33 protein-coding genes and 1 tRNA gene are annotated in these 42395 nt (G+C 65.5%); 15 read left to right on the top strand and 19 right to left on the bottom strand.

The window, feature by feature from the left end; all coding sequences use genetic code 11:
- Window positions 1–179: 179 nt before the first annotated feature.
- Window positions 180–1715 (bottom strand): aspartate ammonia-lyase, encoded by a 1536-nt coding sequence (locus IF803_RS35970; protein ID WP_461195492.1) that lies wholly within the window; start codon window positions 1713–1715, stop codon window positions 180–182.
- A 322-nt stretch (window positions 1716–2037) separates the two neighbouring features.
- Here IF803_RS35970 and IF803_RS35965 point away from each other — a divergent pair, with 322 nt between their 5' ends.
- Window positions 2038–2751 carry a hypothetical protein gene (locus IF803_RS35965; RefSeq protein WP_028341840.1) on the top strand — a complete coding sequence of 238 codons (714 nt, stop codon included), beginning with the start codon at window positions 2038–2040 and terminating at the stop codon, window positions 2749–2751.
- A 541-nt stretch (window positions 2752–3292) separates the two neighbouring features.
- On the opposite strand, the gene IF803_RS35960 is transcribed toward IF803_RS35965, so the two are convergent.
- The 7 genes from IF803_RS35960 to IF803_RS35930 form a co-directional block, all read right to left on the bottom strand.
- A complete protein-coding gene (locus tag IF803_RS35960) occupies window positions 3293–4129 on the bottom strand; it encodes a tetratricopeptide repeat protein (protein ID WP_461195491.1) in 837 nt (278 codons plus the stop codon).
- A gap of 136 nt (window positions 4130–4265) precedes the next feature.
- Window positions 4266–4640: a hypothetical protein gene (locus IF803_RS35955; RefSeq protein ID WP_461195490.1), complete on the bottom strand. Its 375-nt coding sequence runs from the start codon at window positions 4638–4640 to the stop codon at window positions 4266–4268.
- The gene (locus IF803_RS35950; RefSeq protein ID WP_461195489.1) at window positions 4640–5386 is read right to left on the bottom strand and encodes an SDR family oxidoreductase; all 747 of its coding nucleotides are present in this window, start codon (window positions 5384–5386) and stop codon (window positions 4640–4642) included. Before IF803_RS35950 ends, IF803_RS35955 begins: the two co-directional genes overlap by 1 nt.
- A complete protein-coding gene (locus IF803_RS35945) occupies window positions 5386–6741 on the bottom strand; it encodes an FAD-binding oxidoreductase (RefSeq protein WP_461195488.1) in 1356 nt (451 codons plus the stop codon). The genes IF803_RS35950 and IF803_RS35945 overlap by 1 nt, the downstream gene beginning before the upstream one ends.
- A gap of 32 nt (window positions 6742–6773) precedes the next feature.
- Window positions 6774–8204: a UbiA family prenyltransferase gene (locus tag IF803_RS35940; RefSeq protein ID WP_461195487.1), complete on the bottom strand. Its 1431-nt coding sequence runs from the start codon at window positions 8202–8204 to the stop codon at window positions 6774–6776.
- 158 nt (window positions 8205–8362) lie between these two features.
- A tRNA-Arg gene (locus tag IF803_RS35935) sits at window positions 8363–8439 on the bottom strand.
- A 119-nt stretch (window positions 8440–8558) separates the two neighbouring features.
- Complete coding sequence (locus tag IF803_RS35930; RefSeq protein ID WP_461195486.1) at window positions 8559–10061, bottom strand: flavin-containing monooxygenase; 1503 nt, start codon at window positions 10059–10061, stop codon at window positions 8559–8561.
- 86 nt (window positions 10062–10147) lie between these two features.
- Here IF803_RS35930 and IF803_RS35925 point away from each other — a divergent pair, with 86 nt between their 5' ends.
- From IF803_RS35925 to IF803_RS35915, 3 genes are all read left to right on the top strand, one after another.
- Entirely contained in the window at window positions 10148–10795 is a 648-nt protein-coding gene (locus IF803_RS35925; RefSeq protein ID WP_461195485.1) for a TetR/AcrR family transcriptional regulator, read from the top strand.
- Between the two features lie 199 nt (window positions 10796–10994).
- A complete protein-coding gene (locus IF803_RS35920) occupies window positions 10995–12092 on the top strand; it encodes a helix-turn-helix transcriptional regulator (RefSeq protein WP_028341847.1) in 1098 nt (365 codons plus the stop codon).
- Between the two features lie 192 nt (window positions 12093–12284).
- Window positions 12285–12950, top strand: coding sequence for a hypothetical protein (locus IF803_RS35915; RefSeq protein ID WP_035631918.1), 666 nt, complete (start codon window positions 12285–12287; stop codon window positions 12948–12950).
- A 114-nt stretch (window positions 12951–13064) separates the two neighbouring features.
- Here the strand turns inward: IF803_RS35915 and IF803_RS35910 are convergent, their stop codons facing one another.
- The 3 genes from IF803_RS35910 to IF803_RS35900 are packed head-to-tail and all read right to left on the bottom strand — an operon-like array spanning window position 13065 to window position 14779.
- The gene (locus tag IF803_RS35910) at window positions 13065–13487 is read right to left on the bottom strand and encodes a CAP domain-containing protein (RefSeq protein WP_028341849.1); all 423 of its coding nucleotides are present in this window, start codon (window positions 13485–13487) and stop codon (window positions 13065–13067) included.
- 22 nt (window positions 13488–13509) lie between these two features.
- The gene (locus IF803_RS35905) at window positions 13510–13716 is read right to left on the bottom strand and encodes a hypothetical protein (RefSeq protein ID WP_028341850.1); all 207 of its coding nucleotides are present in this window, start codon (window positions 13714–13716) and stop codon (window positions 13510–13512) included.
- 40 nt (window positions 13717–13756) lie between these two features.
- On the bottom strand, window positions 13757–14779 hold the full coding sequence (locus IF803_RS35900; protein ID WP_028341851.1) for a 2-dehydropantoate 2-reductase: 1023 nt from the start codon (window positions 14777–14779) through the stop codon (window positions 13757–13759).
- A gap of 148 nt (window positions 14780–14927) precedes the next feature.
- On the opposite strand from IF803_RS35900, the gene IF803_RS35895 reads away from it, so the two are divergent.
- Entirely contained in the window at window positions 14928–15533 is a 606-nt protein-coding gene (locus tag IF803_RS35895; RefSeq protein WP_304497664.1) for a YidB family protein, read from the top strand.
- A gap of 36 nt (window positions 15534–15569) precedes the next feature.
- The gene (locus tag IF803_RS35890; protein WP_028336227.1) at window positions 15570–15848 is read left to right on the top strand and encodes a GlsB/YeaQ/YmgE family stress response membrane protein; all 279 of its coding nucleotides are present in this window, start codon (window positions 15570–15572) and stop codon (window positions 15846–15848) included.
- A gap of 97 nt (window positions 15849–15945) precedes the next feature.
- On the opposite strand, the gene IF803_RS35885 is transcribed toward IF803_RS35890, so the two are convergent.
- Together IF803_RS35885 and IF803_RS35880 are read right to left on the bottom strand one after the other, a co-directional pair.
- The gene (locus IF803_RS35885) at window positions 15946–16728 is read right to left on the bottom strand and encodes an SDR family NAD(P)-dependent oxidoreductase (protein WP_461195484.1); all 783 of its coding nucleotides are present in this window, start codon (window positions 16726–16728) and stop codon (window positions 15946–15948) included.
- Between the two features lie 90 nt (window positions 16729–16818).
- Window positions 16819–17580, bottom strand: a complete 762-nt coding sequence (locus IF803_RS35880; RefSeq protein ID WP_461195483.1) for an N-acyl homoserine lactonase family protein — start codon at window positions 17578–17580, stop codon at window positions 16819–16821.
- Window positions 17581–17781: 201 nt separating this feature from the next.
- Between IF803_RS35880 and IF803_RS35875 the strand changes: the two genes are divergently transcribed.
- The 7 genes from IF803_RS35875 (at window position 17782) to IF803_RS35845 (ending at window position 26017) form a co-directional block, all read left to right on the top strand.
- Window positions 17782–19410: an AMP-binding protein gene (locus tag IF803_RS35875; protein WP_461195482.1), complete on the top strand. Its 1629-nt coding sequence runs from the start codon at window positions 17782–17784 to the stop codon at window positions 19408–19410.
- A gap of 15 nt (window positions 19411–19425) precedes the next feature.
- Window positions 19426–20640, top strand: a complete 1215-nt coding sequence (locus IF803_RS35870) for an ABC transporter substrate-binding protein (RefSeq protein ID WP_461195481.1) — start codon at window positions 19426–19428, stop codon at window positions 20638–20640.
- 58 nt (window positions 20641–20698) lie between these two features.
- Window positions 20699–21832, top strand: coding sequence for an NADH:flavin oxidoreductase/NADH oxidase (locus IF803_RS35865; RefSeq protein ID WP_304497667.1), 1134 nt, complete (start codon window positions 20699–20701; stop codon window positions 21830–21832).
- A 2-nt stretch (window positions 21833–21834) separates the two neighbouring features.
- Window positions 21835–22686: an IclR family transcriptional regulator gene (locus IF803_RS35860; protein WP_304497668.1), complete on the top strand. Its 852-nt coding sequence runs from the start codon at window positions 21835–21837 to the stop codon at window positions 22684–22686.
- 231 nt (window positions 22687–22917) lie between these two features.
- The gene (locus IF803_RS35855; RefSeq protein ID WP_461195480.1) at window positions 22918–23985 is read left to right on the top strand and encodes an acyl-CoA dehydrogenase family protein; all 1068 of its coding nucleotides are present in this window, start codon (window positions 22918–22920) and stop codon (window positions 23983–23985) included.
- Between the two features lie 30 nt (window positions 23986–24015).
- The gene (locus IF803_RS35850; protein WP_018269158.1) at window positions 24016–25176 is read left to right on the top strand and encodes an acyl-CoA dehydrogenase family protein; all 1161 of its coding nucleotides are present in this window, start codon (window positions 24016–24018) and stop codon (window positions 25174–25176) included.
- 40 nt (window positions 25177–25216) lie between these two features.
- Entirely contained in the window at window positions 25217–26017 is an 801-nt protein-coding gene (locus IF803_RS35845; protein ID WP_028341859.1) for an enoyl-CoA hydratase/isomerase family protein, read from the top strand.
- A 173-nt stretch (window positions 26018–26190) separates the two neighbouring features.
- On the opposite strand, the gene IF803_RS35840 is transcribed toward IF803_RS35845, so the two are convergent.
- The 5 genes from IF803_RS35840 to IF803_RS35820 form a co-directional block, all read right to left on the bottom strand.
- Complete coding sequence (locus tag IF803_RS35840) at window positions 26191–28305, bottom strand: acetate--CoA ligase family protein (protein WP_461195479.1); 2115 nt, start codon at window positions 28303–28305, stop codon at window positions 26191–26193.
- 278 nt (window positions 28306–28583) lie between these two features.
- Window positions 28584–29339, bottom strand: a complete 756-nt coding sequence (locus tag IF803_RS35835; RefSeq protein ID WP_461195478.1) for a VOC family protein — start codon at window positions 29337–29339, stop codon at window positions 28584–28586.
- A gap of 3 nt (window positions 29340–29342) precedes the next feature.
- A complete protein-coding gene (locus tag IF803_RS35830; protein WP_028336217.1) occupies window positions 29343–30137 on the bottom strand; it encodes an enoyl-CoA hydratase in 795 nt (264 codons plus the stop codon).
- Between the two features lie 37 nt (window positions 30138–30174).
- Window positions 30175–31380, bottom strand: a complete 1206-nt coding sequence (locus IF803_RS35825) for an ABC transporter substrate-binding protein (RefSeq protein ID WP_092083161.1) — start codon at window positions 31378–31380, stop codon at window positions 30175–30177.
- A gap of 157 nt (window positions 31381–31537) precedes the next feature.
- Entirely contained in the window at window positions 31538–38728 is a 7191-nt protein-coding gene (locus IF803_RS35820) for an Ig-like domain-containing protein (protein ID WP_461195477.1), read from the bottom strand.
- Window positions 38729–39204: 476 nt separating this feature from the next.
- Between IF803_RS35820 and IF803_RS35815 the strand changes: the two genes are divergently transcribed.
- Both IF803_RS35815 and IF803_RS35810 read left to right on the top strand, forming a co-directional pair.
- A complete protein-coding gene (locus IF803_RS35815) occupies window positions 39205–39951 on the top strand; it encodes a thermonuclease family protein (protein ID WP_461195476.1) in 747 nt (248 codons plus the stop codon).
- A 71-nt stretch (window positions 39952–40022) separates the two neighbouring features.
- On the top strand, window positions 40023–41516 hold the full coding sequence (locus IF803_RS35810; RefSeq protein WP_461195475.1) for a M48 family metalloprotease: 1494 nt from the start codon (window positions 40023–40025) through the stop codon (window positions 41514–41516).
- Window positions 41517–41689: 173 nt separating this feature from the next.
- Here the strand turns inward: IF803_RS35810 and IF803_RS35805 are convergent, their stop codons facing one another.
- Window positions 41690–42091 (bottom strand): c-type cytochrome, encoded by a 402-nt coding sequence (locus IF803_RS35805; protein WP_304497676.1) that lies wholly within the window; start codon window positions 42089–42091, stop codon window positions 41690–41692.
- Window positions 42092–42395 lie beyond the last annotated feature (304 nt).

Genomic DNA, 42395 nt, shown 5'->3' with positions numbered 1-42395 from the left:
ATCTATTACCTCCTAAGAGCCCGGCACCGCGTCCCTTGGTTTTCAAAGACTTATTTTGAGTCAGACTCTGAGGAGCCCGCCGAAGGCGGGCGTCTCGAAGGATGGCCACGAGGACACCGCCACGAAATGCGATAGCCCTGCGCTTGCGGGGGAGGGAGCGCAATTGCTGCGCCTCGCCCTCAACTCTTCGGCACCGGCTGCCGGCGCGCCGGGCGGGTCATTGCTTCGAGTTCAAGCAACTGGTTGAGCTCCGCTTCGGTCAGCAGCTTTTCCTCCAGCACGATGTCAGCGACCGAGCGGTTCTCCTTGAGCGCACGGCGCGCCACGCGCGATGAAGCCTCGTAGCCGAGCGACGGCGCCAGCGCCGTGATCAGGCCGATCGAGCCCTGCACCAGGCTGCGGCAGCGCTCGCGATCGGCCTCAATGCCGTCGACGCAACGCTTGGTCAGTGTATCGACCGCCGCCGTCAGCATGCGCAGCGAGCTCAAGACGCAATAGCCGATGGTCGGCTCGAACGCGTTGAGCTGCAACTGGCCACCCTCGGCGCACATCGTCACCGTGAGGTCGTGCCCGATCACCAGGAAGGCCACCTGATTGACCACCTCGGGAATGACGGGATTGACCTTACCCGGCATGATCGACGAGCCGGCCTGCACGGCGGGCAGACGGATTTCGCCGATGCCGGTGCGCGGCCCCGACGACAGCAGCCGCAGGTCGTTGCAGATCTTGGACAGCTTGACCGCGACGCGCTTGAGCACGCCGGAGAACAGCACGAAGGCGCCGAGATCGGACGTCGCCTCGATCAGGTTGGAGGCCAGCACCATCGGCTGGCCGGACAGCCGCGACAGCTCCTCGACCGCGAGCGCCGCATAGCGCGGATCGGCATTGATACCGGTACCGATCGCGGTGGCGCCGAGATTGACCTCGCGGAACAGCGCGGAAATCTCGTTCAGGCGCGCGACGTCCTCCTTCACGGTCACGTGGAAGGCATCGAATTCCTGGCCGAGCGTCATCGGCACCGCATCCTGAAGCTGGGTCCGCCCCATCTTCAACACGTCGGCGAACTCCACCGCCTTGCCCTTGAGGGAGTAGGCGAGATCGTCCAGCGCACGCACCAGCGGCTGGGTGGCGAAGATCACCGCGAGCCGCAGCGCGGTCGGATAGGCGTCGTTGGTCGACTGCGCCATGTTGACGTCGTCGTTCGGATGCAGCGCGTGATAATCGCCGGGCTTGCGCCCCATCAGCCGCAGCGCGACGTTGGCGATCACCTCATTGGCGTTCATGTTGGTCGAGGTGCCGGCGCCGCCCTGGATCGCGTCGACGACGAAGGATTCGGCATAGACCTTTTCGGTCGCAATCTGGGTGCAGGCCGCCTCGATCGCATCCGCCTTCTCGGGTGCGAGATAGCCGAGCCGCTTGTTGGCGCGCGCGGCGGCCTGCTTCACCAGCGCCAGCGCACGGACGAATTCCGGGAAGTGCCCGACCGGCACGCCGGTGATCGGAAAGTTCATCACCGCGCGCTTGGTGTGAATGCCCCACAGCGCATTGGCCGGCACGTCGTCGTCGCCGAGCAGATCGTGCTCGGTGCGGGACTGCGCCTGCTCGATCGGCACGGTGCGGACGGTCGCGACCGCGAGCTCGCTGGGGCCGCCGCTCTCGCCGGAGGCGGACGCGGCAGCTGCAGTGTTGGCGGTCTCAACCTTCGATTCGGCCATCGGTACCTCCGTTACCTCTCGCAGATCTTGTCGTCAGCGACGCCGGCGATGATGCGCCGGGCGGGCGTCGAAAGCCAATGCCTATCGGCAGAGTCTTGCACACCGGTGAGCGGCAAGACGCGGAAAAGCGGCATTGGGGCGCGCCGAAGCGGGAGATTAAGGGCTTTGCCTTATCCGTCATGATAACAACAACTTATAGCTCGATATCGTGGCTCGCTTGGCGAGCGATGCGGCTGCTTTCTCCGCCCCGTCGTCGCGTGCTAGACGAGCATCGACTGGCGCAAGGGCGCCGCCGACACTGAACGAACCAAGGGCCAAAGCCGTGTCCAACAACAACGAAGCGATCACCATCAAATTCCGCTGCCCGGCGGAGCTCGAGGGCAAGATTCCGCCGCCGGTGCCTGCATCGTTGGGTCTTCCCGGATGGCTCAAGGCGATGCCGACGCAGGCCTTCAATACGATGAGCAATCGCGAAGAGGATACCGTCAAGCGCTGCCCGCCATTCGTCGATGCGATGACATCGGGTTTCCTGTTGCCGCTGGTCTGCGATCTCAAGGTCGAGAATGGCGCGATCACCTGGGACAACGACCTTCCGGCCGGCGGCGCGCTCGAATTCCCGCGCTCGCCGGTCGGATTCCACGACGAAAGCCAGGTGGTCGGCTCGCCGCTGTTCGAGCCCGACCGCTTCGTCATCAAGTTCATCAATCTGTGGACCATCGAGGCGCCGCCCGGCTACTCGCTGTTCTTCACGCATCCGGTCAACCGGTTCGACCTGCCGTTCACCACGCTGACCGGCATGGTCGATTGCGATCTGTTTCACGACAGCTGGGTTCATTTCCCGGCACGCTGGCACGACACCAGTTTCAACGGCGTGCTGCCCAAGGGCACGCCGGTTGCGCAATGCTTCCCGGTGAAGCGCGAGAACTGGGTCGCGCAGACCGCGGCGATGACGCCGGATGAAACATCGCGCGCCCAGGAACTGACCAACAGGATGGCCCGGGAGTCCGGACTCTATCGGCGCCAATTCCGGACGTAGAGCGGGCGCGCGAAACCGCGTTGCGGGCGATGACGGGCGTTGGTGGGGAGAAGATTCCCCCCACTTGTCGTCCCTGCGAAAGCAGGGACCCATACGCCGCGGCGGGTGTTGTGAGCGGGACCCGTCGTTCCGGCATCGCTCAACAATGACCATTGGTGGTTATGGGTCCCTGCTTTCGCAGGGACGACACTGAGTTTGTGGCGCGATCCTGAGCCAGTTCGGTGTCATCACCCGCGCATGCAGATGATCGAGTATCCAGAGACGCTTGTGCTTGAACGCAGAGGCCGTGGCTTATCCCGGCTGTCGTCCCGGCGAAAGCCGGGACCCATACGCCGCAGCGGGTGTTGTGAGCGGGACTCGTCGTTCCAACGTCGCGGAACAAGCAGCATTTGTGGTTATGGGTCCCGGCCTTCGCCGGGACGACGGTGCACCAGCGGCTGGACCGCCTAGCTTCTGTTCTCATTGTATCAGAACCGAAGCTCTGGATTCTAGTTTGACGCGCTTTCCTGGCGCGAACCGGTGTCTGCTTCGCTCGAAAACGCTAGCTCAGGAATTGCGCAAAGGCGCTGCGACGGAAGAAGAAGCGGCCGTGCGATGACATGATCAGCGCGGCGGTCGTGCGACCGATCATTTGCGGCCGGCCGCGCAACGCCAGACGCAGATTGGCCTCGCCGGCGGCGCGGTCGCCCATTTCCAAAAGACTGGCGGAGAAGCTGAGACGCATCAAGGGATCGTCGGGCCGCTGCGCCATCACCTGGCGGTAGAGATCCGCTGCGGCAGCATATTCGCCATCGAGCAGCAGCACACGCGCGAGCGCGGCCAGAACATCGGGATGTCCCGGCGCCGCATTGCGCAGCTTCTCCAGAATCGCGCGCGCCCGGCCGCGCTCATTGCGCTGGGGCAGCAGCTGCGCGAGCAGGAGCTGAAACTCGAGGCTCCCCGGCGCGAGAGCAAGCGCGCTCTCAATGACGGCAACCGCCTCGTCGATGCGACCGGCCGAGTGCAATTGCCCTGCCAACGCCTGAAATGCGGGCAGGTACGGCGGCCGCCGCGCGGTGGTTCGCCGCAGCACATCGATCGCCTCGCTGCCGCGACCGGCGCCGCCGAGCGCTGCGCCGAGCAGGGTCTCGAGGCCGGGATCCTCGACGCGGCGCACGGCTCGTTCGAGCGGCGCGATCGCCTCCTCGTTGCGGTTCTGGATCATCAGCGCCCGCGCCAGGATCGAGGCCGCGCCGACATCGGTCCGGTTTGCCTTCAAGACCTCTGCCGCCAGCCGCTCGGCTTCGACGACCTGTCCCATCTGCAATGCGACCACGGCGCGTTGCAGGACCGGAGATGGGCTGGGCCCGCGATTGGAAGGAGGCGGCGGTTTCGGCATGCGGTCCGTCGTGAGATGGTTCTTGTCAGCCGTTATCACTGCCGCCGACGGAGCGTCCAGCGAAAGTCGCATCCGGACACCGAGATACCGTCCGGTTCCAGCCTCCACCGTCCGATTTCATGCATCTCCGCGGCTGTCAGGCGACCAACCGCCCCCTCCCTGCAATTTTTCGACTGCTTAACCTATTCAATCTAGCTTGGGTTGCCATCACAGGGCCCGGCTTGATGCTCTCGGTCACGGCCAGCAGATAGGGCCAGATGATCGACGAGCTCGGCGACGAGACCTCGGACGCATTGACGCCGTAGCCGCCGGACCGAATGTGATCGGCAACGGCGAGGTGGATGTAGGGATCGTCGAGGGTGAAGATCAGCCGGCCGTCGCAGAGCGTGACGCTGAGGGTCAGGGTCGCCGCGAACAGCACGAACCACAGCGATGCCGTCACAAGCGGGACGCTCTGCCGGATCGCGCTGGATCGCGGGAACGACGCGTGGTTGGCGGCGACGCCAGGCATCAGATGCGCATCCGTTTGAAGATCGTCTCCGGCAGCGCGCAGATGATCGCCATCACCAGCCGGAAGCGGCGGGCCACATAGATCACGTCACGCGGCCTCGTCACATCGGCCCGGAAGATATCCTCCGCGACCCGATCCGGCTGCACCGTCAGGGGAGCCGGCAGCTTCATATGCGCCGTCATCCTGGTCCGCACGAATCCCGGCTTGGCGGTGACGACACGGACTTTGCCCGCAAGCGCCAGGCGATTGCGCAGGCCGGACAGGAACTGCGAGAAGCCGGCCTTGGCCGCGCCGTAGTAATAGTTCGAGGCCCGCCCGCGATCGCCGGCGACCGAGCTCACGCCGACGATGGTTCCCGAGCCGCGCGTCGCGAAGGCTTGCGCGAACAGTTCGAGCAGCAGCGCGGGCGCCTCGAAATTGGTGCGCATGATCCTCGTCGCAAGCTCGGGATCGGTCTGGGCACGCGGTTGATCGCCGAGCTCTCCGACAACGCATATGACGGTGTCGGGAAGCGTGGAAAGGCCGGCGACGAAGCCGGCAAGCTGCCCGGTCTGCAGCACGTCGAGCGCGACAACCGAGGTTTCGATACCGCTTCGCGTCTTGATGTCGTCCGCATTGCGCCGTGCCGCCTCGATATCGCGGGCGGCGAGCATCACGCGCCATCCCTCGCTCGCATAGCGCAGCGCGGTCGCGTGCCCGATGTCCGAGCTGCCGCCAATCACCAGAATTGATTTTGTGCCGGTCATCAAATTCCAAGCCGTGCTGAAAGATGGGACACGAGGCGGCTGTTTGCCCCGGTCTGCTGGCGGATGTCCCGCAAGGCCGCAAGGCCGGGATATCCGGATTCGAATGTCGCGCGGGACTGCCGCGCGTCCTTGGCGAGATAGAGCCGGCCGCCGGCATCGACCACCAGCGCGTCGAGCTGGTCTAGAAACCCGAACAGCGCGTCGCTGACCGGAAAGTCCATCGTCAACGTGTAGCCGCGGAGCGGAAACGACATCGGCCCGCTGCCTTCGCCAAGCTGCTTGAGCACCGCGAGAAACGACGCGTCGCCGCGCCGTGACACACGATCGAGAATTTCGGCGAGAACGCGGCGCGCGCGGTCGAGCGGGATCACGCATTGGTATTGCACGAAGCCGCGCCGGCCGTAGATCCTGTTCCAGTCGGCGATCGCATCGAGCGGAAAGAAATACGGGTCCCAATGGACCAGCCGCGGCTTGCCCGGATGTGCGGCGCCGCGGCGGAAGTACAGCTCGTTGAACACCCGCATCGATGCGCGATTGAGCAACCATCCCGGAAACGGTTCCGGGACCGCGAGCCGCGACGTGCGAAGCCTGGGAAACGTCTCGAGGGCGGGCCCCAGCATATCCTTGTCGCGGCGCGTGGCGTGCTCGGCCAGATAGACCAGCGACCGTCCGAGCGCCGCACCGCGCGCAAGGCAGTCGATCCAGGCCACCGAATAGGTGCTCGATGTGCTGCTTTCCAGCTGATCGATCGCCGCGTCGAGATTGCCGGCGACGCGGGTGTCCTGACGCAGCCAGGCGGTCTCGATCGGCAGCAGCCGCAGCGTCGCGTCGAGGATCATGCCCGTCAGGCCCATGCCTCCCAGCGTCGCCGCGAACAACGCGGCGTTTTCCGATCGCGAGCAGGTGACGATCTCGCCGCCAGGTAGCGCGAGGCGGAACGAATCGACGATGGTGCCGAAGCCGCCATCGCGATGATGGTTCTTGCCGTGAACGTCGGCCGCGATCGCGCCGCCGATCGTCACGAATTTCGTGCCGGGCACGACCTTGAGGAAGAAGCCGCGCGGCTCGAAAACGGCAAGGATGTCGGCGATGGTGACGCCGGCTTCGACCGTCAATCGGGCGGTTGCGGCATCTAAGCTCCGCATCCGGTTCAGGCCGCGCGACGAAATTGTCGATTGCGTTCCGATCGCGGCATCGCCGTAGGCCCGCCCGGCCCCGCGCGCCACAACGCCGGACCGCGCAAGCAGGTGGTCCCGCGCGCCTGCGGGCGTCTGCGGCGCCAGCAGTTCGGACGACGCCTTGGGATAGTTGCCCCAGCCGGACAGGCCAATGCCGCCCGGACTGGAGGTCGACATCACAGCTCCTGGTAACGCAGCCGCCGGCATCGCTAGATGGCGGCGAGCATGATGGCGCCGATCGCGCCGAGCGCGACCCAGCTGACGCGATCCCTCAGCGCAAAGATGACCGGATCGTCGTCGATCAATCCGCGCTGCGCGAACAGCATCACACGGCCGATCCAGTACATCAATATCGGACAACCGACCCAGAGCAGTTGCGGATGGCTGTAAAGCGCGCGCACCGTATCGGACGAGATGTAGAGCGTGAAGATCACGACGGCGTTGAAGCCTGATGCGGCGGCGAGGATCGCGATCATCGATTTGTCTTCGACCCGGTAGCCGCGCGCCGCCAGCACGGCGCCGTCCGGTTGGCTGGCGAGCTCGATATAGCGCTTCACCAGCGCCAGCGACATGAAGATGAACAGCGAGAACGCAAGCAGCCATTCCGACATCGGCACGCTGATCGCGACCGCGCCACCGATCACGCGGACGGTGTAAAGCGTGGCGAGCACGACGACGTCGACGGTCGCGATGCGCTTGAGCCAGAACGAATAGGAGGTGGTCAGCGCGAAATAGCCGAGCAAGACGCCGCCGAACTCGATCGATATCGACATTGCGATCGCAAATGCGGCGACCAGCGCCAGGGTCATCGCGCCGACGGCTTGCGATGCCGGGATGGCGCCGCTTGCGATCGGACGGTTGCGCTTGGTCGGATGCGCGCGGTCGGCCTCGACGTCGAGAAGATCGTTCAGGATGTAGGCGCCCGACGCGCAGAGCGAGAATGCGATCACGGCAAGCAGCGACGTCGCGGCCGATCCCGATGCGAATTTGTGTGCGGTCAGCAGCGGCACCAGCACAACGGCGTTCTTCGCGTATTGATGCACCCTGAACAGCTTCAGCCAGCTGCGCATACTGACGCGCATGCCGACCTGCGCGGGCGCGGGCGACTCGGATCGACCGGGGCGGGCGAGGCGCGATGCGGAATCGGGCAACACGACCGCCGCGCTGCCGATGTAGTCAAAACCCTGGCGAAGCACGGGCGGCAGCTCTTTGCGCCGTGCCGCCGGCAATTGACGTTCCGGCGCGGCGGCCCAGGCGGTGAAGACGCCAAGATGCTGGGAGACCGCGCTGACGAACGGCTCGGGATGGGTTTCCGAGCAAAGGTAGACCGGGCGGCCTTCGCCCAGCACCTGCAGCAGGAACCTCACCGCGTCGTGGTCGAATTGCGCCCGGGATGGATCGAACCCCGATGGATCTGCACCATGCGTCGATCGCGCTTGCGGTCCAAGGGAAGCGGTGATCGCCGCGGCGAAAGCGCGAAGGCGGCGGATCGAGTCGGACGCGATATCGGCCGGGACGGAGCTTCCCCGCACCATGACCTCGTCGACATCGACGACGAGCGGCCGGCCCTTTGAACGCAGCGGATCGCGAAGGGCGTCGCCGCCCCCCTGCTCAACCCGTTCTGGAACGCTAGCTCGCATACGCGCGGTCTTCCGGTGCCCCCTCCCCATTGTCCCGGGCTTTCCCTAATTTGGGGTGAACCTGATCTCGGGTGAACTTGGGGGAGCAAACGCCGGGCAGATCGCGCCGGAATGCATGGTGCAAAAGCCTCGCCGACAGCGTGCGGCCGAGCGAGAAATGGCGATCCCGGGAAGACTCGAACTTCCGACCTACGGTTTAGGAAACCGTCGCTCTATCCGGCTGAGCTACGGGACCGCACCGCCCGCAGCGAAAACATGCGGGCGTCGCCATCCCATAGCAGAGCTGCCGGGTGATCGCCAGCCCGCGCCACATCGGACGCGCGCGAAGTTGCGCGGCGTTTGGCGCGTCGCGCGTTACGCCACCTGCCGGGCCGGATTCGAGGCGCCATCCGCGCTCGCCCGACGCGCCGGCAGAAACTCGATGGCCTCATCCTTCAGCGCGCCGAAGCGCAGCGTCATGATATCGAGTGCATAATTCTGGTAGAGCCGCCACGGCCGGCGCGAGCCCTGCTTGGGGAACCTGGCGGCGGCGCGCTGGATATAGCCCGAGGAGAAGTCCACCCAGGGCAATTCGGTGACGGTCGGGTCGTTCCGCCGCGGCGTGACTTGCGCGTAGCCGTTCGCCTTCATGTGGTTGAGCATGCGGCAGACATATTCGCAGGTCAGGTCGCATTTCAGCGTCCATGATGCGTTGGTGTAGCCGAAGGCGGCGGCGAGGTTCGGCACGCCCGAGTACATCAGCCCCTTGTAGTTCATGGTCTTCGACAGATCGACACACGCGCCGTCGACATTGATCTCGAGCCCGCCGAGCACCTGCAGATCGAGGCCGGTCGCGGTCACCACGATATCGGCGTCGAGCACATTGCCGCTCTTGAGCTTGATGCCCCCACGCGTGAAGGTCTCGATCTGGTCGGTGACGACGGACGATCCGCCGTTGCGCAGCGATTGGAAGAGATCGCCGTTCGGCACCAGGCAGAGCCGCTGGTCCCAGGGATTGTAGCGCGGCGTGAAATGAGTGGCGACGTCGTAGTCGGGACCGAGCGCGTGACGCACGCCGCCGAGGATCAGCTTCTTCACGCGCTCCGGATCGCGCTTGCAGAGCCGGTAGAAATACATACCGAACAGCACGTTCTTCCAGCGAGTGAGGCCGTAGGCGAGTTTCGCGGGCAGCCGCGCGCGCAGCCAGTTGGCGACCTTGTCCTCGTCCGGCCGCGCCACGACATAGGTCGGCGAACGCTGCAGCATCGTGACATGGGCGGCGGTCTTGGCCATTTCCGGCACCAGCGTCACCGCGGTCGCACCGCTGCCGATCACCACCACCTTCTTAGCCGTATAGTCGATGTCGTCAGTCCATTTCTGCGGATGGACGACGCGGCCGGCGAAATCGGCGATGCCGGGGAAGTCGGGCGTGTAGCCGTGTTCATATTTGTAGTAGCCGCTGCACATGAACAGGAAGTTGCAGGTGAAGCGCTCGATCGTCTTCTCCGGCCCCCGCTCGACCTCGACCGTCCATCGCGAGTCAGCGGACGACCAGTCGGCACGCACGACGCGGTGGTTGAAGCGGATGTTCTTGTCGATGCCATAGACGCGCGCGGTCTCGCGCACATAGTTCAGGATCGAGGGGCCATCGGCGATCGCCTTCGGCTCGGTCCACGGCCGGAACGAATAGCCGAGCGTGTACATGTCGGAGTCGGAGCGGATGCCGGGATAGCGGAACAGGTCCCAGGTGCCGCCGATGCAGTCGCGGCCTTCAAGAATGGCGTAGCTGCGGTCCGGGCAGTTGGCCTGCAAATGGTAGCCGGCGCCGATGCCCGACAGTCCCGCGCCCACGATCAACACGTCGAAATGAGCGGACATGCCCTGACCCTCTCCCGTGGCAGTATTGACAATACGTATTGTCAGATAACTTGACATCTGACAATGCCTCGTGTCAATAGACTTTCATGGCAAGCAGCCGGAAAGCCCGCCTCTATGGCGGTATGGACGCCGAGGAACGCCGCACCGAGCGGCGGCTCAAGCTGATCGATGCCGCGATCGAGGTCTATGGCGAGGTCGGCTATCGCGGCGCCACCGTGAAGGCGATCTGCGAGGCGGCCGAACTGACCGAGCGCTATTTCTACGAGTCCTTTGCCAACAGCGAGGCCCTGCTGATCGCCGCCTACGGCCATGTCGTCGGCCACCTGCACGAGGAAATGACCGCTGCCGCCGCAGCCGCAGGCGACGATGCCGAGATGAAGCTGCGTGCCGCCCTGACGCTGTATTTCACGCGGCTGAAGCAGCACCCGAAGCCTGCGCGGGTCTTTCTGCTGGAAATTTCCGGCATTAGTCCGGCGGTCGATGCCGTCAAGCTCGACGCCCTGCGCGTCTTCAGCGACATCCTGGTGCCGCCGACGCTCGATGCGAAGCGCGGCAAGGGCGCGGCCGCCTCGCTGCTCTCGGTCGGCATGGTCGGTGCCGTCATCTCGATCGCGCTGCGCTGGGTGTCGAAGCAATACCCGCAAGCCGTCGAGGAGGTCGCGGCGATCGCCGCCAGCTTCTGCCGCGTGGCGCTGACCAAAGCCGACCACCGTGAGGATGGTCACCGATCGTAGCGGCCGGATCGTACCGGCGAGCCGACCCGCCGATTTTCGATCATGTTTCGCCAGTGCTTGCGGACCCGACCCCTAGCCTGTCGCTGATTTAACTTGCATATCGGGCCCCTCGGTTTTCTTATGCCCGGTACCGGGCGCAACGAGGTGCAGCCTGTTTCGCCTGACAAAACAACGCTGTTTGCATCGGCGGAGCTGAATTTTGGTCGACCTGCACAGGCTTGACGATGTGACCGCGCGCCTCGGCGATGTGGTTCTCGATCCCTCGACCTGGCCGTCCTTCATGGACGAGGTTTGCGCCGCCATCGGCGCGACCGGCGCTGCGATGCTTCAGAGCGATATCCGCACCGAAGACATTCCGCGCACGGACTCGATCACCGAGTATTTCACCAAGACCTACTTCCCGCACAATCTTCACCTCACCGACATCCGCGCGGCCCGCGGCGTGCCGCTGATGCACGCCGGCGTCGACGTCATCACCGATGCGGATCTGTTCGAATCCGAAACCGAGATGCTGCGCGATCCGCTCTACGCTACGCTCGGCGAGTTCGGACTGAAATGGTTCGCGGCCGTCGGCTTCCACTCCGGCCCAGCATTGTGGGCACTGACGATCCAGCGCTCACCCACGGAAGGCCTGTTCGACGCCGACGAGATCAAGGCGCTGCGAAGGGTGTCGGCGCCGCTCACGGAAGCCGCGACGCTGTCCGCCGTCGTCGGCCGCTCCGCGCTCTCAGGCATCACCAGCGCGCTCGATCTGATCCAGGTCGCCGCGATTGCGGTCGGCCGCTTCGGCGCCGTGATCGGCATGAACAGCCAGGCGGAAAGCTGTCTCGGCCACGACCTTGCGATCCGCAATAATCGCCTCACGCTGCTCGACCGGCAGGCCAATGCCGATCTGACCAGGCTGATCGATCAGCTGGCCCACAGCTCGGACCTGCACCCATTACCGTCGTCGCCGATCGTGGTGCGCCGGATCGACAAGCGGCCAATCGTGATCCAGATCCAACCGGTGCCTCCGGCCGCGCGGTCGCCGTTCCTGGGGGCGCGCGCAATCCTGTTGATCCGCGATCTCGAAGGCAGCGCGGCGTTCGATCAGGCGCTGCTGGCGGCGACGTTCGAACTGACGCCGGCGCAGGCACGCCTCGCCACCCGGCTTGCACGCGGCGATTCGGTCGAAGCGGCCGCGCAGGAGGCCGGCGTTGCCCTTGCCACCGCGCGCAATCAGCTCAAGACGATCTTCCAGAAGACCGGCACGCACAGGCAGGCGGAACTGGTTGCGTTGCTGCACAGGGTGAAGTGAACGATTAAACGCGAATTGTTCTGATCTCCGGCCCGTTCCCATGAGATTCTTCAATTATTCCAATCGCGAAGGCTGTGTTCCATCAACCGCAGCAACATTCCACAGGTCAGGAAAATCGTCGGGTTCCCGGGTGACAAGTGTCACTAAAATGGCGACAATCTGCTCACTCTGTGTCGTTCGGGTTTGGTCTCAATGTCCGTGATGCCGTCACGATCATCGACGTTGGCTGTTGCCGCTTTCGCCGTCGCTTGCGTGCTGGCGCCGATGAGCGCGCACGCGCAATGGTGGCGCGGCGGGCCGAAGGACTTCGAGGACTGCGCCGACCTCGCCGAGAAGGCCAAGACCAGGGAAGACAAGACCGCGCAACTCGCCGATTGCAACGCCAAGTTCGCCGGCCGCCGCAAGCCCGGCGGCGGTTACACTTATTACGACTTTATGCAGGACCGCAGCTTCGACATTGCCGGTCCCAATCCGACGCCGGACGAGCAGAAGAAGATCGACCAGGAATATACCGGCTATCTCGAGCAGCAGCGGCGCTCGCGTATCGTCGCGGCGTTCAATGCGAAGCAACTCGAGCGGCAGGAGACACAGCCGGTGCGGCCGCCGCAGATCCAGCAGGCGTCATTGCACAATGAGCCGGTGCGCAGTGAAACTGCGAAAGTCCCCGTCCCCGCCGCAAGGCCGGTCAAGCCGCGGGTCGCTGCCGTCCCTATTCCCGAGCCGCGGCCGCGGGCAAGCAACTGCGTGAAGGGTACGTTCTCCTGCGAATGGCCGCGGCTTTCCGAGGGATTGGACGGCCTGAAGAAGCTGTTCACGCCGACACCGCCGCCACCGACCAAGGTTGCGAAGCGAAACTGACGACTCGCTTAGTCATTCCGGGGCTCGCGCAAGCGAGAACCCGGAATCTCGCTGCCATTACCGTCGAGATTCCGGGTTCGTCGCTTCGCTCCGCCCCGGAATGACACCGCAGGCTCAATCGGTAATCACCATCGCCCAGAACCTGCGGTACGGCGACTTCGGGTTGTCGACGAAGGCGACGCCGACGCGCTTGGCGCCCGGCATCAACAGGTTCTCGCGATGGCCGGGCGAATTCTCCCACTGCTTCAGCATCTCGGCGAAGGCGATGAAGCCGGCGCCGATATTTTCGGCGGCGCGCTGCTTCTTGAGCGGCGCGATGCGCGTGAAGAAGCTGCCGCCCGCGGAGTGGCTGACCGATCCGGTCGCCGACATCGCCTGCGCCTGCTTCAGCGCCATCGCGTTCAGCTTCGCGTCGAGCTTCACCGCGGGCATGCGATTGGCGCGCCGGTAGGCACTGATCGAACCGGCATAGTCGTCGGCGCCTGCGGCCGTGGCGAAGCCAAACACGAAGGTGAGCGCGAGGAACAGCAGCTTCATCTGAGGTCGTCTCTGTCATGGATCAGCGCGCGCGGGTGCGCTTGTGGTGTCGGGGCGCGACCGATCTGTGCGCAGGCACGGCCGCTCGGCTTGCTGCCGCAGCCGCCGCGCGCTGCTCCTGCAAGCGCGCATCATAGCCAGGCGACGGTGTCACGGTCGGCGGCGCCGCACGGGCCGGGCCGGCCACGAGCGCAACAAGCGTGAGCAGCATGATGCTGGACCGTTTCATGATGTCACCTCCTCTGTTGTTCGATCGACGTGGCGAACGATCATCGGCGTTCATGGTCGCTGCCATCGCGGATCTGTTCTGGCGTCAGCCCCGGCGATCCCTTGCCGTCCGCCTCCGCCTTCCGGATCAGCGCGATGACGCGGCGCGACAATGGCGCCGCGAGCCCGCGGCGATCCGCGATCGCGGTGATCACGCCCTGCAGATAGTCGATCTCGGTGCGGCGGCCGCGCTGCAGATCCTCCCACATCGAGGAGCGCGCCTCGGGATCGATCTTCATGGTGCGGCCGAGCAGCATGTCGAACAGCGCATCCGGCAGCCGCAGCAAAGACGGCATCCAGCTCGACGGCAGCGGCGTCGGCGACACCGGCGCAATGCCTTCGGCGCGCACCGCGGCCAGGCCCTCGGCCATCTGATCGGCAAGCAGTCGTCGCCAGCCGCGCTGCGCGAGCTGTTGCCGCAGCGGAATATTGGACAGCGCATTGAGCGCATTGTTGAGATTGACGATCAGCTTGCCCCACTGCACGCCGTCGATATCGCCGGTGGGCTTGATCGCAAGCCCGGGCACCGACAGCCGCGCCGCGGTGCCCGCGTCATCCTGCGCGATCACGATGTCGCCGGAGGTCGAGCGATGGAAGCGGCCGTCGCCGAGCGTGACCACGTTGAACGGCACCATGCCGCCGAGCACCTTGCGGCCCGGCAGGCGGTCGCGCAGCAGCGGCACATTGCCGACGCCGTTCTGCAGGCTGATCACCGCGGCATCGCCAGGCGCGTGGCGCGCGATCACATCGGCCATCGCGGCGGTATCGGCACTCTTCACCGTCACCAGCACGGTCTGAACGTCGGACAAGATCGACGGATCGTCGGACACAATGAGCCGGTCCGCGGATACCGTCCGCTCGGAGCCGTCAAAGCTGCTGATCCGCAAGCCGTTGCCTGCGATCTCCCGGATCAGCCGCGGCCGCGCCAGCAGCGCGACACGGCGCCCCGCGGCCGCGAGCATGCCGCCGACGAAGCAGCCGATGCTTCCGGCGCCCGCAATGCCGATCGGCCGGTCCTGGTTCATCTGGAACGTCCATTCATCATTGGCTCGATAGCAGACCTTGGGTTGCCTGCCTATTTCGACGCACCGCAGGTCGGGTGGCCCGCCTTGTAACCGTCATGGGCGGAAGCTATGTTTCCCGCTCGGGGCACGGTTGCGGCAGGAGACGATCATGGGTTTACTGGACGTACTCAACGGCATGCAGAACGGCCCGCGCGGTCCGAGCGCGCCAAGCACATCATCCGACAGCTCCAGCGGCGGCGGAATGTCGCCGATGACGATGGCGATCCTCGCGCTGCTCGCATGGAAGGCGGTCAAGCATTTCTCGGGCGGCCAGGCGGACGCGAGCGCCCCTGAGCCGAAGCCGGCGCAGGCGCCGCCGCTTCCTCCCGGCAACGTCACTGCAGGCCTGCCCGGCGGCGCCGGTGGCGGCGGGCTCGGTGATCTGCTGAAGGGCGGCCTTGGTGGCCTGCTCGCCGGCGGCGCAGCCGGCACCGTGCTCAGCGGCGGCCTCGGCGACCTGCTCAACCAGTTGCAGCAAAAGGGTCACGGCGACGCGGCCAATTCCTGGGTCAGCAACGGTCCCAACAAGCAGATCGCGCCCGGCGATCTCGCCAACGCGCTCGGCGCCGACCAGATCGACTCGCTGGCGTCAACGAGCGGCCTGTCGCGCGACGATCTGCTGCAGGGCTTGAGCCAGTATCTGCCCGACGCGATCAATCACCTGACGCCGGACGGACGGCTGCCGAGCGGCGACGAGTTGCACCGCAGGCTCTGACGGCAGCGTTGATTCCATCTGAGGAGGACGACAGTCATGGGCGGCATCATCTGGGTCATCATCGTCGGCTTTATCGCGGGGATCATCGCGCGGTTCCTGTCGCCGGGACCGAACAATCCAAGCGGCTTTATTCTCACCACCGTGCTCGGCATCGCCGGTGCGTTTCTCGCGACCTTCATCGGCCAGGCGATCGGCCATTACGGTCCCGAACAAGGCGCCGGCTTCATCACCGCCACGATCGGCGCGCTGGTGGTGCTGTTCATCTGGAATCGGCTGGTCGCGGCGCGCGTGATCCCGGATCCGGGAAACAGGTGACAGCACAGCGAACCGAATATTGATCCAAGATCAAAATGCCCGGGCCTGGCCCGGGCATTTTCGTTTCCGTAACGGTCGGAAGACGTGGATAGTTAGCTCACTGAATCAGATGCATCCCGGCATCCATGCGGACGAATTCGCCGGTCATGTTGCTCGAGGCCGGGCTTGCCAGGAAGCAGACCAGATTGGCGATATCTTCGGCCGTTGATGCGACCTTCAGCGGCACCCGCGCGACCACGGCATCGCGCACCTGCTTGGCGCCCGTCTCGCCGCGCCCCTTGGTGAACCAGGGCGTATCGATATAGCCCGGACACACCGTGTTGACGCGGATCAACGGCGCCAGCGCGCGCGCCAGTGACTGCGTCATGGTGTTGAGCGCGCCCTTGCTCGCGGCATAGGCGACCGACGAACCACCGCCGGAAATGCCGGCGACCGAGGAGACGTTGACCACCGCCGAGGGACGGCTCGATGCCTTCGCGCCGGCTTCGAGGAGCGCGCGCGCGGCACGAACCATCTGGAACGGACCGATGGTGTTGACCGCATAGATGCGCTGGAAATCCTCCGCGGTCAGGCCGTCGAGATCGTGATGCGGCACGTGCTTGGTGGTGCCCGCATTGTTGACGAGCACGTCGAGGCGGCCCCAGCCCTGCGCGGCGGCCGCGATCTTCTTGCAGTCCTCATCGCGCGAGACGTCACCCTGCACCACCAGCACCTCGGCGCCCTGCTTGCGGCAGGCTTCCGCGGTCGCTTCGGCTTCCGCCTTGCTGTTGGAATAGTTGATGATGAGGCGCGCGCCCTGCGTGGCGAGGATTTGCGCGGTGGCGGCGCCGAGTCCCGATGCCGATCCCGTCACGATCGCGCACAAACCATCCTTGGACATCTGCATTTTCCTTGTTGCTGTGAGCCAGATGAACTCCGGCGGCGGCACACCATATCGCGGGAGACAGCATCTGCAAACCGCGCCAAATCCTCACGTATACGCGTTCGCCCCCTTTTGCAGGCTGGCCCACTGCGCCTCGTCATGGCCGCAGATGATCTTGACGCCGGATGCCTCGAGCCTGGCAATCTCGTCGAGCGACTTCAGGAACTGGTCGACATCGAGGCTGTTCCTCGGTGAGGTCCGCTGGTCGAGATTGGCCCGCACACTGAGCGCGTCGGACGCCAGCAGGAATTCGCCGCTGTTGTCGAGCTTGACCAGCGCGCCGGTCGTTCCCTTCGAGTGTCCGGGCAGCGGGACCAGCGTCAGCTTGCCGTCGCCGAACACGTCCATCTGCTTATCGAATATCTCCATCTTCAGCGGATGATCCCAATCCGCCTTGATGTATCCGCGATCGAACGCGTTATCGGCATTCGCGGCCTCGACCTCGAGTGCGTGGACGAAGATCGTCGCCTTCTTGAAGAAGGCGTTGCAGCCGCAATGGTCGGTGTGCAGGTGGGAGCAGATCACCACGTCGATGTCGTCGGGGCCGAGGCCAACGGCCTTCAGGCTCGTCAGCACATGGTCGTCCGCCGGCATGATCGAGCGCATGTATTTGGCCAGCGTGCCGAGCCGTCCTTCAGGATCGGTCGCGACATCGGGATGGCACCCGGTATCGAACAGCACATTGCCTTGCGTGTGCCGCAACAGCACGCAGGACACCGGAAGCTCGATCATCTCGCCGCGCGCCGCGTCAGGCAGATAAGTCCGCTTCGACATCTGGAGACGGCCGCCCGACAACATGTGCATCTTCATCTCGTTACCTCCGCTTTTGGCTTCAAACTACATATGAGTTTTATGGAAACTCATAATGGATTTGACAGCATATTATTCGTCCTTATAGCTTCCGCGCAACGTCGCGATCGCATGACAAATGCGCTCAACGAAGCACCCGGGCTCCTTCGGATCGGCATCGTTGACATCGATCAGCGGCCGTCAAAGGGAAGTTTCGCCACGATGTACACCGTGTTCAGCACGTTCGCTGCGACATCCGATGCGGCAGCGTTCAAACCCTTTCTCTGCATTCCCGCGCGCCCCGACCGCGCATACTTTCCCGATGGCGTCGAACTGTCCTATGGCGCCATCGCGCGGCAGGTCTGCGCGTTGCGCGATCTGTACCGCGCAGCAGGCTTCGGCCACGGACACCGCGCTTGCCTGCTGCTGGAGAACCGGCCCGATTTCATCGTGCATTGGCTGGCGCTCAACGGCCTCGGCGTCTCGATCGTTCCGATCAACCCGGCCTATCGCGCGGCGGAAATCGCATACCTGATCGCGCATGCCGAGCCCGACCTGATCGTCACGCTGGCCGATCAGAAGGAATTGCAGAAGGCGCTGACCGACGACGTTCCGCGGCTCATCGTCTCCGGTGACGATCTCGGCGCCGGCGTCGAGAAAGTCCCGCCGGCCATGCGGCCGCCACCGCGCGCCGGCGAGCCAGGAAGCGAGACCGAGGCTGCGCTGCTCTACACGTCAGGCACGACGGCGCGCCCGAAGGGATGCATCCTGACCAATGAATACGTGGTCTCGACCGGCCGCTGGTACATCAGCCACGGCGGCGAGGCGACGTATCATGCCGGAACGGAGCGCCTGTACAGCCCGCTGCCGCTGTTTCACATGGCCGGCCTGACGCTGACCCCGATCGCGATGATGCTGACCGGCGGCTGTCTGATCCTGCCGGAACGCTTCAACGCGAAACATGCCTGGCGCGACATCGTCGCGTGCCGGGCAACCGTGCTGCATTATCTCGGCGTGATCGTCGCGGCCCTGCTGGCGCAGCCGGAGACGCCGGACGAGAAAGCCCATGCGCTGCGCTTCTCGATGGGCGTCGGCGCCAATCCCGAGCAGCGCGCGCGGGCTCGCGAACGCTTCGACATCCCCTTCGTCGAAGGCTGGGGCATGACGGAGACCGGACGCAGTCCGTTCAACACGGTCGAGCCGCGCCATCTCGAGACCAACACAATCGGCCGCAGCGTCCCTGGCCTCGAAATGATCATCCTCGATGCCGACGGCAATGCGCTGCCGGCAGGCGCAGTCGGTGAGCTCTGCGTGCGCCATTCGGAAGCGACGCCGCGGCGCGGCTTCTTCTCCGGCTATCTGAAGGACCCCGAGGCCACCGAGCAGGCCTGGCGCGGCGGCTGGTTTCACACCGGCGACAGCGCCTGGCAGCACGAGGACGGCGCCTTCGTGTTCGTCGACCGGCTGAAGCACCTGGTCCGGCGCGCCGGCGAGAACATCTCGGCGGCGGAGGTCGAGGCCGTGCTGACGACGTCGCCTCTGGTCAAGCAGGCCGCAGTCGTCGCCGCGCGCGATCCGATCCGCGACGAGGAAGTTGCGGCCTTCATCGTGATCAACGACGGCACCGATGCTGCACGCGAGCTCGCGCAAGACATCTTCCATTTCTGCCGCGAACGCCTGGCGGCGTTCAAGCTGCCGGCGTGGATCGCCTTCGTGGCGGAGCTGCCGCTGACCTCGACCAACAAGATCCAGAAACACGTGCTGCTCGGCGCGGACAGGGATCCGCAGTCGCATCCGGGCATGATCGACCTGCGGCAAGACAAGACCAACGCCATAAGGCAATCGAAGTAGAGGAAACCAGGGACAATGACATCGAGATACGGATGGATGGCCGCGAGCGCTGCAATCCTCTCAGTCGTCTTCGCCGCACCATCCCACGCGCAGATTTCCGACGACGCGGTGAAGATCGGCGTGCTGACCGATCAGGCCGGCCTCTACGCCGACGCTGCCGGCCCCGGCGCGGTCGAAGCGGTCCGGATGGCGATCGCGGATTTCGGCGGCAAGGTTTTGGGCAAGCCGATCGCCATGGTCGATGCCGACCATCAGAACAAGGCGGATATCGGCGCCGGCATCGCGCGGCGCTGGTACGAGCAGGAGAATGTCGACGTCATCGTCGATTTCGCCAATTCCGCGGTCGCCTTCGCCGTGCTCGAGCTCACCAAGCAGAAGAACAAGGCAATGCTGGTGTCGTCGGCCGGCTCCTCCGACCTGACCGGAAAGGGCTGCTCACTGAATTCGGTGCAGTGGACCTACAACACCTATGCGCTCGCCAACAGCACGGTTCGGGCGCTGGCCAAATCGGGGGCCAAGAGCTGGTACTTCGTCACGGTCGACTACGCCTTCGGCCATGCGCTGCGCAACGACGCGGCCAGGACCGTGGAGAAGGTCGGCGGCAGCATCGCCGGCGAGGTGCGGCATCCGCTCAACAGCATGGATTTCTCGTCCTATCTGCTGCAGGCCCAGAGCTCGAAGGCTGACGTGATCGCCTTTGCCAACACCGGCGGCGACCTCGCCAACTCGATCCGGCAGGCGCAGGAATTCGGGATGGCGCACACGCAAAAGCTCGCAGCCTTCCTGATGCAGACCAGCGACATCCACGCGATCGGCTTGCAGGCCGCCCAGGGGCTGCAGCTCGCGACCGCCTTCTATTGGGATCTCGACGACAAGACCCGCGACTTTGCCGCGCGCTTCATGGCCAGGACCAAGAAGCGGCCGACCATGGTGCAGGCCGGTCTCTACTCCGCGGTCATGAACTATCTCAAGGCGGTCGAGAAGTCCGGCACCGACGACGGCCCCAAGGTGATCGCGCAAATGAAGGACATGCCGATCGACGATTTCTTCGCCCGCAACGCATTCCTGCGCGAGGACGGTCAGCTGATCCACGACATGTATCTCGTGCAGGTGAAATCGCCGGCCGAATCCAAGGGCGCCTGGGACTACGAAAAGCTGGTTCAGGTCATCCCGGGCAAGGAGGCGTTTGCGACGCCCGAGGAGAGCGCCTGCCCGCTGCTGAAGAAATGATTGCGCGCACGAATCCACACACCACAGGCAAGAAACCACAAGCAAGGCTGGAGATCGCATGACCGAGCTGCCGCTGCTCTTTACTCCGCTGCAACTGCGCGACCTCGAACTGAAGAACCGGATCATGGTCTCGCCGATGGCGACCTATTCGGCGCGGGAGGGGCGCGCCACCGATTGGCACACCGCGCATATCGGCAAGCTCGCCGCCGGCGGCGCCGGCCTCGTGTTCGTCGAGCAGAGCTCGGTGAACACCCAGGGGCGCATCACCCATGGATGCCTCGGCATCTGGGACGATACGCACATCGCGGACCACGCCGCCCTCGCCGCGCTGATCCACAGCTTCAACGCCAAGGCCGCGATCCAGATCGCCCATGGCGGCCGGAAGGGCTCCTCGCAGCGGCCGTGGGAAGGCGGCAACCCGCTGGGTGAGGCCGACATCAAGGCGCGCGGCGAAGGCCCGTGGCAGATCGCCGCCTCGAGCGGCATCCCGTTCGACGACGGCTGGCCCTCGCCGCAGATGATGACGTCAGAGCAGATCGATGCCTTGGTGGACGACTACCGCCAGGCGTTTCGACGCGCCAGGGCGGCCGGCTACGACGTCATCGAGCTGCACTGCGCGCACGGCTATCTGATGCACTCGTTCCTGTCGCCGCTGGCGAACAACCGTAACGACGACTATGGCGGGTCGCGCGAGAATCGCATGCGCCTGCCGCTGCGCATCGCGGCGATCATGCGCGAGGAATGGCCGGACCATCTGCCGGCCCTCGTCCGCATCTCCTCAGTCGACGGCGTCGACATCGGCTGGTCGATCGAGGACTCAATCGCGTTTGCGACCGAGCTGAAGGCGGTCGGGATCGACATGGTGGACTGCTCGTCGGGCGGCATGAAATTGCCGCGCGGCAATTCGCTGGTGTCGCGCACCCCGGGCTTCCAGGTGCCGTTCGCCGAGCGCATCCAGAAGGAAGTCGGCATGCCGACGGTGGCGGTCGGGCTGATCCGCGAACCGGACTACGCCGAAGCCATTTTGCGGGACGGCAAGGCGACGCTCATTGCGCTCGGCCGCGAACTGCTGTGGAATCCGAACTGGCCCGCGCAGACGGCACTTGCGCTCGGATGCGATCCGGAGTGGACGAGTTGGCCCGAGCAATATGGCTGGTGGCTGAAGCGGCGGGTGGCGCAGCAGGGACGATAGCGATGCCGGTGGCGAAGAAAGATTTGGCGAAAGCCGGCGCGGCTGCCGGCGCGCGGACTTTCGACCGCCCCGATTTCCCCGGCGATACCTCACGCGACCTGCCGAAGATGGACAATGCGGTCAAGTCGGCGCGGCGCGTGTTCGATGTGCTCGAATTCTTCGAGGAGCACCAGCGCGCCGCTTCCGCGATCGAAGTCGCGGCGGCGCTCAAGTTCCCGCAGTCCAGCACCTCGGCGTTGATGCGGACGATGACGGCGTTCGGCTATCTCCACTATGACACCAGTCGCCGCACCTATATCCCGACGCCGCGGATCTCGATGCTGGGGCACTGGCTGAGCCCGGCGCTGTTCACGAAAGGACGTCTGGTCAATTTGATGGAAGAACTCTCCGCGCGGACCGGAGAGACCATCATGCTCGCGGTGCGCAACGGGCTCAGCGCGCAGTATGTCCATATCATTCAGGCCAAGCTGCCGATGCGGCTGTATGTCAAGGCCGGAACGCTGCGGCCGCTGGCGCGATCCGCATCGGGTTACGCGCTGTTGTCGGCCTATCCCGACAAGGAGGTGCGCCGCCTGGTGCGCCTGATCAACGCCAACGAGACCCGGCCCGACCGGCAGGTCGACGTCAAGGCGCTGCTGCTGGAGCTGAAGAAGGTCCGCGCCAAGGGGCACGCCTTCTCGCTCGGCCTGGTCACGCCAGGCGCCGGCGCCGTCGCCATGAACCTGCCGCCATCAGCGGAATCGAACGAACCGCTGGTGCTGTGCGTGGCCGGCTTGAACGACGCGCTGGTCACCCAGGAGACCGAGTTCGCCGACCTGATGCGGAAGGCGATCGAGTTTCATCTGGCGGACTGAACAGATGTCACCGGCCAGTTTGCACGTGTGCGTGGCCATACAAACAGGGACCATCGAAAGTTCACTATGCGGAATTCATGCGCCATGTCCGGCTTCATGCCATCCGCGCAAGTGGCCCTGCGGGCAGCGCTTGTCACGGCTATGGCTTTTCCGCATCATTGAGCGCAAGACAACATCGCAAGCACGGCATGGCCGAACGGCCAGCCCGAGCCAATCAACACGAGGAACGCTGTGGCGGAGAGTGAGAACATCGTCGCCGAGACCGCGGAAAAGATTTTCGCCGATCTCGCGGATGCCCAAATCATCAATCACGACAAGCAGGGCGCATGGAAGGCGCCGCTGTGGCAGGCGCTGACCGAAGCCGGCCTGCCGCTGTCCTGGGTGCCCGACGATCTCGGCGGTTCCGGCGCCAGTCTCGCCGAAGGATTTAGCGTGCTCACCGTCGCCGGGCGGCATGCGATCGCTGTTCCGCTGGCCGAAACAATGCTGGCCGGCTGGCTGCTGATGCAGGGCAAGATCAACTCCCCCGAAGGCGAGATGACCGTGCTGCCGGCAAGCCCGAAGGACCGCGTGACGCTCAACGCCGATGGCAGCCTCTCCGGCCGCGCCCGCGGCGTGCCGTTTGCCAAAGACGCAAAACATTTCGCGGTGCTGGCTGTTGGCAATGGCGGCGTGTCGATCGCGCTGGTCGATGCCGCGAAGTGCCGGATCGAATCCGGCGTCGGGCTTGGCGGCGATCACAACGACACCGTCACGCTCGACAAGGTGCAGCCGGTCACGACCAGACCGGCGCCCAAAGGCTTTGACCAGACCATGCTGATGTTGATGGGCGGCGTGGTGCGCAGCCTGCAGATCGCCGGCGCGCTGGAAGCGATGCTCGACATCTCCGTGCGCTATTCCAACGAGCGCGTCGCCTTCGAGAAGAAGATCTCGAAATTCCAGGCGGTGCAGCACAACCTCGCCCGACTCGCCGGCGAAAACGCCGCGGCACTGGCTGCCGCAACCTCGGCCGCCGACACCATCGCCAGCGCCAAGTCGCTCGACAATGACGCGGTGTTCCTCGAAGCGGCGGCGGCGAAGATCCGCTGCTCGGAAGCGGCCGAGAAAGGCAGCGGCATCGCGCATCAGGTGCATGGCGCGATCGGCTTCACCATCGAGCACATCCTGCACCGCTATTCGCTGCGGGCGCTGGCCTGGCGCGACGATTTCGGCTCGGAGAGCTACTGGGCGGTCGAGCTCGGCAAGCTCGTCGCGAATCGTGGCGCCGATGAATTGTGGCCGCTGGTGGCTTCGCGCTGAGATCAGGCAGAAAGATCAGGACTGGACATCATGACTGCAGCCCTTCGTTTCGATCCGATCCGCCTGCCGGAAAAGTGCGAGCAGCTCCGCAAGGAGGTGCGCGCCTTCCTCGCCGAGGAAATCGCCGCCGGCACCTTCGATCCGCACGCACCGAACCGCGAGGACAATGACGCGCCGGAATTCTCCCGCCGTGTCGGCGCCAAGGGCTGGCTCGGCATGACTTGGCCGAAGAAATATGGCGGCCAGGAACGCTCGTTCCTCGAGCGCTATGTCGTCACCGAGGAGATGCGGGTCGCGAACGCGCCGACCCGGCGCTTCTTCGTCGCCGACCGCCAGAGCGGGCCGGTGCTGTTGAAATACGCCCCCGAGCACATCAAGATGGACATCCTGCCGCGCATCTGCCGCGGCGAGGTCTGCTTCGCGATCGGCATGAGCGAGCCGAACTCCGGCTCCGACCTGTTCGCGGCGAAGACACGCGCGACCAAGACCGACGGCGGCTATCTCATCAACGGCACCAAGATCTGGACCTCGTCGGCGCACATCGCCGACTACATGATCGCGATCTTCCGTACCTCGCCGCCGACCAAGGAAAACCGCCGCCACGGCCTGACCCAGTTCCTGGTCAAGATGAAGCAGCCGGGCATCCAGGTGAATCCGATCGGCCAGATCACCGGCCAGTTCGAGTTCAACGAAGTCGTGTTCACCGACTACTTCGTCCCCGACGATCACGTGCTGGGCGAGGTCGACGGCGCCTGGAAGCAGGCGACGTCGGAGCTCGCCTATGAGCGTAGTGGTCCCGAGCGCTTCCTCGAGACCTATTACGTGCTCACCGAGCTCGTGCGCGCGGTCGGCAAGAATCCGGACACCCGCAGCGCCGAGGGCATCGGACGCCTGGTGGCGCAGGTTCATACCATGCGTCGCATGTCGGTATCGGTCGCGGGCATGCTGCAGGCCGGCAAGGAGCCGGTGGTCGAAGCTTCCATCGTCAAGGACATCGGCACGGTGTGGGAGCAGCAGCTGCCGCATCGCGTGCGCGATCTCGCCGCATTCGTCGAGGAGACCGCGACCAACCGCGAGACGCTGGAAAAGCAGCTCGATTTCGCCATCAAGACCGCGCCCAAGCTGACGATCCAGGGCGGCACGACCGAAGTGCTGCGCGGCATCATCGCCCGCGGACTTGGCCTGCGCTAGCCGCGCGGGCTCGCCTGCGCTAATTCAACGAGGACAGATCATGACCAAGTACACTGATATCGGCGTCGAAACCCACGGCCATGTCGGCCTGATCGAAATCCGAAAACCCCCGCTGAACTTCTTCGACGTCGCGCTGATCAACCAGATCGCCGACGCGCTGGAGGAGTTCGACAACAATATCGAGATCCGCGCCTCGGTGCTCGCCGCCCAGGGCAAGGCGTTCTGCGCCGGCGCCAATTTCGGCGATCCGGCCCGCCAGGAGCAGGAAGAGCGCGCCAAGAGCGATCCGGCTTCCAACCTGCCGATCAACCATCTCTACGTTCAGGCGGTGCGCATCTTCCGCAACAAGAAGCCGATCGTCGCGGCGATCCATGGCGCCGCGATCGGCGGCGGCCTCGGCCTTGCCGTCTCCGCCGACTTCCGCGTCGCCTGCCCCGAGGCACGCTTCTCGGCCAACTTCACCAAGCTCGGCTTCCATCCGGGCTTCGGCCTGACCGCAACGCTGCCGGAGCTGATCGGCAAGAACAATGCCGAGCTGATGTTCTACACCAGCCGCCGCGTCACCGGCGAAGAGGCCTATCGCTGGGGCCTCGCCAACGTGCTGGTGCCGCAGGACCAGGTGCGCGCCGAGGCGATGAAGCTCGCGCAGGAGATCGCCGAATGCTCGCCGCTCGGCCTGGTCTCGACCCGCGCCACCATGCGCGCCGGCCTCGCCGACCGTGTGCTCGCCGCGACCAACCATGAGCTCGCCGAGCAGACCAAGCTGCGCGCGACCGAAGACTTCAAGGAAGGCGTCAAGGCGACGGCCGAACGTCGCGTCGCCAACTTCAAGGGGCGGTGAGGCCTTTCTCTCTCAACGGCCGTTCTCTCTCAACATGGTCGTCCCTGCGAAAGCAGGGACCCATACGCCGCGGCCAGCGGAAAGGGCACAAGCGGCGTTACCTTGCTCCGCCAACACCATTCGGTGGTTATGGGTCCCTGCTTTCGCAGGGACGACGGTGGGGAGATAGTACGCTAACCCCTCGGCACTACCAGCGCGTCGACGATCGTCACGCCCTGCCCCTCCGGGTGCACCAGCACCGGATTGACCTCGATCTCGGCGATCTCGCCTCGGTGCTGCGCCGCCAGCACTGAAATCTGCGAGATCAATCGGGCGAGTGCCGCGACATCCGCCTTCGGCGAGCCGCGAAAGCCGTGCAGCAGCGGCGCGGCCTTCAGCGTCTCCAGCATCGTGCTCGCTTCAGCCGCGCTCACCGGCGCGGGGCGATAGACCACATCCTTGAACAGTTCGGTGGTGATGCCGCCGAGCCCCACCATCACCATCGGCCCGAAGGTCGCGTCCAGCATGGTGCCGATGATGATCTCGACGCCTCGCCTCGCCATCGGCCCGACCAGCACGCCCTGGATTTCAGCGCCCGGCCGCTGCTTCCGCACCGTCTCCAGCATGTCGCGATAGGCCGTGAACGCCGCGCCTTTGGCGGCAATGTTGACGCGGACGCCGCCGACCTCGCTCTTGTGCGCGATCGCGGGTGACTGGATTTTCATGACCAGGGGAAATCCAGTCCGCTCGATCGCGGCGTCGAGCCCGTCGCGATCGGTCACCAGCACCTCGTCGGGCAAAGCGATTCCGGCCGCGCGCAGCAGCGATTTGCTGTCATATTCGGACAGTGTCTTCGCCGTGAGATGCGCGGAGAGATCGTGCACCGGCGACGCTGATGCCGCGATCTCCGGCGCGGGCCTGAAGGCGGCATAGTCCGCCAGCCGCCGCATCGCGACGCCGACATGGGTCAGCCCCGAGAGCACCACCACGCCCGATTTGGCCAGCTCCTGCCGCGCGAATTGCGACGGCAGCGTGTAGGAGTAGAACACCACCGGCTTGTGCTGCGCCGCGATCACCGGCTTCAGCTCGGCTTCCTTGAACGGCATCCGCGTCTCGCTCGACAGCGACAGCACGACCAGCGTCGCATCGACCTCGTCAGAGGCGTCGAACAGCTCGATGCTCTTCTGCAGCCCGCCAGAGGAGACGCCCTGCGCGGTGACGTCGACCGGATTGCCCGCCGCACCATAGGACGGCATCCATTGCTTGATCTGGCTCTGGATCCCGGTCGATAGCTCCGGCACCCGCAACCCTTGCATCGACACCGTATCGGCGCCCCAGATGCCGGCGCCGCCCGACACCGTCAGCACCGCGACGCGATCGCCCTTCGGCAGCGGATTGGTGGTCAACACGGCAGCAATCGTGACGGCCTCGTCGAGATCGTTGGAGACGATGAAGCCGTATTTCGCGAACACCGCATCATAGGCCGCCGACCAGCCCGCCATGCTCGCGGTGTGCGAGGCCGCCGCGCGCTCGCCGGCGCCGGAGCGGCCCACTTTAGTTACGATGACGGGCTTTTTGAGCTCCGCCGCGCGCTTCGCCGCCGTCAAAAACTTGTCGACGTCGCGGATACCCTCGATGAACAGCAGGATCACGTCGGTCGAGGCATCCTGCACCATGTAGTCGAGGAACTCGCCGGCGCCGAGATCGCTCTCATTGCCAGCGCTGACGACATAGCTGAGCGCGACCCCGAGCGCCTTGGCGCGATGATAGATCGCAAAGCCGATGCCGCCGCTCTGCGCGACGATGCCGATCCGCCGCTTGCCGGCGACCAGATCGGGCGCGTCCGGCTTGACGTCGACGGTCGGGCTGAAGGTCGCGGCGACCTTCTGCGCCTGGCTGTAAAACCCTTCGGCATTGGGACCGGAGATCCGCATCCCGGTCCGCTTCGCCAGCGCCACGATCGCGTCCTGCATGTCAGCGCTGTCGCCGCCCTCTTCGGCAAAGCCGGACGAGATGATGACCGCATTCTTCACGCCGGCGGCCGCGCACTGCTCCAGCGCCGGCAGCACCGCACGCGCGGGAATGACGATAACGGCAAGATCGATCGGCGCGCCGATCTCGGCGACCGACTTGAAGCACTTCAGCCCGTCGATCTCGTCATAGTTCGGATTGATCGGATAGAGCGCGCCGGGATAGCCGTTCTTGCGCAGCATCGCGAGCAGCCGCCCGGGAATCTTCTCGTGATCGCGCGAGGCGCCGATCAGCGCGATGCTTTTTGGGGCGAAGAAGGTATCGAGCGGATGCGGCATGGGGCGCGTTCCCGATTGTTGTTGTTGCGCTCGACGATATTGAATCGTCGCCGCTAGCTCAACCGCCCTTCCCGTCATCCTGAGGTGCGAGCGGAGCGAGCCTCGAAGGATGGACGGCCACCAGCCGGGCCGTGCATCCTTCGAGACGCGCTGCGCGCTCCTCAGGATGACGGGAACTAAAGACACATAGCCCGGATGGAGCGCAGCGCAATCCGGGAACGCTCCATCCGCGAAGAGCGCGGCCCCGGATTTCGCTTCGCTGCATCCGGGCTACGAAATCACGCCGTCAGCTTGAACGTCACGCCGCAGAGCTGGAACTCGTCGCCCTTCACCGCACAGCCTCTGGCTTTCGCGGCCTCCAGCACCTTCGCCTTGTCGGCGACCTTGAACGTCAAACCGCTCATGATCTCGCTGTCGCCCTTGACGAAGCGGAAGGTGCTGTTCGGCGGCTTCACCACGGTACCATCGGCGGGAATGCCGATGATCCTGCCCCAATGCGCCGCCAACCCCTCAGGCTCGGGGCTCTGCATCTCGACCTCGGTCAGCGACAGCGTCGTGTCCTTGCGGATCGACTTCTGCCAGTCCGGGCCGGCCGGCGGATACGGTCCCAACACGTCGTCGCTGCCGTCGGTGTGGTTGAACTCGATGAAGGCAGCGCGGCAGTCGCGCGGGTGCAGTTGCACGCCGTGATACGGCGCGTGCGTGATCACGTTGGCGGTGCGCACGCCCATCGCGTTGGCCTTGGCGCCGCGCGCGTCGGGATCCTCGCAAGCGAAGATCGCCATATAGCCGCCGCGGCCGCCGGTCTTCTCGATGAAGCGGCCGGCCGCCGTGCCCGGCCCCGGCTGGAACGGCGCAACGACTTCGAGGAGGATGGTATCGACCGGCAGCAGCGCGTTCTCGAGGCCGTATTTCGCGACATTGCCGTCGCGATAGCAGACGTCGAGACCCATGATCGCGGAGATGTCCGCGATGACGGGCGCAAGCTGCGGCGCCACCAGGCAGATCTGCCGCAGCCGCATGTACTCGGCCATGGTCTACTGCCCCTGGAAGGTGGGCTTGCGCTTCTCGACGAAGGCCTTGGCCGCTTCCTTGTGGTCGGTGGTCTCGCCGGCACGCGTATGGTGGATCGCCTCGCCGTCGAAGCAGGCTTCCAGCGTCATGGTCTCGGCATTGTTGATGTTGCGCTTGATGTAGCCGAGCGCCACCGACGGGCCCTGCGCCAGCGATCGCGCCAGTTCCAGCGTCTCAGCCTCGACATCGGCATCGGGCACCACCTTGGAGACCATGCCGAGGTTGTAGGCTTCCTGCGCCGACAGCACCGGCGACATCATGTAGAGCTCGCGCGCTTTCGCGCTGCCGAGCATCTTGGTCAGGAAATAGGTGCCGCCGTAATCGCCGGAGAAGCCGACCTTGGCGAAGGCGGTGGTGATCTTGCAGGAGGCGCTGGCAACGCGGAGATCGCAGGACAGCGCGATCGAAAGCCCGGCGCCGGCCGCGGCGCCGTCGAGCTGCGCCACCACCGGCTTCGGCATCTGGTGCAGGATGCGCGAGACCTCCATGCCGCGGCGCAGATTGGCCATCTTGGCCTCGAACGGCAGCGGTGCGCGGCCTTCCGCCATCGACTTGACGTCGCCGCCGACGCAGAAGGTGCCGCCGGCGCCCCGGATCAGCACGGCGCGCACCTCGGTATCGTCCTGCGCGCGCCGCGCCGCTTCGACGAGGCCGCGCGTCATGTCGGGATTGAGCGCGTTGCGCCGATCGGGGCGGTTCATGGTGATGGTGAGCAGGCCCTTGTCGAGGGATTGGAGGACCATCTGATTATCGCTCATGGCGTTTTGCCTTTCGTTGTTGTTGGTTGTCGCAGCGTTATTTCTTCACCAGCGGGCAGCGCGACTCCGACAGCGGCTGGAAGGCCTGGTCGCCCGGCACGGTCGCCACCAGCTTGTAGTCGTCCCAGCGGCCCTTCGATTCCGACGGCTTCTTGACCTCGAACAAATACATGTCGTGCACCATACGGCCGTCCTCGCGGATCTTGCCGTTCTTGGTGAACATGTCGTTGATCGGGGTCTCCTTCATCACCTTCATGACGGCGGCCGCATCGGTGGTGCCGGCGGCCTTCACCGCCTTGAGATAGTGCGTCACCGAGGAATAGACGCCGGCCTGTGCCGAAGTCGGCACCCGCTTGGTGCGTTCCATGAAGCGCTTCGTGAAGGCGCGGCTGTCGTCGTTGAGATCCCAGTAGAAGGCTTCCGCCAGCAACAGGCCCTGCGCGGTATCGAGCCCGACACTGTCGATGTCGGTGACGAAGGCCAATAGCGGCGACAGTTTCTGGCCGCTCTTGGTGAGGCCGAATTCCGCCGCCTGCTTGATCGCGTTGATGGTGTCGCCGCCGGCATTGGCAAGCCCGATCACCTTGGCCTTGGAGGCCTGCGCCTGCAGCAGGAAGGAGGAGAAGTCCGAGGTGTTGATCGGATGCCGCACGCTGCCGAGCACCTTGCCGCCCGACTTCACCACGACATTGCTGGTATCCTTTTCCAGGTCCTGGCCGAACGCGTAGTCCGCGGTGAGGAAGAACCAGGTATCGAGACCGGATTTCACCGCGGCAAGGCCGGTCACATTGGCCTGCGCGAAGGTGTCGAACACGTAGTGCACGGTATAGGGGCCGCAGGCCTCGTTGGACAGGCGGATCGAGCCCGGACCGTTGAACATGATGATCTTGTTGCGCGCCTTGGCGATCTCGGCAGCGGCGAGCGCGGTCGCGGATGCTGCGACGTCGAAGATCATCTCGACACCCTGGTTGTCGATCATGTCGCGGGCGATGTTGGCGGAGAGGTCGGCCTTGTTGAGATGGTCGCCGACCACGATCTCGACCTTGCGGCCGAGCACCTCGCCGCCGAAATCCTCCACCGCCATCTTGGCGGCGGTTTCGCTGCCCGAGCCGGTGATGTCGGCGTAGAGGCTCGACATATCGAGGATGCCGCCGAGCTTCAGCGGAGGCTTGTCCTGCGCCAGCGACGCATTCGCCGAGATCGCAAACGCACAGGCCAACACGCCGGCCAAAACTCGTCTCATTCCAACCCTCCCTTGCAGCGCGGACCTCGTTCCATCAGGTCCGTTTCGAGGGCCGGATCATGCCGCATGGCCTGCACTGCAGCAAGCCGCAGCGGCAGCAATCTGTTTTCCGCTAAGCGGAATGAGCGCCGCGCCGGAGCTTCCAGCCGCGCTGCGATCAGAGATGAAAGTCGGGAACGGTCTGGTGGGGCGTTCCCGCCGGCAGGCCGAGGAACAGGTACTGCGTGCCATAATGTCCGGCGAATGCCGATGCCGTTGCATCCATGATGATGCGACCGCCCAGATCCAGATGCAATTCCGGCCGCGTAATGGCGCCGAGCGTGTAGGCCGGCACGATGGTCTCGTTGATGTGCAGGGCGTCGAAGACGGCGGACACCGCCGAAAGCGAGGCCGCATTGCCGGCCAGGTCGACGACATCGGCGCCATTGGCGGCGAAGCCGGTCACCGCCAGCGAGCCGGCCCGATCGGTCGACGACACGATGTGATCGAACACCAGCTTCGAGGAATCGCCGAGCAGCGCCGTTGCCGCGGCGTCGTAGATTGCGGTACCGCCATCGTTCAGCGTCAGGCTCGGCGTGCCACCATTGACGTGCACCGCCTCGTTGAAGCCGACCGTCAGCTGGACCAGCGAACCCGGCGTCGCGACGCCGCCGGAGGGCGTCGCCGTGATTCCGGTGAGATGAGGCGCCGTGGTGTCGAGGGTGAAGGTCAGGTTGGAGGATGCGCTGACATTGCCGGCGGCGTCGACCTCCTGCACTGTCACGGAATGCACGCCGTCCGTTGTGAAGACCGGCGCCGCCGTCGAGAAGCCCGACGCGCCGTCGGCCTTGTAGCGCAGCGTGTCGGCCGCATCGAACTTGGTGTAATCGATCAGCGCATTGCTGGTGATGTGGTCGGTGCTGGAGACGCCGGTGTCCCGGTGCAGCATTAGCGTCGGCGCCGATGGCGCCTTGGTGTCGCCGGTGAAGCTGACCGCGTTGCTTGCTCCGCCGGCATTGCCGGCGATGTCGGTGTAGCTCGCCCCGGCAACCGAAAGATCGGCCGACAGATGGTCGGTGACATCGGCCGTGAAGGTCGCGGTGTAGACGTCCTGCCCCGACACGTTGAGCCCGACATGGACCAGATTGGTCACCGTGCCGCCGGCGACGACGGTATCGCTGAGCGCAAAGCCCGCGACCTGCTCGGAGAAGGTGAAGGTGACAACCGAAGTCTGGCCCGAAAGCACCGTGCTCGGGCTCGCGGCAACCGACACCGTCGGCGCCCTGGTATCGCCGGTAAAATTGATGGTGCCGCTCGCGGCACCGGTATTGCCGGCAATATCCGCATAGCTCGCGGCGGTGACCTGCACCGAGCCCGCTTCAGTGTTGCTTTCATCCGGCGTGAAAATTGCCGTGTAGACGTCCTGGCCCGATGCGTTGACGCCGACATGGACCAGATTGCCCAACGCCCCGCCATGCACCGTGACATCGCCCAGCGCGAAGCTCGCGATTTGTTCGGAGAAAGTGAACGTCACCAGCGCGGTCTGGCCCGCCAGCAGCGCGTTACGATCCGCCGCCATCGACACCGTCGGCGCCAGCGTATCGCCGCCGATCGTGGCGGTGTTGCTTGCCGCGCCGGCATTGCCGGCCACATCGCTGTAACCGGACGCATTCACCTTCACCGAGCCGGTCTCGGTGTCGCTGACGTCGGGCGTGAAGGTCGCGGTGTAGACGTCCTGCCCAGCGCCGTTGAGCCCGACATGCACGAGATTGCTCAGCGCGCCGCCATGGACGGTGATGTCGCCAAGGGCGAAGCCCGACACGGCCTCCGAGAAGGTGAAGGTCGCGACCGAAAGGTCGCCGGCCAGCACCGTGTCGGGATTGAGCGTGACGGAGACCGTCGGCGCCAGCGTCTCGCCGGTGAAGTTGATGGCGTTGCTGGCGGCGCCAGCGTTGCCGGCCGTATCGCTATAGCTCGATGCGTTGACCTGCACCGAGCCAGCCTCGGCGTTGGTGACGTCGGGCGTGAAGGTCGCGGTGTAGATGTCCTGGCCGGCGCCGTTGACGCCGACATGGACAAGGCTGCCCAGCGCACCACCGCTGACGCTGACATCGCCGAGCGCGAAGCCCGCGACGGCCTCGGAGAAGGTGAAGGTCACGACCGCGGTCTGACCGGCGAGCAGCGTGCCATGGTCAGCTGAAACCGACACGGTCGGCGCCTTGGTGTCGCCGGCGAAGCTGATCGTGTTGCTCGCCGAGCCGGAATTGCCGGTGACGTCGGTATAGCTTGACGCGTTGACCTGCACCGAGCCAGCCTCGGCATTGGTCACGTCGGGCGTGAACGTCGCGGTGTAGACGTCATGGCCGGCGCCATCGACGCCGACATGGGTGAGATTGCCCAGCGTACCGCCCTGGACGGTGACATCACCCAATCCAAAGCCGCCGACGGCCTCGGAGAAGGTGAACGTGACAACCGCGCTATCGCCGGCAACCAGCGTGGTGTGATCGGCTGCAACCGCCACCGTCGGCGCCTTGGTATCGCCGGTGACGGTAATCGCGCTGCTTGCCGCGCCGGCGTTTCCGGCGCTGTCGGTATAGCTCGATGCGTTGACCTGCACCGAGCCCGCCTCGGCGTCTGTAACGTCGGGTGTGAAGGTTGCCGTGTAGATGTCCTGGTGCGCGGCGTTGACGCCGACATGCACGAGGTTGCTGAGCGCGCCGCCGCTCACCGTCGTGTCCATCAGCGCGAAGCCGGTGACCGCCTCGGAGAAGGTGAAGGTGACGGTCGAGGTCTGCCCGGCCAGCAGCGCGGTCGAGCTCGCCGCAACCGACACAGTCGGCGCGATCGCGTCGATCACGAGATGCAAATCGGTCGCCGCATGGGTCACGTCGGCGTCCTGGCCGCCGGGATCCCTGATCGTGCCGCCGTTGAGCGAGAGGCTCTGCACCTGCAAATCAGACGTGCTGTCGCCGTCCTGCACCGTGTAGCTGAACACCAGCGCCTGCGAGCCGCTGCCGCTGAGATAGGTCGCGGCCTTGCCGTCATTGAGCAGCAACTCGGGCGCGCCGGTCACGCTCACCGTGTTGCTGAAGTTGACGGTGATGGTCACAACCTTGCCGGCGTTCAGGATCGCGAGATGATCGGTGGTGTCAGCCGTGATCGAGGCGATGCTTGCCTGCGACCGGATTTCCAGATGCGGCGTTGCCGAGCCATCGGAACCAAGAAGCAGCGAGCCGGCCGAGGCGCCGGCGCCAAAGCTCAGGTTCAGCGAGGCGAGCGTCGTGCCGCTGCCGCTCTTCACCAGCAACACGCCGTTCGCATAGGACAGCGTCGCCGCGGCGTCATAGGCGATGTTGCCGAAGTCGATGGTGTCGCCGCCGGCAAAGCCGGTGATCGACGTGCTGAACGAGGTGCCGGAGAATGCCGCGGTATCGAGCACGAGTTTTTCGGTGCTGCCGTCGGTGAAGGCGACCGCGCCGGTTCCCGCCGCGCCGTTCGCCGCCAGCTCGAGGATCGAGCCCTTGATGACGGTACCGCCCGAATAGGTGTTGTGCGCGGACAGCACCAGCCGGCCGCCGCCGGTCACCTCGACATCACCAGGCGTCGCGCCGTCGGAGATGACGCCGCTTTGGGTAACGGTCTCGCCCGCCGCGACATTGAAGACCGGATCGCCGGCGACGGTAATGTTGCGGGTCTGCGTGAAGCCGTCGGTAAAGCTGATGCCGGTGCCATCGCCCAGCTTCAGCACGTTGGTGACCGCGCCGAGATTGACGTTGGCTGAGATCGACACCCGGGTGCCGGCGCCGCTGACCGTGGTATTGCCGGTGTAGGTATTGTTGCCGCCGAGAATGACGGTGCCGCCGCCGCTGATCGCGAGCCCGCCGACGCCCGCATTGGCGCCGGTGCCGCCGTTGCCGCTCTGGTCCGCGATGTCGTTGGCGACAGTCAGCGTCTGGCCGCTGGCCGGCGCGAAGCTGAGATCGTTGTTGCCCTGGATGAAAATGCCGGAGCCGAAACCCGAGCCGCTGGCCTGGCCGATGCCGTTGGTGCCGCCTTTGACGGCGCTGAAGCCGGAATCGTTCGACAGCGAGCCGCTCTTGATGGTCAGCGAACCGCCTTGCTGGACGAAAACGTCGCCGCCCGCGCCAAGGCCGCCACCGCCGCCCGGCGCGCCGTTGCCGCCGCCGAAGCCGCCGACACCGCCGATGCCACCGCCGCCACCGAAGCCACCGTCGCCATTGTAGCCGCCGCCACCACCGAAGCCGCCGTTGCCGCCATCGCCGCCGCCGCCGCCGAAGCCGCCATTGCCGCCATCAGCCCCGTTGCCGCCGCCGACACCGCCGCCCGGACCGTAGGGTGCGCGGACGCCGCTGCCGATCCACCCAGCCGCGCCGCCGCCTCCACCGTTGGCGCCGCCTGCTCCGCCATACCAGTAAAGCTCGGTCCCGCCCCCGATCGAGATCAGGTAACCGTCGCTCCCTTTGCCGCCCCCAGCGGTGTTGGGGATAATGCCGGGCGAACCGCTTCTAAAGAGATCACTGTCCGCGCCCTGAGCGCCGAGGCCGATACCGCCGCCGCCGCTGCTTCCGCCGCGTCCGCCCATCCCGCCGCCGCCGCCGTAGCCGTAGCCGGAGCTAATACTGCCAGTGCCGCCGGCACCGCCGTTGCCGCCGATCGCCGCGCTGTTGTGGAAGGTGACGTTGTCGATGGTGGCGCTGCCGTTCGACGAGACGAACAGCGCGCCGCCGAGCCCGGCGCCACCGCCGCCACCGCCGCGGACGACGCCGCCGCCGGCGGCCACCGTGTTCTGGATGGTCAGGTTCTCAAGATTGACGCTACCCGCATAGACGAAGAAGCCACGCTGGGCGTTGAGGCCGTCGATCGTATGCGTGCCGCCGTGGCCGTCGCTGCCGTTGATCGTGACGCTCGATCCGCTCAAGAGATTGAGCGCGTACAGCTCCGACGTCAGGCTGAAGTTCGCCGTGATGTTGATTGTGTAGTTGGCATTCGGCGCGGCGTTCTGCCCGCCGGAATCCATCTGCAGGATGGCCGCGTTGAGCTCGGCGACGTTGGAGACATTGAAGACGCGCGTCGAGACGACCTGCACGATCGTTCCGCCGTTGGCATCCTGCGAGAGCTGAAAACTGGTCCCGGCGCCGACGCCGGCAAGGGTCAGCGTATCGGTCGTGGTGCCGTTCGAGATCGAGAGCGTGTTGCCGGACAGGCTGACCGTGTTGAGCGACGGATTCTGGGTGTTGTACTGCAGCCCAGTCAGGTCGATGAACTGGCCGGGATTGAAGTTGACGATCGTGTTGGCGAGCGCATTGCCGCTCAGCGCGGCGTTGTCGATCTTCAGCGTGCCGACAATGCCTGACGTGAACGAGATGTTGCCGGTTCCGGCAGCGCCGGCCGCGGTAAGCCACACCGTGCCCGAATAGATCGTCGTGCTGCCGTAGGTGTTGGCCGCATGGCCAAGCACCAGCGTTCCGCCGCCGTCGATGCCGAGATTGCCGCTGCCGGTGACGAGGGCGCTGTCGGTGACGGTCTTGCCGTTCGCGATCGACAGGATCGAATTGCCGCTGAGCGAAAGCGTGTCGTCGAACGTGCCGCTCGATGTCAGCGACAGATGCGCGCTGCTCAGACCGAACGTCCCGGTCAGCCCGGCGAGCTGTCCCATCCCGAGCTGCAACGTCCCGGCGCCGGACAGCATGAACGTACCGGAGCCGCTGATCGAGCCGGTGTCGATGATCGTGCCGGACGATATGTCGAAGGTGCCGCCATTGCTGGTGAGCTGAATATCGTGCGTGAAGGTGTAGCCGCCGATCGTGGTCAGCGTGCCGCCGTTGAGGATCAGCGCACCGGCCGAGCCGCCGATGTTGTTGTCGGCCGTGATCGAGACGCTGTTGCCGCCGTCGATCTGGGTGCCGCCGACATAACTGCTCGCTCCGGTCAGCGTCAGGGTGCCGCCGCCGGAGACGACCAGCTTGCCGGTCGTGCCGCTGCCGCTGATGCCACGTTCGTCGGCGATCGTGTCAGCTATCGTGAGCGTCGTCGATATCGTCGGCCCGCCCGCGAAGGGGGAGGAGATGGCGTGCGTCGGCGTGACCACCATCGTGCCCTGGATGAAGATATCGCCATAGGCCGAGCCGTTGCCCGCACCATTGGCGCCGGTGCCGCCGGTCTCGGTCGCATCCATCAAGGTGCCGCCGATGACGGTCAGCGTGCCGCCTTGCTGAACGAAGATGTCGCCGCCGGCGCCAAGGCCGCCGCCACCGCCGCCGGCGAGCGAGCCACTGCCGGCGCCGAATCCACCGGTGCCGGGCGTGCCGTTCGAACCGCCGCCACCGCCGCCGAAGCCGCCATTGCCGCCGGTATGCGCGTATCCGCCGCCGTTGCCGGAGCCGCCGCCACCGCCGGCGAAACCACCGTTGCCGCCGCCATAAATGCCGCCGCCGCCACCGCCGCCCATGCCGCCGGCGCCGCCGAAGCCGATCAGGGTGCCCGACGGGCCGCCGCCCACCGAGTTGGCGCCACCGATGCCGCCGCCACCGCCACCGACACCGCCGCCGCCGCCACCACCACTCGCGCCGCCGCCGGCGTGCGCGCCATAGCCGATGCCGCCGTAATTGTCGGCGCCCTGTCCACCGCCCGCCGCACCTTCGATCGTCGCCGGTGTGCCGCCCGCGGTCTGCGCCCCGGTCAAGGGATGCTGGCTGTCGGAGCCCGCCTCGCTGTAACCACTGCCGCCATTGCCGTGGTAGCCGTAATAGTCTTGGCCACCGAAGCCGCCGCCACCACCGCCGCCACCATTGCCGCTGCCGCCATCGGCACCGATGCCGCCACCACCGCCACCGCCGCCGGCAGGATCGACCACGCCGCCATCGCCGCCCTTGGCCGTGTTGCTGCCGAAATTGACATTGTTCAGCGTGACGTTGGCGTTCTGTCCGACGAACAGGCCGCCGCCGAGACCCGCGCCGCCGCCACCACCGCCGACCCCGCCATTGCCGCCGCTCGCAACCGCGTTGATGATCGTGAGGTTCTTGAACGTCACCGTGCCTGATGTGACGACGAAGCCTTGATAACCGCGCGCGTCGATGATGTCGCTGTTGTCCTGGCCACCGAGTTGATTGTTGTAGTCGGAGTTTCCGTCGAAAGTGAGCGTCGAGCCGCTCATCAGGTTGATGGCAGGCAGATCGTCGAGCAGCTGCAATGTGCGGGCGCTGCCGGAGGTCGAGAAGTTGATGACGTAGTCGGTGTTGGCCGCTGCCAGGCCGCCGCCGACGCTGATCGCCGAGATCGCGTTGTAGAGCTGGAGATAATCGTGGAGCGGATCGCTGGTCGTCAGCGTCAGAACAACGGGATTCGACACAAGGACCTCGGCAATATGCGTGAGCGACCGCGATCGGTCGCCTTTCAAAAAATTGCCGAACTTACCTTGCGCCGCAAGTCATTGGCAACAATAACGAATTCTCATTCCGCGCACGGAGTTGAGATCATGAATGGGTAAGGTTGACGCGTGTGAGAGCCGCTCGACGCACGATCGGACGGCAATTTTCGTCACAACGAGGGGCGGTGAAGACGAGTTGGTCCCGCGACAGGCACGTATCGATGTGAAACACGAATCTCGCCCGTGCACGCGATGAGAAGCGCCGCAGAAAAATTGACCACCGAATCAACGATGGCATCCCTCGATGCGATCTCGCTTCGCTTGTGGTGGCTCCGAAGCGATCTTTCCGTCAGACTGTCCTTGTTGGCGACCACGCTCCGACCGGAGCGCGCCGGAGTGACGAGTGCCGCATGACGCCTCCACGCGATAGAGCATGGCGTTGCCGTCCGTGGGCGGTGATGATGACAGCATGCGTCCTCGCGATCGGCGCGTGCATCGGACGCGCCGAAGCGACTGGCTGCAATTTCGAAATTCAGGGCGAGGGTCGCGTCGCAGCCGTCGTCGATGCGCGCAGCCTTCGGCTCGACGACGGCCGCGAGGTCAGGCTCGCCGGTATCGAGGTGGCCGACAAGGCGAAAGCCACGGCAGCGCTGACGGCGCTGCTGGTCGGCCGCGAGGTGACGCTGCGCGGACAGGACGACACGCCGGACCGCTATGGCCGGCAGCCGGCCTACGCATTCCTTGCGGGTCACGAGATCCCCGTTCAAAGCGAGCTGCTGCGCCAGGGCCTCGCGCTGGTGTCGTCCGAGACCGCGGACAAGGACTGCGCCACGGCGCTGATGGCGGCCGAGGCCGAGGCGAGGGCCGCTCGATCGGGAACTTGGGCCGAGGCAACCGTCATAAAAAACGCCGAAAGTTCCGCCGATATTTTGGCCGGGATCGGGCGTTTTACAGTGGTCGAGGGCAGGGTTTTGTCCGTGCGTCAGGCGGGCGCGACGACCTACCTGAATTTCGGTCGAAACTGGACTCAGGACTTTGCTGCGACTATTTCAAGGCGCATAGTCCCTGCGTTTGAGGCGGCCGGGCTTGCGCCCAAGTCTCTGGAAAATCGTAAGATTCGTGTACGAGGCTGGGTGGAAGCACGACGTGGGCCGCGAATCGAACTGCTCCGGGTGGGGCAGCTTGAAGTGCTCGGCGGGAACTAGGGCCCAAGGGACTCAAGAAACCCAGGGGCCCTGCCCCAGTCTTTTTACGGGACAATTTGTGAGTTTTTGACGTGATTGAGCGCGCAGGACGGCGTGAAAAGGGGACTGGCCGCCGCCTTTCGGCTGTGCTGGCGCTTGTTTGCGCCGCCCTGACGCTGTCGGCCTGCGGCAATATCGGCCGGTTCGAGCAAGCCACGCCCGCGGCAGCGGCGGCGCCGGTAAAGCCGAACCGCGTGGTGCAGCAGACGCCCACGAGCGAACGCGAGCATGAGCGCATCCTGTCGTCCTATGGCGGCGCCTATGACGACCCGAAGCTCGAGGGCCTGATCAGCAAGACCGTCGAGCGGCTGGTCGCCGCCTCCGAACGGCCCGACCAGGCCTACAAGGTCACGATCCTCAATTCCGGCGCGGTTAACGCCTTCGCGCTGCCGACCGGCCAGCTCTATGTCACGCGCGGTCTGATTGCGCTCGCCAGCGACACCTCCGAGCTCTCCTCGGTGCTGAGCCACGAGATGGCGCATGTGCTGGCCAAGCACGCGGCGATGCGCGAGGACCAGGCCCGCCAGGCGGCGGTGGTGACGCGCGTCGTCACCGACATGAGCACCGATCCCGATCTCACCGCGCTGGCGCTCGCCAAGACCAAGCTGACGATGGCGAGCTTCTCGCGCCAGCAGGAGTTCGAGGCCGACGGCATCGGCGTCGGGATCGCCGCCCGCGCGCATTTCGATCCCTACGGCGCGGCGCGCTTCCTGACCGCGATGGAGCGCAATGCGGCGCTGAAGATCGGCAAGACCGCGCTCGATCCACGGGCGCAGGACTTCACCTCGTCGCATCCGGCGACGCCCGAGCGCATCAACAACGCGCAGACCACCGCGCGGCAATACTCGTCGCCCGAGAGCAACGAGCGCGACCGCGAGACCTATCTCGCCGCGATCGACAACATCGTCTATGGCGAGGATCCCAGCGAAGGCTTCGTGCGCGGCCGCCGCTTCCTGCATCCCAAGCTCGGCTTCACCTTCACCGCGCCCGACAATTTCACGCTCGACAACACCGCGCAGGCGGTGATCGGCGTGCGCGAGGGCGGCAGCCAGGCGATGCGCTTCGACGTGGTGCGGGTGCCGGCCGAGCAGTCGCTCGGCGACTACCTGAATTCGGGCTGGATGGAAGGCGTCGAGAAATCCTCGACCGAGGACCTCAACATCAACGGCTTTCCGGCGGCGTCGGCCACCGCGCATGGCGACCAGTGGCAGTTCAAGGTCTACGCGCTGCGCTTCGGCAGCGACGTCTACCGCTTCATCTTCGCCGCCAAGCAGAAGTCCACCGAGAGCGAGCGCAACGCGCGCGAGACCGTCAATTCGTTCCGCCGCCTGACGCTCGACGAGATCCAGGCCGCGCGGCCGCTGCGCATCAAGGTCATCAACGTGCAGCCCGGCGACACCGTGGAATCGCTGTCGCACCGCATGTCCGGCGTCGATCACCCGGCCGAGCGCTTCCGCGTGCTCAACGGCCTCGACGCACATGCCCAGGTGAAGCCGCGCGACCGCGTCAAGATCGTGGTGGATTGAGGCTGAGAGGCGTCGCGCTCGCGCCTCACTACCGCTGTCGTCCCGGCGAAGGCCGGGACCCATAACCACAGCTATCGATTGATTGAAAAAAGCTGGGGCCACAGCGCGCCCCAACAACATATTCCCGTGGTTATGGGTCCCTGCTTTCGCAGGGACGACGTGGAGAGAGCGCTCTACTTCGCCTTCTCCTTGAGGAAGGCAATGATGTCGGCGCGATCCTTCGGATCCTGAACCTCGTAGAACATCTTGGTACCCGGAACCATGGCGTCCGGACCGGTGAGCCATTTGTCGAGATTCTGCTCGGTCCACACGATCTTCGAATTCTTCAGCGCGTCCGAGTAATTGTAGCCCGCGACGGAGCCGGCAAGCCGGCCCACCACGCCCCTGTGCATCGGGCCGACGTCGTTCTTCTCGATCGAATGGCAATCGCCGCAGCCCTGGTACAGCGTGGCGCCGCGCGCCGCGTCTCCCGCGGCACGGGCGCTGTTCACGGCGAGCAGAATCGCGATCGCCGCCATCGCGGCAATTTTGGCTTGCCGCGGCGCCAGCACGCCTGCGATCGAACGAATGGTCATTCCCGGGGCTCTCCTGTTTGCCACCACAACAGGAGCAGCCATGCTGCCATTCTATTCCCTGAAATGTCGTGCGCTTTGCGCGGCCGGCGACTGACGAAGATTTTGAGCCAACCGGGAATATCCCCGCGCGCCGCCGATCTCTATCGAAGCTGCCACCTCCGCAGCGGCGCCGGGCTATTGGAGCATCCCCAGTGTTTCAGAATCGGTTCGGCGCCGTCGCTCGACTTGCCGAACTCGGGTGCGCGCTTGCTGCGCTCACACTCGCAGCAGCCACCGCCGCGCGCGCGGACGGCTGTCCCAAGCC

The organism is Bradyrhizobium sp. UFLA06-06 (assembly GCF_054820065.1).
The sequence above is the reverse complement of the archived record's forward strand: the minus strand, read 5'-3'. Positions and strand labels throughout refer to the sequence as shown.

Coding starts and splice junctions, on each gene's coding strand:
- IF803_RS35875 (WP_461195482.1), top strand. CDS start 17,782: ATGTACACCGTGTTCAGCACGTTCGCTGCGACATCCGATGCGGCAGCG.
- IF803_RS35835 (WP_461195478.1), bottom strand. CDS start 29,339: ATGGCCGAGTACATGCGGCTGCGGCAGATCTGCCTGGTGGCGCCGCAG.
- IF803_RS35805 (WP_304497676.1), bottom strand. CDS start 42,091: ATGACCATTCGTTCGATCGCAGGCGTGCTGGCGCCGCGGCAAGCCAAA.
- IF803_RS35825 (WP_092083161.1), bottom strand. CDS start 31,380: ATGAGACGAGTTTTGGCCGGCGTGTTGGCCTGTGCGTTTGCGATCTCG.
- IF803_RS35930 (WP_461195486.1), bottom strand. CDS start 10,061: ATGTCCGCTCATTTCGACGTGTTGATCGTGGGCGCGGGACTGTCGGGC.
- IF803_RS35815 (WP_461195476.1), top strand. CDS start 39,205: ATGATGACAGCATGCGTCCTCGCGATCGGCGCGTGCATCGGACGCGCC.
- IF803_RS35890 (WP_028336227.1), top strand. CDS start 15,570: ATGGGCGGCATCATCTGGGTCATCATCGTCGGCTTTATCGCGGGGATC.
- IF803_RS35865 (WP_304497667.1), top strand. CDS start 20,699: ATGACCGAGCTGCCGCTGCTCTTTACTCCGCTGCAACTGCGCGACCTC.
- IF803_RS35945 (WP_461195488.1), bottom strand. CDS start 6,741: ATGTCGACCTCCAGTCCGGGCGGCATTGGCCTGTCCGGCTGGGGCAAC.
- IF803_RS35885 (WP_461195484.1), bottom strand. CDS start 16,728: ATGTCCAAGGATGGTTTGTGCGCGATCGTGACGGGATCGGCATCGGGA.
- IF803_RS35940 (WP_461195487.1), bottom strand. CDS start 8,204: ATGCGAGCTAGCGTTCCAGAACGGGTTGAGCAGGGGGGCGGCGACGCC.
- IF803_RS35915 (WP_035631918.1), top strand. CDS start 12,285: ATGTCCGTGATGCCGTCACGATCATCGACGTTGGCTGTTGCCGCTTTC.
- IF803_RS35895 (WP_304497664.1), top strand. CDS start 14,928: ATGGGTTTACTGGACGTACTCAACGGCATGCAGAACGGCCCGCGCGGT.
- IF803_RS35850 (WP_018269158.1), top strand. CDS start 24,016: ATGACTGCAGCCCTTCGTTTCGATCCGATCCGCCTGCCGGAAAAGTGC.
- IF803_RS35860 (WP_304497668.1), top strand. CDS start 21,835: ATGCCGGTGGCGAAGAAAGATTTGGCGAAAGCCGGCGCGGCTGCCGGC.
- IF803_RS35950 (WP_461195489.1), bottom strand. CDS start 5,386: ATGACCGGCACAAAATCAATTCTGGTGATTGGCGGCAGCTCGGACATC.
- IF803_RS35845 (WP_028341859.1), top strand. CDS start 25,217: ATGACCAAGTACACTGATATCGGCGTCGAAACCCACGGCCATGTCGGC.
- IF803_RS35900 (WP_028341851.1), bottom strand. CDS start 14,779: ATGAACCAGGACCGGCCGATCGGCATTGCGGGCGCCGGAAGCATCGGC.
- IF803_RS35840 (WP_461195479.1), bottom strand. CDS start 28,305: ATGCCGCATCCGCTCGATACCTTCTTCGCCCCAAAAAGCATCGCGCTG.
- IF803_RS35910 (WP_028341849.1), bottom strand. CDS start 13,487: ATGAAGCTGCTGTTCCTCGCGCTCACCTTCGTGTTTGGCTTCGCCACG.
- IF803_RS35870 (WP_461195481.1), top strand. CDS start 19,426: ATGACATCGAGATACGGATGGATGGCCGCGAGCGCTGCAATCCTCTCA.
- IF803_RS35925 (WP_461195485.1), top strand. CDS start 10,148: ATGGCAAGCAGCCGGAAAGCCCGCCTCTATGGCGGTATGGACGCCGAG.
- IF803_RS35880 (WP_461195483.1), bottom strand. CDS start 17,580: ATGAAGATGCACATGTTGTCGGGCGGCCGTCTCCAGATGTCGAAGCGG.
- IF803_RS35955 (WP_461195490.1), bottom strand. CDS start 4,640: ATGCCTGGCGTCGCCGCCAACCACGCGTCGTTCCCGCGATCCAGCGCG.
- IF803_RS35970 (WP_461195492.1), bottom strand. CDS start 1,715: ATGGCCGAATCGAAGGTTGAGACCGCCAACACTGCAGCTGCCGCGTCC.
- IF803_RS35905 (WP_028341850.1), bottom strand. CDS start 13,716: ATGAAACGGTCCAGCATCATGCTGCTCACGCTTGTTGCGCTCGTGGCC.
- IF803_RS35830 (WP_028336217.1), bottom strand. CDS start 30,137: ATGAGCGATAATCAGATGGTCCTCCAATCCCTCGACAAGGGCCTGCTC.
- IF803_RS35960 (WP_461195491.1), bottom strand. CDS start 4,129: ATGCCGAAACCGCCGCCTCCTTCCAATCGCGGGCCCAGCCCATCTCCG.